Here is a 57,329-nt window from a genome sequence, read left to right as displayed (position 1 = left end):
GCGTTGCTGACCTGGTGGGCGCCGACCAGTCCCAGCTCGACCCGGGCCGTGCGGCCGCGCAGGTCGAGCGTGAAGGACGGGGCGCCGTTGTCTGAGATGACGACGTCGGTGGCGCGCACCTGGGCGTCCTCGGCGGTGCCGTAGAGCACCACGCGGGCGTCGGTGCGCGTGTGCATGGCGCGCACCAGCGGGTCGTCGGCGTTGAGGACGGCCACGCCGCCCTCGCCGCGCCGGTCGCTGCCGGGCGGCAGGCACTCCACCAGCTCGCCCTTGGCCTTGGCGATGGCCTCACGGCCGCCGAACTCGCCCATGTGGGCGCTGCCGACGTTGAGGACCACGCCGATCCGGGGCGGGGCCACGCGGCACAGGTGGGCGATGTGCCCGATGCCGCGGGCGGCGACCTCCAGGACCAGGTTCTTGGTGCCGGTGTCGGCGCGGAGCACCGTGAGCGGGTGGCCGATCTCGTTGTTGAACGAGCCGGCGGGCGCCACGGTGGGGCCGGTGCCGCTGACGACCTGGGCGATGAGGTCCTTGGTGGTGGTCTTGCCGGAGGAGCCGGTGACCCCCACGACCTCGGCGGCGGCCGTCCCGCGCGCTGGGTCGCTGAGTTCGATGGCCACGTGCCGGGCCAGGCGGGCCAGGGCCGCCACGACCTCGTCGTCGCCGCCGTCCACCAGCAGGTGGGGGGCGTCGACCGGGCGCGAGGCCAGGACCGCGACCGCTCCCGCGGCCACGGCGGACTCGGCGAAGTCGTGTCCGTCGACCCGTTCACCGCTCAGGGCGACGAAGAGCGCTCCTGGCGCCACCTGTCGTGAGTCGATGACGACGGGGCCGTCGACGACGGCGTCGGGGCGCGCTGATCCGCCGATGGCGGTTTGGGTGATCTCAGCGATCCGATCGAGCGTGAGCGCGATCAAATCCACTCCTCATGTCAGGCCCGGCCCACGGCGCCCCAGGGGCATTGGCCACCCGGCCTCGGGTTCGGGTCAGGGGATGGCACCGCGGATACCGTGCGCGCGGTGCCGCGCCGGGCTTCACCACGATGACCGGCCGGTGCCGGGTCGTGGGCGCGACCGTGGGCGGCACGTGTCGGGCTGCGATTGCCGGACCTACCTTAGAACATGTTGGGGCGTCTGGGGTCCCAGCGGGGCCCTGTGCAGAGCAATATGCTCCACTTCGTGATCGACGGCGGGTCCGGTGCCGGCGATCCGTACACATAGGCGGCGTGCACACCACCGGGACGCGGCCTGGAGCCGCGTCCCGGAAGGCGGACGGCACCGCGTGCGGCGCGTCCCACGGTGTGCTCTTGGATCAACCGAGGCCAGACCCGGGTCCAGCCTTCAGCCAGCCAAGGGGTCAGCCTTCGTCGGGCGCCCGGTGGACGTCCTGGAGGGCGTTGCCCAGCCGTGCGCTGGCGCGGGCGCGCAGGGCGTCCCCGATGGCCGTCCGCAGCACCTCGCGGTCGTCGAAGGGCAGGACCTCGCCCTTGACGTACTGGCCGGTCTCGTGGCCCTTGCCCGCGACCACGACCACGTCGCCGGGGCCGGTGCGGTGCACGCCCAGGCCGATGGCCTCGGCGCGGTCGAACTCCACCGTGACGCGCGCCCGCTGGTCCTCAGGGACCTTGGACACACCCTCCAGCATCGCGGTGGCGATGGCGACGGGGTCCTCGGTGCGCGGGTTGTCGTTGGTGATGATCAGCTGGTCGGCCAGGCGCGCGGCGGCCTCGCCCATCAGCGGGCGCTTGGCGCGGTCGCGGTCGCCGCCGCAGCCGACCACCATGGTGACCTGGCCGTCGGTGGTCTCGCGCAGGGCGCTGAGCACGGCCTCGATGGCTCCGGGCTTGTGCGAGTAGTCCACCAGGGCGGCGAAGTCCTGGAAGCCCGAGGAGGTCCCGCGGACCTCGACCGACTCCATGCGGCCGGGCACGCCAGGGGCCGCGGCCACACCGGCGATGGCGGTGTCCAGCGGGATCCCGGCCTCGACCAGGCCGACGACGGCGGCCATGGCGTTGGAGACGTTGAACGGCCCGGGCAGACCCACGGAGGCGCGGGCCTCCATACCGCCGGGGCCGACGATGCGGAAGGTGCTCCCGGTGGCGCCCAGTTCGACGTCCACGGCCTTCCAGTCGGCGTCCATGCCGTTGTCGGGTCCGGCGTCGGAGCCGCCCTCCACGGCGAAGGTGGTCACCGGGACCGCCCCGCGCCCCTGGACCATGTCCACGAGGGCCCGGCCGAAGCGGTCGTCGGTGTTGACCACCGCGATGTCGCAGTACTCGGGGGTGAACAGGAGCGCCTTGGTGTCGAAGTAGTCGCGCAGGTCCGAGTGGAAGTCCAGGTGGTCCTGGGACAGGTTGGTGAAGATCGCCACGTCGTAGCGGGTACCGCCGACACGGCCCAGGGCCAGGGCGTGGCTGGAGACCTCCATGGCCGCGGCGGTGGTGCCGCGTTCGCGCATGACCGCGAAGAGCCCGTGCAGGTCGGTGGCCTCGGGCGTGGTCAGCGAGGAGGCGACGCGCTCGTCGCCCACCCGCATCTCCACGGTGCCGACCAGACCGGTGCTCATCCCGGCCTGGCGCAGCCCGGACTCGACCAGGTAGCTGATCGTGGTCTTGCCGCTGGTGCCGGTGGTACCGACCAGGAGCAGTTCCTTGGCCGGGTCGTCGTAGACCCAGGCGGCGGCGGTGCCCAGGACGGCGCGCGCGTCGGGCACGACGATCACGGGCAGCCCGGTCTCGGCGGCGCGGTCGGCGCCCGCGGCATCGGTGAGGATCGCCGCGGCCTCGGCGTCGGCCACCTGTTGTGAGAAGTCCGCGCCGTGGGCGCGGGTCCCGGGCAGGGCCGCGTACAGGTCGCCCTGCTGCGCCTTGCGCGAGTCATGGGTGATACCGCGGACGTAGATCTCCCGGTCGGGGAGGCCCGCTGGACGGTCCGCGCTCAGGTCGGGGCGCAGAAGAGTGGCGTCCGGCCCGAGCAGCGCTGCGAGGGCGGACAGTGGACGGAGTTTGGTGTGTTCAGGTCGCATTACCGGTGGCACGTGTGGAGGTTAACGGCTGTGGAGGACCTCTCGGTAATTTCCACGCTGCGTTGTCGGTTATTCCCCGGATGGGGGTTGCGCCCAGGTTACGCGCGATACTTCGAGGAGAGGGGGTGGCACGGGTATGGATCTGACAGGGCCGCTGGTGCTGGACGGCGGGTTGGCCACCCGGTTGGAGGCCTACGGCTGCGACCTGGGCGGCGGTCTGTGGTCGGCCCGATTGCTGGCCGAGGAGCCCGAACTGGTCGCACGTGTGCACCGGGACTACTTCGAGGCGGGCGCGGACGTGGCCATCACGGCCAGCTACCAGGCGAGTGTGGCGGCCTTCACCGAGCGGGGGTACTCGCGCTCGGAGGCGCTGGGCTTCATCGGGCGTTCGGTGGAGCTGGCGCTGGCCGAGCGCGACGCCTTCGGTTCGGGTCTGGTGGCGGCCGGTGTGGGGCCCTACGGGGCGGCGCTGGCGGACGGTTCGGAGTACACCGGCGCCTATGACCTGGATGAGGACGGCCTGTACGCCTGGCACCGGGAGCGCTGGCGGGTCCTGACCGGCGCCGGGGCGGACCTGGTGGCCTGCGAGACCCTGCCGTCCCTGGCGGAGGCCCGAGCGCTGGCGCGGCTGCTGGAGGAGACCCCGGACGTTCGCGCGTGGTTCAGTTTCTCGTGTGCGGACGGCGAGCGGATCAGCGACGGGACCCCGCTGAGGCAGGTGGCCGCCGAACTCGCCCCGCTGTACGGGCGCGGGTCGGTGGCGGCGGTGGGGGTGAACTGCGTCCCGCCCCGGAACGTGCCGTCCCTGCTGGGCGAGGTGGCGGCGGTGGGCCTGCCCTCGGTGGCCTACCCGAACTCGGGCGAGGTGTGGGACGCGGCCGGTCAGCGGTGGACCGGCAGCTCCGAAGCGGAGGGCTTCGGCGGGGCCGCCGCCGGATGGTGCGCGGACGGCGCGGTGTTCGTGGGCGGCTGCTGCCGCACCGGCCCCGAACACATTCGCGCCGTCCGCACCCGGGTCTGACTCCGGGCCTCCCCAGCCCTACGGGGCGCCCCTATGAGTCGTCTTCCTCCTCGAAGAGGCGGATGGCGGGCGGCTCGGTGCCCGTCGGGGGGACCTTCATGGTCTTGAGGGCGAAGGACATGATGTCGTTGAACACCGGCCCCGCGGCCTCACCCCCGTAGATGGTGCCCCTCGGACTGTGCAGGACCACCTGAACGATCAGCTCCGGGTCGTCCGCCGGGGCGAAGCCCGCGAAGGTCGCGGTGTAGTCGTTCTCGTTGTAGGCGCCGGTCTCGGGGTCGAGGCGGTTGGCGGTACCGGTCTTGCCCGCCACCCGGTAACCGTCGATGCGGGCCTGCGGTGCGGTGCCCCCGTCGCCGGTGACGGCCTCCAGCATCAGGGCGAGCTGCTCGGCGGTCTCCTCGCTGACCACGCGGGTCTTCTCCGGTTCCCCGGCCGGGGTGAACTCACCCTCCGGGTCGACCGTGCCCGCGACCAGCCGGGGTTCCACGTGGACCCCGCCGTTGGCCACGGTGGCGTAGACCAGCGCCATCTGGGTGGCGTTCACCGAAAGACCGTGCCCGATGGACACCGACGGCAGCTGGGTGCCCCACCAGTCGTCGGGGTCGGTGAGGATGCCCGCCTCCTCCCCTGGCAGCGCCAGGCCGGTCGGCTGGCCGAGCCCGAAATCCTTCATGAAGTTGTACAGCGTCCCGCGGCCGACCTCGTCGGCGATCTTGATCGTGCCGACGTTGCTGGACTGGGCCATGATCCCGTTGACGGTGAGCCGCTGGGTGCCGTTGTTGGTGGAGTTGCGGAAGGTCCGGTCGTAGTACTGGAGGGAGTAGGGCACGGTGTACACCGTCTCCGGAGTAGTGAGCCCCTCCTCCAGCGCCGCGGCCAGGGTGATCACCTTGTTGGTGCTGCCCGGTTCGAAGGTCTCGGCCACCGCGCCGTTGGACCACTCCTCGGGTCCGGTGGCGGAGATGTCGTTCTGCGAGTAGGACGGGTAGTCCGCCATCGCGAGGATCTCGTGGTCGGTGTTGGTGACGATGACGCTGCCGCCTTCGGCCTCCAGCTCCTCCACCCGTTCGGCCAGCGCCCGCTGGGCGAACCACTGGAGGTCGCGGTCCAGGGTCAGCCGCACGTCCTGGCCGGGTTCCGGTTCGCGCACCAGACCGCCGGCCATGGGGATCTGGGTGCCGTCGCTGCCCACCTCCACCTGGCGCTTGCCCGCCTCACCGGAGAGCGTCTCGTCCAGGTAGCCCTCCAGCCCTTCCAGGCCGTGTCCTTCGGAACCCACGAAGCCGACCAGGTCGGCGGCGCCGGTCTCCTCGGGGTAGACGCGCTCGTAGTCGACCTCGGCGCCGACCCCGGACAGACCGAGATCGCGCATCTCCTGCCAGTCACCGGGCGAGACGCGGTGGGCCACCACCTGGTAGCGGCTGGGCGTGGCGTCGACCTTGGCCGCAACCTCCCCCTCGTCCAGGTCGAAGCGGGTGACCAGTTCGTCCACGAGCTGGTCGCGCTCCTCCTCCTTGACCTCCTCGGGGTCGACGAAGACGGTGCGCACCTCCACCGACAGCGCGAACGGGTTGCCGTTGACGTCGGTGATCTGCCCGCGCAGGGTCGGGATGTCGATGGTCTGCAGGCGCAGGTTGGCGGCGGCCTCGGCGTAGGTGTCGGCGTCGATGCCCTGGATCTGGGTGAGCCGCCCGGCGAACAGCATCATGATGACGACGATGATGACCCCGCCGATCTTGATGCGCTTGGCCGGGTCGCCCGCCCGGAAGGTGCGGCGCAGCAGCGGGGGCGGCGGGGGCGGCGGCGCGGGCCTGCGGCGGGGCCGCTCACCCGCTCGGCGCGCCGGACGCGCGGCGCTCCCCCGGCCAGCCCCCGCCGCCCCCGGTCGGACGCGGGAACCGTCGGCCGGGCGTCGTGGTTCGCGCTGGGGGCGCTTGCTGGGACGGGACCCGGAGCGTCCTGTCGCTCCGGGTCTGCGGGGGTCACGGGGGTTTCGGTCCCGGGGGTTGCTCACTCACCGCTCCCAGCGTTTCCGGCGCCGACGCCGTTCTCCCGCGCGCCCGCGCCGCCACCAGAGATCTCACCGCTGTCCAAGTCCAGGAAGAGCGTGGCCTCGCCCTGTTCCATGCCCATCTCCTCGGCCTCCCCGGAGATGCGCTCGGAGGTCTCCAGGTAGGCGACGGACCTCTCCATCTGCTGTTCCACGTAGGAGAGCTCGCGGTTCTCCGCCTGCAGTCTGGTGATGGTGTAGGCCTCCTGCGCGACGACGCTGCGCAGCACCAGCAGGGCCACCAGCGCGCCGCCGAGCAGGCACAGGATCAGCAGCACGAACGGGATCTTCGGCGCCGGGGCGCCCCCGCCGGAGCGGGTGGTGCGGGTGGTGCGGGTACTCGCCGCGGGGCGCGCGGTGCGTTGGGGCGTGGCGGGACGCTTGGTGGTCCCGGTCCGCCTGGTGGTCGTGCTCCGCTCCTTGGTGGTGCGGCGGGTGTCCGTCTTCGTGCCCATCTGCTCTCCCTACTGCCGCGACGGCCGGCGCACGCGTTCGGCCGCGCGCAGGCGGGCCGACTGCGCGCGCGGGTTGCGCTCGTTCTCTTCGTCCGTGGGGAGCTCCGAGCCCCTGGTGAGGAGCCGGAGTTCCGGTTGGCGGTCCGGGAGGGGGACCGGAAGGTCGGCGGGCGTGGTGTCGGTGGCCAGGGCCGCGAACGCCCTCTTGGTCATCCGGTCCTCCAGCGAGTGGTAGGACAGCACCGCGACGCGGCCGCCGAGCCCCAGGCGGGAGATGGCGGCGGGGAGGGTCTCCTTGAGGATGGAGAGTTCGGCGTTGACCTCGATGCGCAGCCCCTGGAAGGTGCGCTTGGCGGGGTGGCCGCCGGTGCGGCGGGTGGCCGCGGGGATGGCTTCGCGGACCAGTTCGGCCAGCTCGCGGGTGGAGTCGATGCGGCCCTGGGCGCGGCGGCGCTCGATCGCCCTGGCCACACGGGAGGCGAAGCGTTCCTCGCCGTAGGTGCGCAGCACCCGGGTGAGCTCGGCGACGGGGTAGTCGTTGACGACCTCGGCCGCGGTGAGCGCCTGGGTGCGGTCCATGCGCATGTCCAGGGGTGCGTCGTGGGCGTAGGCGAAACCGCGGTCGGTCTCGTCCAGCTGCGGTGAGGACACGCCGAGGTCGAGCAGGACGGCGTCGGCCTCCCGTACCCCGGCCTCGTCGAGGGCGCTAGGGATGTCGGAGTAGACGGCGTGCACGAAGTGGGTGCGGTCGGCGTAGGGCGCCAGGCGCTTGGCGCTGCGCTCCAGAGCGGTGGTGTCCCGGTCCACGCCGACCAGTCGCATGGTGGGGCAGGCCTTGAGCAGGGCCTCGGAGTGCCCGCCGAGCCCCAGGGTGCCGTCGACGAAGACCGCCCCGGGGCGGCTGAGCGCCGGGGCGAGCAGTTCGACGATCCGGTCGAGCATCACCGGCACGTGGAGGGGATCGATTCCTTCACGTGCGGCACGGACGCGCGCCCCGATGTCGTCCTGCGCGACCTGGTGCCGCGTGTCCCCGTGCTCTGTGCCCGCGTGCTCTGTGTCCCCGTGCTCTGCGGTCTCGTTCGCGGAGCTGTCCCGGTCGGGTCGCTCGTGCTGCCGGTTGTCCCCCATGCGCTGCTGTTCCTCCACGCTCTCGCGGTCTCCCCCTGAAGTCCGTGCAGCGCGCCGGGCGCGCTCCACGGTGTCCTTCGCGTGGCCCCTCCGAAGTACCGGCGGGCCTCCGGACACGGCCGCTATTGTCCACCTTTCGGCGGACGCGCGCTCACGACCTGGCACCGGGGAAGTCGCGCCAGCTCGTGTGACCGTCTCCGGAGACCGCTGCCGGTCCCGGCATTGCATGGACTCTGTGCTGCTGGTGGATCGAGGCGGCGAGATGTCCGCCCCGCCGTCACAGCACCCCGGGCAGCACCTCCTCTGAGAGTTGCGAGAACGCCTGCTCCTGTTCGGCCTCGTACTCCGACCACGCGGTGGCGTCCCAGATCTCCAGGCGCGTGTTGGCGCCGATCACGACGCAATCGCGGTCCAAGCCCGCGTAGGCGCGTAGTTTCGGCGGGATCGTGACCCTGCCCTGCTTGTCGCAGGACTCGTCCGACGCGCTGGCGAAGAGGACGCGGCTGTAGTCGCGGACCGCCTTGGCGGTGACCGGGGCGGAGCGCAGGGCGTCGGTGATGCGACTGAACTCGGCCGTCGGAAAGACGTAGAGACAGTGCTCCTGGCCTTTCGTGATCACCAAACCCCCCGACAGTTCGTCGCGGTACTTCGCGGGAAGGAACAGCCGTCCCTTCTGGTCGAGGCGAGGTGTGTGGGTGCCGAGGAACACACACTCACCCCCTCACCCCCTCAGTGGAGAACTCACCCTCATCTCCACGGTGCCCCACCTTACTCCACTCTTCCCCACCGTCAACAGCTTCAACGCGGCTCCATCGGCCTTGAAATCGACAAATGAGCAGTTCAGAGAGGTGGACCGGTGGTGGTGGGCGAGCACCGCCGCGCAGCGCCCGCGTGCGTCGCACCCTGTCTGAGGGGGACCGGGCAGGGGCCGGGGCGGGCACCGCGGCGGGACCGAGCCGGCGTCACATGGTGACGACCACCACCCGGAGCGGCTTCGGGCGTGTTTTCCGCGTCCGACCCGGTGTCGGGGAGCACGCTCCGGCCAATGATCGGTGGACCGATTCGAGTGCTTTCGCCACTTTGGCCACCGGGTTCCTCATTCGGCGGCCGATTCCGGCACTTTGGTTTGCAATCGGTCTGATTGGCCCTAGCCTCGGATCGATACACCGAGACATACTGAGCGAGAGGGGTCTCGTGTCACTCGGCACACAGCACGACGGTCACGGGGGCGACGTCCGAGGGGACGTCAATGCCGTTGTCGCCGTCGCCGACCGCGTCCGCGGCGCGATCGAGACGGTCATCGAGGGCAAACCCGAGGTGCTGCGCATCGCGCTCACCGTCATGCTCGCCGAAGGCCACCTTCTCGTCGAAGACGTTCCCGGTGTCGGCAAGACCATGATGGCCAAGGCCCTGGGCCGGGCCGTGGACTGCTCCGTACAGCGCGTGCAGTTCACCCCCGACCTGCTGCCCAGCGACATCACCGGGGTCAGCGTCTACCACCAGGACCGCAACGAGTTCGAGTTCAACCCGGGCCCGGTGTTCGCCAACATCGTGCTCGGCGACGAGATCAACCGGGCCTCGCCCAAGACGCAGTCAGCCCTCCTGGAATGCATGGAGGAACGACAGGTCAGCGTCGACGGGCAGACCCGGGCCCTGGAGCGGCCGTTCATGGTCGTGGCGACCCAGAACCCGGCCGACATGGAGGGCACCTACGCCCTGCCCGAGGCGCAGCGGGACCGGTTCATGGCCCGCGTCTCCGTCGGTTACCCCTCGCCCCAGGCCGAGCTGGACATGATCGACAGCCACAGCTCCCGCTCCCCGCTGGAGCAGCTGGCCCCGGTCACCAACGCGGCCGAGATCCGCTCCCTGGTGGATCGCGTCCACAACGTGCACGTGGCGCCGGGGATGCGCCGCTACGTCGTGGACCTGGTCAACTCCACCCGGACCGCACCCGAACTCAAGCTGGGCGCCTCACCCCGCGCCACCCTGCACCTGGTGCGCGCGGCCCGGGCCCACGCGGCTCTGGAGGGGCGCCACTACGTCGTCCCCGACGACGTGCAGGCCCTGGCCGTCCCGGTCCTGGCCCACCGGCTGCTGCCCGGCCCCGAGGCGCAGATGGAACGGCTCAGCGCCGAGCAGATCGTGGCCAAGCTGGTCGCCCGCCTGCCGGTCCCCGGGCCCCGCTGACGCTGATCTCCCCGGGCGGGTCCCGGTCCCGGTTGCACCGACCTGACCGGGTCGGGCAACGGCGACCGGTTCCAGGAAACTGACCGGGCGGACATCCCGTCACCACGGGTACGGACCCGGTCCGGGTAAGCGGGCCCGGCCCGGGTCCCGTCCCCGCTCCCCGTGGAACCCGCCGAGCAGCCCGTCCGGCCCGCACCGGCAGAACCGAGCCCCTCGAACCCGAGAGACGCACCATGCGCCCGCACCGAACCCTCACCGCCCGCGGTGGACTGATGCTGTTCTCCGGCGTGGTCGCGCTCGTGTGCGGTTTCGTCATCGGCCAGCGGGAGCTGGTGGGGGTGGGCCTCTTCCTGCTCCTGGTGCCACCGGTCTCCGCGCTGACCATCCTCGGGGCGACCGACCGGGTGGTGCACAGCCGGGCGCTGCACCCGCCGCGCGTCCCGGCCGGGACGGACACCCGGGTCCTGGTCCGGGTCGGCAACTCCTCCCCCACCTGGCCGGTGAGCTGGGTACGGATCGAGGACACCCTGCCGGTGCGTCTGGGTTACGAACCCCGGTACACAGTGGGCCACCTGGCCCCGCGCGCGGTCCGCGACGTCACCTACCTGGTCCGTCCGGCGGTCCGCGGCCGCTACCCCGTCGGTCCGCTCCGGGTGAGCGTGGTGGACCCGCTGGGCTGTGTCCGGGTGACCCGTGAGGTCGGCGGGCCCACCGCCCTGCTCGTGACCCCGCCCGTGGTCCCGCTCGCCGTCCTCGGCGCCTCCGACGGCTCCCAGGGTGAGAACTCACCGCGCCGTTCGGTGACCGGCGCCGGTGAGCAGGACCCCATCCCGCGCGAGTACCGCTACGGCGACGAGATGCGCCGGGTGCACTGGCGCTCTACCGCCAAGCACGGCGAGCTCATGGTGCGCCGGGACGAACAGCACTGGCGGGAGCACAGCACCCTGCTCCTGGACACCCGGGACGCGGCGCACACCGGCGAGGGCCCCTGGAGTTCCCTGGAGACCGCGGTGAGCGTGGCCGCCTCCGTCGCGGTGAACCTCCTGGACAGCGGGCACGAACTACGCCTGCACACCGAGCGGGGCCAGCTGTTCACCGAGCACGCGTCCGGCGTCCTGGACGGGCTCGCCACCGTGGAGGCCTCCGAGGCGGACAGCCTCTACGGCGGGATCAGCACCCTGGAAGGGGCCCGCGGCTCCTCAGCCAGCCTGGTGGTGGCGGTCCTGGGCGCGCTCTCCCCGGAGGACGCCTCGGCGCTCTCCCGGGTGCGGGGCTCCGGACTGCACGTGGCGGTGCTGTGCGCGCGGGCCGCCTGGAACACCTCCGAAGACACCCGGCGCATCGCCGAACTGCTCTCCGCCAACGGCTGGCGGGTACTCCCCGTCGCCGACCCGACCGAACTGCCCGCCCTGTGGCAGCAGGCGATCTCCCCCGGCTCGTCCGGGCCTCCCGGCCGCTCCGGTTTCCCGCCCGCTGCCAACCCCCGCGCCGGGGAGGTCCCCCTGACCCCGGCGGCCCCCCACGTCCCCCGGGAGGGGTCCCGTTGAGAGTGACCAGAGCACTGATGCCGCTGGCCGTCATGGTCTCGATGCTGGCGGCGCTGCCGCTCCTGGGCGGGCTGATCCGCGGCGACTGGTGGGGCCCGGCCGCCGTCCTCGTCGTCGCGGTGGCCGTGGTCTCCGCGCTGTACCGCCTGACCGACCGCAACGCGTTCCCGGTACCCTTCCTCCAGCTGATCGTCGCGGCGCTGCTGTTCACCCCGATCCTCGCCCCGGGCACCGGTTTCCTCGGCGTCGTGCCGACCGCGGCGACCTTCGAGCAGACCTGGGCGCTGTTCGAGCAGGGCGTGCACAGCATCAACACCAGCGCTCCCCCGGTGGCCGCCACCAACGGGCTGCGGATGATCATCGCGCTCACCTTCGTGGTGTTCGCGCTCACCGCGGACTTCCTGGCGGTGACCGCCCGCTGCCCGGGGATGGTCGGCGGCCTGCTGCTGGCGCTGATGCTGGTACCGCTGGCCGTGGACGGCGGCGGTCTGACCTGGGTCCAGGCCGCTGTCTGCGCCGCGGGCTTCCTCGCCCTGCTCGCCACGGACATGTGGGTTCGGGGACGTGAGTGGGGGGTCCCGGTCCCGGGCGGGCACGACCCCGTCGGCCGCTTCAGCGCGGGCGCCGTCCAGGTGGGCACCGTGGTCGCCGCCGCTGCCACCGCGATCCTGCTGGCCCTCTCGCTGCCCCTGATGATGCCCTCCCTGCGCACCGACGCCTTCTACACGATGGCCGACGGCAACCAGTTCGCCTCGAACAACAGCGTGACCACCACGCACCCGCTGGTCTCGCTCCGCCGCGACCTGGCCTCCTCCTCCGACCGCACGGTGCTGACCTACCGCACCGACTCCGAGGACCCCGAGTACCTGCGCACCTTCGTCCTGGACGAGTTCGACGGCGAGAACTGGACGATGTCCCCGGTGCACACCGACCGCGACGCCAGGGTCAGCGGCGACCTTCCCCTGCCCCCGGGCTGGGCGGAGGAGTCCGACACCTCGGTCACCACCCGGGTGTCCCTGGACTCCGGCGCCCCCCGGATGGAGTTCCTTCCGCTGCCCTACCCGGCGCGCACGGTGGAGGTCTCCGGCGACTGGTACGTGGACCCCGACACCCTGATGGTGTTCACCACCGACACCCCGTCGACCGGCTTCAACTTCGTGGTGGAGTCCGCCGAGAACCAGCCCGACGCCCAGGACCTGGCCGACGCAGGACCACCGCGCTCACTGCCCAACGACTACCTCAGGCTGCCCAACAACATCGACGACCGCGTACAGGAGCTCACCGATTCCCTGACCGCGAACGCCGACTCCCCCTACGCGCGCGCCACCGCCCTCCAGGACTTCTTCACCGGCGGCGCCTTCACCTACGACCTGAGCCCGCCCGCCACGCCCGGCGACGCCGACCCCCTGTCGCACTTCCTCCTGGACGACCGGATCGGCTACTGCGAGCAGTTCGCCGGGGCGATGGCGCTCATGGCCCGCCAGGCCGACATCCCGGCCCGGGTCGCGGTGGGCTACACCGCGGGCCAACAGGTGGGCGACGGCCGTTGGTCCGTGGCGGTGAGCGACGCGCACGCCTGGCCCGAGCTGTACTTCGAGGGTTCGGGCTGGGTGCGTTTCGAGCCCACACCGGCCTCCTCGCAGGGGCAGGGGTCGGCCACGGTCCCCGACTACACCTCCGGGGCCGACGCCGACCCCGAGCCCGTCCCCGAACCAGAGCCCACGAACGCCAGCAGTCCCGAGCCGAGCGAGTCCCCGACCGAGGAGCCCAGCGCCTCCCCGGAGGCCGGCGAGTCCCCCGAGGACGAGCCCGCCGAGGAGGTCGGCGGCACCGCCGACGGGAACACGGGCTCGGACGCGGCGTCCTGGTGGCCCGCCGCCGTCGGCGTGGTCGCCGCCCTGCTGCTGTTGGCCGCACCGGCCCTGACCCGGGCCCTGATCCGCGGGTCCCGCCGGGCCACCCTGGCCTCGGCCGGGGTCGCCGGAGCCCACACCGCGTGGCGGGAACTACGCGACACCTGCCTGGACCTGGGCTTGGACTGGGTGCTCACGGAGAGCCCCCGGGCGACCGCCGCCCGCCTGTGCGCCATCCGCGAGGACGGAAGCGTCATCCCGGGCGAGGCCCACGCCGCCATCTGGCGCCTGGCCCGAGCCGAGGAGGCCGCCCGCTACGCCCCGGACCCGCAGACCGGTACCCAGTTGGCCGCCGACCTGGCCACGGCCACGACGGGCCTGTCCGCCAGCGCCTCCGGCAGCGACCGGTGGCGCGCCCTCCTGCTCCCGCGCTCCCTGGCCCCCTGGCAGCGCCCCAGAACTGCTGCGGAAGCCGTCCCCGCCACTTCCTGAGGGCCTGGTGGCACCCCTGGGTCCTACGAAGTTCCGGACTCCCCTCGGCCCCAGGGGAGTCCGGGTCCCCCCGGGAGGGACCGGGTTGCCCCAAGGCAGGGGCGCGGGAGACCCGGAACGCACCCGGACCAGGAAGTGACCCGTGGTCCCCCAGACCTCCCGGGGCCGCGCCGGTGGACTGCGGCCGGTGGAGGCGCGACCCCCGAGAGGCAGGTGGGTGTGCCTCCAGGACGCACGGGTACCGGAGGCGGGCGTGACGCGCACGAGAGGCAGCCGGGCCCGGGTGGGTGCGTTCGGGCGCGGGCGTTCTGTGGCCGAGACTCCGGGCGTGGTCGTTCCGGTCGGGACGGGGCCGGCCCAGGGTCCAGGCATGAGAAACGGTGGGTCCCGCACACGATGATCGTGCTCGGGTCCCACCGTCATGGAAAACGCGGGCGCTCAGGGCATCCGTCGCGAGGGCGGACCGGTGTCCGCCCCGGGTGAGTGACTACTCCTCACCCTGCTGGCGGCGACGCCACCGCTCCTCGAAGCGGTTCATCATTCCCGGACGCTTGTCGCCCTTGCGCTTCTTGGGCTCGTTCTCGGCCTCCGCGAGCATCGCCTCCGCGCCGCCGGTGGCCTTACGCCAGGCGTTCGCCCCCATGAGGAAGGAGGCCAGCATGAAGATGAAGCCGAGGACGCTGATGGTGACCGGAAGTGCCAGCGACGCGTCCGGGCCTCCCAACAGCAGCCCCAGGAGCAGCAACCCCATGCCGAGCACGAAGCCGATGACGGCCTTGATGATCCAGCGCTTGTAATGGACTCCGGGGTTCGTCTGCCGAACAGTGTTCGCGAACTTCGGGTCCTCGGCATACAGCGCCCGCTCGATCTGGTCGAGCATGCGCTGCTCGTGTTCAGAGAGCGGCACGGCGCCTCCCTACGGCAGTCCCCGGTTGGGGTGACGGGTACTGAAAAACAGTCTCTTGGTCAGTGGTATGCCCAGAATACGGTGCACTAGCGCCTAGTGGAAAGAAAAGCTGCGTGTGTACCTGACCCACTACGGCCACGATACCCTCGCCCTGTATCGGAAACACCGGCTTCCATGCCTCTCTTCTTACCCTTACTCCGGTTCTACCCATGAGAACGCTCAGAGGTCCCCGGAAGTTGCCGCATCATACGTCGTTTTCGTCACTCTTGGCCAATACGGCCGACTGTATCGCGCCCGGACCGAAACGGGCCTTCACCCGGTCCATAACCCGTTCAACGTCCCGCCAACCTGTGTCCTCCTCCCCCAACGCCAACTGGCGGTGTGAAAGTTCCACCGGGGCGACACCTTCCACACGAACCCCCACCAGACGCAGCGGAGTACCCCTCAGCCCCGACGCCGCGTAGAGCGCGCGCGCCACAGCGCTGATCTCGCGCCCCACGTCCGTGGTCTCGGAGAGGGTCTTCGCCCTGGTGATCGTGGAGAAGTCGGCCCTGCGCAGTTTCACGCTCACCGTGCGCCCCACCTGCCCCGAGGCGCGCAGCCGGTGCGCGACCTTCTCGGACAGGCGCAGCAGCTCGCGGTCGACCAAGGCCGGGTCATCCACGTCCACGGAGAAGGTCTCCTCCGCGCCCACGCTCTTGTCCGGGGTCTCGGCGACGACCGGGCTGGGGTCCTCGCCCCGGGCCAGCGCGGCCAGGCGGGTACCGGCCTTCTCGCCCAGTTCCATGCGCAGGAGTTCGGGGTCGGTCCGGGCCAGGGCGCCGACGGTGCGCAGGCCCAGCCGGACGAGTGTGCGTTCGGTCTTGTCCCCGACCCCGGGCAGCGCCCCGATGGGCAGGGGGTCCAGAAAGCCGTGCACGGTGGTGGTGGGGACCAGCAGCAGCCCGTCGGGCTTGCAGTGGGTGGAGCCGAGCTTGGCCACGAAACGGGTGGCGGCTACCCCGACGGAGCAGGTGAGCCGCTGCTCCCGGCGGACGCGTTCGCGGATCATCGCGGCGATGCGCACGGGACCGCCCAGGCGCCGACGGGCGCCGGAGACGTCCAGGAAGGCCTCGTCCAGGGACAACGGCTGCACGGCGGGTGTGACCGAGCGCAGGATGTCCATGACGGCCTCGGAGGCCTGCCGGTAGGCGGCCCCGTCCGGCGGGTAGACCAGGGCGTCCGGGCACAGCCGCACCGCCTGGGCCATGGGCATCGCCGAGTGCACGCCGTGGCGGCGGGCGATGTAGTCGGCGGAGGAGACCACACTGCGCGGACCGGTACCGCCCACGATCACGGGGCGGCCGCGCGCCTCGGGGTGGCGCAGCTGCTCCACGCTCGCGAAGAACGCGTCCATGTCCAGGTGCAGGATGTGGCAGTCCTCGTCCGGACCGGAGCCGTCCGGAGGGAAGTCGGCGTCCAGCGGAGCGATGCCGTCGGAGGTGACCACACCCCGTAGAGCGGCACCGCGTTCCAGTTGACGTCGGCTCATAGGCCCAGGTTATGCCCTGACCGGGGCCGCCCCGCCCCGGGGCACCGTCCGCCCCGGCGCCCTCCAGAAGCAGGGCTGGGCCGGGACGCACGAGGCGCACGGGCCCCGGGTAGGCGGGGTGTGCGGGGCACCCGGGCGCGCGAGGTCCGCACCAGTAGTCTGCTCTCGGCCGCACCGCCCGCTCCTATCCCAGGGATCCCATGCGAGACATCGTCATCTTCTCCGGCAGCGCACACACCGAAATCGCGGAGGAGATCTGCGCGGACCTCGGCAAACCGCTCTCCCCCACCCGGGTCTCCCGGTTCGCCAACGACTGCCTGGAAGTACAGCTCCAGGCCAACTGCCGCGAACGCGACGTCTTCATCATCCAGCCGCTGGTCCCACCGGTGCAGGAGAACCTCGTCGAGCTGCTCCTGATGCTGGACGCGGCCCGGGGCGCCTCCGCCGCGCGGACCACGGTGGTCATGCCGCACTTCGCCTACGCGCGCTCGGACAAGAAGGACGCGCCACGCATCTCCATCGGAGGGCGGCTGGTGGCCGACCTGCTCGCCACCGCGGGCGCCAGCCGGGTCCTGGCCATGACCCTGCACTCGCCCCAGGTCCACGGTTTCTTCAGTGTCCCGGTGGACCACCTGCACGCCCTCGATGAGCTCGCCGACCACTTCCGGGGCGGGGACCTGTCCAACACGGTGGTGGTCTCCCCCGACTTCGGCAACGTCAAGGAGGCTTCGGCGTTCGCCCGCAGGCTGGGCACTCTGGTGGCGTCCGGGGCCAAGCAGCGGTTCAGCGACGACCGGGTGAGCGTCACGTCGGTGATCGGTGACGTCGCCGACCGAGACATCATCATCCTGGACGACGAGATCGCCCGGGGGAGCACCGTCGTGGGGCTGATCGAGCGGCTGCGCGAGCAGAAGGTGCGTTCCATCCGCGTCGCCTGCACGCACGGGCTGTTCAGTGACGGGGCGCTGGACCGGCTCACCGCGATGGACGACGTGGCCGAGATCGTGTGCACGAACACGGTGCCCCTGGCCCCGGAGCAGACCTCACCGAAACTGCGGGTGCTGTCGATCGCGCCCGCGTTGGCCGAGGCGATCCGGCGCATCCACGACGGGGAGTCCGTCAGCACGCTCTTCGACATCCACTAGAGCGACGGGCGGACCGGGAACGGAGAGCCCCCGCGGAACCCCGTCAGCGCTTGAGCGCGATGGCGTGCAGCTGGGTGGCGATGCCGATCAGCTCGGGGTGGTCGGCGGCGGCCCGCTCCAGGTCCACCAGGTGCTGCCCGGCCTGGGCGTCGCCCTCCCAGGCGTGCCCGGGCAGGACGTCGGCGAAAACGCGCACTCCGCGCACGCTCTCCCCGGTCAGGCCGGAGTGGCCGATGAGTTCGAGGAGCTGCTGGCGGGTGAACCGGCGGGGCATGGGGTCGGCCCCGCCCCAGCGGCCGTCCGCGTCCGAGAGCAGGTGCTGGGCATCGGTGATGTGCCCGGCCAGGGCACGGTGCAGGGCACCGGCGACGGCGTTGGTCACCAGCAGGCTGACCGCGCCGCCGGGCCGGGTGATACCGGCGACGTCGGCCAGCGCCACGGCGGGTTCGTCGACGTACTCGAGCACGTTGTGCACCAGCACGAGGTCGGCGCTGTCGGCCGGGAAGAGCGAGGCCAGGTCCTGGGTCTCCCCCTGGACGCCGCGCACCGTGACACCGCTCTCCGCGGCACGGCGCTCCAGGGCGGCCAGGGAGTCCGGGCTGGGCTCGACGACGGTCACACGGTGACCGAGCTCGGCGAGCGGGACGGCGGCGCCACCGGTGCCGCCGCCCGCGTCGACGATTTCCAGGGGCTCACCCTCGGAGAGACGGGACAACAGCTGTGAGAGCGCGTCCCAGACCACGGCGGTCCGGGCGGCGTTGGCCGCCCGCGCGGGACCGGTCGAACCGCTCGTCCCGAAGCCGCTCGCGGTGGTCGCGGACGTGCCGCTCCTGTCAGTCAACTGCGTTCCCTCAATCAGCTAGTGCCCGCGCCCCGCCACGGGGCACGGTCCGCCCGGCCCGGCCTCGGCTCGAGGTCTCAGAGCGAGAGCGTCGACTTGTTCTCCATCAGCCTAGACAGAAGTCCGCTGATGAAGTTGGGCGACTCGTCGGTGGACAGCTCCTTGGCCACACCGACGGCCTCGGCGATCGCCACGCCGTCGGGGATGTCCTCGGCCCACAGCAGCTCGTAGGCGCCCATCCGGAGGATGTTGCGGTCCACGACCGGCATGCGCTCCAGGGTCCACCCGATGGCGTACTCGTCGAGGAGTTCGTCGATGCGTGCGCGCCGCTCATCGACGGAGCGGGCCAACAGCTCGGTGAACTCGTTGATCGGCGGTTCGGGCTGGGCCCGGCGACGCTTGATGACGTCCTCCACCGAGGTGGAACGCACCTCGGATTCGTAGAGGACCTCCACCGCGCGCCGACGGGCCTTACGCCGTGCACCACTCATCAGTTGACACGACCGAGGTAGTCGCCGGTGCGGGTGTCGACCTTGACGCGCTCGCCCTGGGTGACGAACAGCGGCACCTGGATGGTCGCGCCGGTCTGGACGGTGGCGGGCTTGGTGCCGCCGGTGGAGCGGTCGCCCTGGACGCCCGGGTCGGTCTGGGTGATCTCCAGCTCGACCGCGGCGGGCATCTCGATGTAGAGCGGGTTGCCCTCGTTGGTCGCCACCGTGACCTTGGTGTTCTCCAGGAGGAAGCCCTTGGCGTCGCCGACCACGGCGTCGGACACCGGGATCTGGTCGTACGTCTGGACGTCCATGAAGATGAAGGAGTCACCGTCGTGGTACAGGTACTCCATGTCCCGGCGGTCGACGCTGGCGAACTCGACCTTGGAACCGGCGTTGAAGGTCTTGTCGACGATCTTGCCCGTGAGGACGTTCTTCAGCTTGGTGCGGACGAACGCGCCGCCCTTGCCCGGCTTGACGTGCTGGAACTCCAGGACGTTCCAGAGAACGCCTCCGTCGAGCTTCAGGGTCGTGCCGTTCTTGATGTCGTTCGTCGTGGCCACTTCGGTCGTCTCTCCAAGGGGTGTGACACGTCGGAGACCGGACTCGCTGGTCCGGTCGGTGGTCAGTGGGGCGAGGCGTGGCTCCCGGGGCCGCCGGTGGATGGGTCCGCGGTTGGGTGTTTCCACCGCCAGACGGGTGTGTCCACTGCTAGCGGGAACTGTGTCCGCCAGCGCCCGGGCACTCCTCGCCTTCGATCAGTCTAGTGGCTTCCGGGGACTCAGGAACCGTCCACGACCGCCTGGTAGGCGGCGTCCAGCAGCTCAGGCGCGGGACCGTTGAGGATCGACGGACTGGCCAGGCCGTCCAGGACCACGAAGCGCAGGGTCGCGCCGCGGGCCTTCTTGTCCACGGCCATGGTGGCGCGCAGCTCCTCCCAGGACTCGGCGGCGTAGCTGACCGGCAGGCCCACCGAGGTGAGCACGGAGCGGTGCCGCTGGACCAGGGCATCGTCGATCCGGCCGTCCAGACGGGCGAGTTCGGCGGCGAAGACCATGCCGATGGAGACCGCGTAGCCGTGCCTGAAGGTGTAGTTCTCGGCGCGCTCGATGGCGTGCCCGAGGGTGTGGCCGTAGTTGAGGATCTCGCGGCGGCCGCTCTCCTTGAGGTCGCCGGAGACGACGTCGGCCTTGACCCGGATCGCGCGCTCGATGAGCTCGCGGGTGTGCTTGCCCTCGGGCAGAGCCGCGCCCTCGGGGTCGTCCTCGACCAGGTCACAGATGACGGGGTCGTCGATGAAACCGGCCTTGACGATCTCGGCCAGGCCGCCGATGTAGTCGGCCTGGGGCAGGCTCGGCAGCGTGGCCAGATCGCACAGCACCCCGGCCGGGGGATGGAAGGCGCCGACGAGGTTCTTGCCCTCGGGGGTGTTGATGCCGGTCTTACCGCCGACGGCGGCGTCCACCATGCCGAGCAGGGTGGTGGGCAGCAGCACCGAGCGCACGCCGCGCAGCCAGGTCGCGGCCACGAACCCGGCGAGGTCGGTGGCGGCACCACCGCCCACGCCCACCACGGCGTCGGTCCGGGTGAAGTTGAAAGAGCCCAGCCGCGACCACAGGTCGGTGGCGACGGCGGCGGTCTTGGCGGCCTCGCCGTCGGGCACCGGCATGGGCCGGACGCGGTAACCGGCGCCCTCCAGGGCCCCGACCACGGGACGGGCGATCTCGCCCAGACCCTCGGGGTGGATGACGGCCACCTGCGCGGCGCCCCCGACCAGAGAGGGCAGCTCGGAGAGGATCCCGCTGCCGACGACCACGTCGTAGCGTCCGGTGGGCTCCCCCACACCGATCCGGGTCACGGTCACTTGTCGGCCTTTCCAGTGCTTTCGGGGAGGTCGGGGAGGGAGGAGACGATGGTGTCCACGATCTCCTCGGGGTGGTAGTCGGTGGTGGGCACGGTCACCGAGGCCAGGCCCTCGTAGACGGGGAGGCGTTCGTTGAGCAGTTTGCGCAACTGGGTACGCGGGTTCCCTGCCAGCAGGGGGCGTGCGACGTCCATCCCGACGCGTTTGGCGGCCTCACCGAAGTCCACCTGCAGGTAGACCACGTGGTGGTCGACCAGGTCTTTGCGGGTGTCCTCGTTCAGGACCGCGCCACCGCCGACCGCGATGACGCCGTCCCAGGCACGAAGGCCCTCGGCGACGACCTCGCGCTCCAGGGCCCGGAAGTGCTCTTCGCCGTCCTGGATGAAGATGTCGCTGATGGGCTTGCCCGCGCGCTTCTCGATCTCGGTATCGGTACACAACAGGTCCGTGTCGAGCCGACGGGCCAGCGCCTCGCCGACGGTGGACTTGCCCGAACCGGGCGAACCGATGAGCACCGCGATCGCTCTTGCCACGCTCTGCCTACCTCTGGGGGAACCGCTCCCCGCGAACGCGAGGAGGAAATCTCTGCCGTGAGTCTCCTGTCTAGCAGAAACACCACACAGCGCGTGCGGGGAGCAGGCGTTCAACCTCAGCAGCCGGCTGCCGGGCCGAGTGAGTTGTCCACAGCCTGACGGAGCCCTGCTTGTCGCGGGACCGGCCCAGCACACATGCTCGTTTTCGGGGGATTCTTCGTCTCCGTAGACCTCGGCATGCCCGAAGACCGCGTTACGGCGTGTGCCCGCCCGATCCATCCCCGCGTGCGCGGGGAGCAGAAGGTCGCCCGCCTCCGCCCGTTCGTTGACCCGGGTCCATCCCCGCGTGCGCGGGGAGCAGCCACACCCAGTGGGTGGTGGACCATGCGCTCCGGGTCCATCCCCGCGTGCGCGGGGAGCAGACTTCTTGAGCAGGCAACTTACCAGTGGACAGTGGCCAGAAATCCAACTTCTGGAAAATCGGACAGAACAGACATCATCATGGCCTCTCGGTGGAGAAGGCAAGGCCTCGATGGTTGAGTTCCTCGTCCTCGTAGCGTCCCTGGATGGTGGCCTCGACGTCGAAGGCGTGGACTTCGGTGGGCGGGTAGCCGATGAGTTCGGCGGCTCGACTGGGTACGGGCCCCTCGGAAGCCTCGGTGGACTCCCAGAGCAGGACCGCGCCCCAGCGATCGGTTTCGGGGTCGGCGATCCAGGCCTTGAGGCGTAGGCCGGGCACCTCAGCGAAGGCGTCGGCGGACTGATCGCGCAGGTAGACCCGCAGAGAATCGATGGTCTGGGCGGACTCGGACAGGTCCCACCAGACGGTGACGAGGCGGGGATGGTTCACAGGGGGCACTCCTCGGGGGAGGAAGAGCGGTGGCCCGCCCTCCAGGGGGAAGGGCGGGCCGGGGCGAACGGTTCGGGTCTAGCGGATCGCCAGTGAGTCCAGGTAGCCCTGGAGGTTGCGGGCGGTCTCGGGGACCGAATCGCCGCCGAACTTCTCGATGGCGGCCTCGGCGATGACCAGGGCGACCATGGCCTCGGCCACCACACCGGCGGCCGGGACGGCGGTGACGTCGCTGCGCTGGTGGTTGGCCTTGGTGGGCTCACCGGTCTCGATGTCGATGGTGTCCAGCGCGTTGGGCACCGTGGCGATGGGCTTCATCGCGGCGCGCACCCGGAGCGGGTCGCCGGTGGACATGCCGCCCTCGACACCACCAGCGCGGTTGGTGCGGCGGCGCACGCCGTCGGGACCGGGCTCGATCTCGTCGTGGGCCTCGGAGCCGCGGCGGGCCGCGGTGCGGAAGCCGTCGCCGACCTCCACGCCCTTGATCGCCTGGATACCCATGAGGGCTCCGGCCAGGCGGGAGTCCAGACGGCGGTCCCAGTGCACGTGGCTGCCCAGACCGGGCGGAAGGTTGTAGGCGAGCACCTCGACGACGCCGCCCAGGGTGTCCCCGGACTTCTTGGTGTCGTCGACCTCCTCGACCATGCGCGCGCTGGTTTCGGCGTCGAAGCAGCGCAGCGGGTCCTCGTCGATCGCGGCGAGGTCCTCCGGGCGGGGTTCGGGCGAACCCTCGGGGACGGCGACGGGTCCCATGGAGACCACGTGGCTCAGGATCTCGATACCGAGCGCCTGGCGGCAGAACTGACGGGCGACCTCGCCGATCGCGACCCGGGCCGCGGTCTCGCGGGCGCTGGCGCGCTCCAGGATCGGCCGGGACTCCTCGTGCCCGTACTTCTGCATGCCGACGAGGTCGGCGTGCCCCGGGCGGGGCCGGGTGAGCGGCGCGTTGCGCGCCACGCCGTCCAGCTCCTCAGCGGGAACCGGGTCCGACGACATCACCTTCTCCCACTTGGGCCACTCGGTGTTTCCGACCTCGATCGCGACCGGCCCACCCTGGGTGATGCCGTGCCGGATGCCTCCGATAACGGAGACCTGGTCTTTCTCGAACTTCATCCGGGCACCCCGACCGTACCCGGCGCGGCGGCGGAGCAGTGCGGCGGCGATGTCGTCAGAGGTGACGGACACACCGGCCGGAAGGCCCTCCAGAATCGCGACGAGTGCAGGTCCGTGGGACTCCCCCGCGGTCAGCCAACGCAACATGTGCACGATCCTCCCACGGATCAGGTGCCGGGGTGATCACCGGGATCGGGATTATGGGCGGAACCGGTCCTGGGTTATGGCAGGAGAGGGTGACCGGCGAGGACGGTGGCGAGGGTGGCGGCGAGCATGAACGGGCCCAGGGGGAGGGGTTCGGCGCGGGTGATCCGGCGCAGTGCCAGCAGGGCCAGACCCACCAGGGAGAAAACCGCGAAGGCCCAGAACGCGGCGACCAGCGCGCCCACCGGACCGGCGGCCCAGCCCGCGTAGAGGCCGGTCAGCCCGGAGAGTTTGACGTCGCCGAAACCGAGTCCGCCCGGTTTGACCCGCCACATGAGCCAGTACAGGACCGTGATGAGGACCATGCCGACGAGGGCCTGCGAACCGCGTTCGAGGTCGGGGCCGACGGGTGGGAGGAGGACCGCCGCGGTCAGCAGGAGGACGGCCACAGGGTAGGCCGGAGCGACGAGGGCGTCGGGCAGGCGCATGACCCGCAGGTCGATGACGGACAGGGGCACGCCGAGCGCGATGAGCCAGAGCACGGCCAGCACGCCGAACGGAGACCAGTCGCCCGTATGCCAGGGCGCCAGGGCGCCGACCAGCGCGAAGAGCAGGGCGGTGCCGATGGTGACGGCCGAGTGGGGGCGCACCCGGCGTTCGCAGTGGGGGCAGTCCCCGCGCTGCCGGAAGACGCGGGCGGCCACGACCGGGAACCCTCTGACGAAGGGGAGTTCGGCCCGGCAGTGCGGACAGCAGGGCGGTGGCGGACCGTCGTCCTCCTCGGGGTGGAGGCCGGGGCTAGCGGGCGCAGGTCTTGGCGGGGCCCCGAGTGGTGCGTCGGGGACGCCTTCCTGACCGGGGAGGGCGCCTGTGGCACTGTCCTCATCTGGAGGGGTCCGGCTCCGGCCGGTTCTGAGCGCGGAGGGTGGTCCCGCCTCGGTGGGGGGTTCGGAACTCCGTGCGGGGTGGGCCGAGCCGAAGAGGTGGACGAGGCGACCGGTGGTACGGCCGACCACGACGCCGAGCACGCAGAGGCTGACGGCCGCGAGGACCGCCCACGACAGCGGAGACGGCGTGAACTCCAAGGGGGTGGGCATGTGTGGAAGCTACCTGTTGGGTGAGCTCCGCAACAGTGCCCCCGGCTTCCTGTGGATAACCCGGTCGGCTTGGACCACGTGCGCAGCATGTACGACCCGCATGCCCGCGGTGACCTGGGCGGCCTGGGGCCGCCGAGGTCTACTCGTCGTCGCGTTGGGCGCGGACGACGGCGCTGAGTTCGACCCCGCCGGGAAGGACGTGCTGGAGTTCGGTGGTCAGCCGCTCGGCGACGCGGCGCAGCGACTCGTCGTCGCGCTCGTCCAGTTCGAGGCGGATGCCGATATCCCCGCGCTCGGAGGGGTGGATGCGCACGCGTTCGATACCGAACTCGGCGTGGGTCACCCGGTAGATGAGCGCCAGGACCTGCGGGTCGTCCTTGGGTTCGGGGACGGTTCCCTGCTCGGCGAGCATGGTGAGGAAGCGGCCCTGGATGCTGTGCGGGACCGGCCCGGAGACGTCGATGACCAGGGCGTCGGCGTTCTCCTCCAGAGTGGCCTGGCAGGCGTCCTGTGTGGTGAAGGGCACCGGCCGGGCGTCCGGGCGCCAGCGGCGGACCGCGTCCACGGAGGTGAAGGCGAGCACCCCTCGGCGACCGTCCTTGCCGGTCATGATGGGGATGGCCACCTCGCTCTTCTTGTCCTTGGTGAGTCCGCCCACGCCTTCCTCGGTCTCGGTGGCCACGGCCACCACCGGGATGAGGACCCGGGACTCGCTGAGGGCGGCGAGGACCTGACGGTCGCCGATCTTGCCCGCCGCGTGGTCACGCAGGCGAGCTTCGACTTCCGGGTCGGCGCTGCCGTCGTCGTCACGGAAGTTCTGGGCGCTGGTGATCGATGGTCTGCTCACAGGCTCCGACTCTACCTGGGGCGCGTGTCCGTTTCGGGATCGCTTCTCGGACAGAACCACGTGACCGTTCCCCTCCTCAGGCCGCGCACGGCCGCCGGCCTCCCCGGGAGGCGCGGTCGCCCCGCGCCGTCCCCATGGTCCAAGCTTCGCAGGCGCTCGGCCTACGAGCCAGCGGTTTCGGGAAGAAGGCGCCGAATGGCCCGAACCGGCCGAGCCCCGAGCTCCGGGAATCAGGGCCGGATCCCGGACGGCGTTCCCCTGGGGACCGTCCTCGCACGACCGCGGGCGCCGGGACACAGGGACACCGATTCGAGCAGAGGTGGGGAGAGGCGCACAGGTCGGGGCTGCGCAGGGCCGGGCCAGGGCCCGGAACAGGTGGAGCCGGGCTGCGGGCCAGGGCGCCCAGGCCCGGGAGCTCACAGCGCCGGACCTCTCAGTCCGGAGTTGTCCGGTCTCCCCTTGCTTCCCTGCCGCCTCCCCTACCCCCGCGCCGGACCCCCTGGTCCGGGTGGTCGCCGCCGAGAGTGTCGACGATCTTCCGGAGCTGGTCGACCTGCTCCCGGGAGAGGCGGTCGAACATCAGGGAGCGCACCCGGGTCGCGTGCCCCGGGGCGGCCCGGCCCAGGGTCTCTGCGCCCTTGTCGGTGAGGATCGCCCAGAACCCGCGCCGGTCGTCCTCGCAGTTCTCCCTGCGCACGTTCCCGTCGCGTTCGAGGCGGGCGATCTGGTGGGACAGGCGGCTCTTGGAGACGATGACGGTCTCGGCGAGGTTGCGCATCCGCATGCGCTGCCCGGGGGCTTCGGAGAGGTGCGCGAGGATGCCGTACTCGATGAGCGAGAGCCCGTCGCGGGTGCGCAGATCGTGTTCGAGTTCGTCGTAGATCCAGGCGTTCATCCGCAGGAACCCGCGCCAGACGTCCTGTTCGTCGGGTTCGAGCCAGGCCTTCTCCATAGCCTGAGTCTAGCGGCGCGAGCCCGTCCGCCCGGGCTCTTGCCTCCTAGGAACTCAACACGTAGACTCCTTCCCGGGAAGATACTTCTAAGCTACTTTGTTTCCAAGCAGAGAATCTGGACAGAGAGTCGACCCGAACCGGGTCGCCCACACACAGGGAGAGACACCAATGGCCGCTCAGGAACTCAAGCCCGGCACCTGGAAGATCGACGCCGCCCACAGCGTGGTCGGGTTCTCCGTCCGCCACATGATGGTGAGCAAGGTCCGCGGTCGCTTCGAGAAGTTCGACGCCACGCTGACCGTGCCCGAGGACCCCACCAAGGCCTCCGTCGTAGCCACCATCGACGCCGGCTCCATCAACACGGACAACAGCGACCGTGACAGCCACATCCGCTCGGCGGACTTCTTCGAGACCGACAACCACCCCGAGTTCACCTTCCGCTCCACCGGCCTCGAGGCCAAGGGCGAGGACTTCGTCCTCAAGGGCGAGCTGACCATCAAGAAGAACACCCACCCGGTCGAGCTCTCCCTGGAGTTCAACGGCTCCACCGTCGACCCCTTCGGCCTGGACCGCGCCGGGTTCGCCGCCTCCACCACCATCAGCCGCAAGAAGTTCGGCGTCGACATCGAGATGCCGATGGACGGCGGCGGCGTGGTCGTCGGCGACAAGATCACCATCGAGATCGACGCCGAATTCACCCGCGAGGCCTAGGTGTACTGACCACAGAGGTTGAGTACGGCCCGGCAGTGATTTGACAGCAAGAGAGGGCCTCCGACATAGGTGTGGATTGTCTAGATCAACACCTGAAGTAGGTCAGGAGGCCCTCCGTGGCCCACACTACCCATGCCAACGCCCGTCTCACACCCGCCGGACGCCTGGAGTTGGCCCGCTGCGTGGTCGAAGACGGCTGGACACTGCGTAGGGCCGCGGAACGCTTCCAGGCCAGCGTGAGCACCACCAAACGCTGGGCCGACCGCTACCGCGCCCATGGCGAGGCGGGCATGGTCGATGCCTCCAGCCGCCCGCACCACTCACCCCGGCGTACCCCCACCCACCGTGAGCGCCGCGTCATCAAACTGCGCTGCCTCAAACGCTGGGGACCAGCCCGCATCGCCGGGCACCTGGGCATGTGCGCCTCGACCGTGCACCGCGTCCTGACCCGCTACAAGTGCGCCCGCCTGTCCCACCTGGACCGCGCCACCGGCCGCACCGTGCGCCGCTACGAACGCGAGCGGCCCGGTGAACTCGTGCACGTGGACATCAAGAAGCTCGGCAACATCCCCGACGGCGGCGGCCACAAGACGCTGGGGCGGCCCCAAGGCCGCAAGAACCGCGCCAACGTTGGCTATGCCTTCCTCCACAACGCCGTGGACGATCACTCGCGGCTGGCCTACACCGAGATCCTGGCCGACGAGAAAAAGGAGACCGCTGTCGGGTTCTGGGAACGAGCCAACTCCTACTTCGCCTCGGTCGGGATCACCGTGGAGCGGGTACTGACCGATAACGGGTCCTGCTACAAGTCCCACCTGTGGCGCGACGCCCTGGTCAAGGCCGGGATCAAGCACAAACGCACCCGCCCTTACCGGCCTCAGACCAACGGCAAGGTCGAGCGGTTCAACCGCACCCTGGTCGACGAATGGGCCTACGCCCGCCCCTATCGATCAGAGACCGAGAAGCGGGAGGCGTTCGGTGGGTGGTTGCACGAGTACAATCACCACCGGTTCCACACCGCCGTTGGCGGCCCTCCCGCTTCTCGTGTTCCTAACCTCTCAGGTCAGTACACCAGGCCGCGGCGGCACGACGTCCCGGCCCGGCTTGTCCGCCGCCGTCCGGCCGGGACACTTTCCGAGGACCTGGGGAGGCCCTCGGGAGGGAACGGTGCCCGAGCGTGGTCGACCAGGGCAACGACCACCGCCCCGAGTCGCCGGCGACGTCGGATTTTGACGACACACCGTCAGCAACTCGCCGAGGCCTCGGATATCGTCAACGGGGGAGGGTCCACGCGACCCTCCCCCGTGACGTTTTTCCGAGCCAGAACCGTGCCGCGCACGCGTGCGCCACCGCCGAGCACCACGCGACCGTGCGCCAGTAACCGCAGGAGAGCCCCACCGTGCAGCCGAACCCCTTCGCCCCCGAGGTCGTCACCGCCGTCACCGCCCACATGAACGGCGACCACCCCGAGGACACCCTGCTCATCTGCCGCGCCCTGGGCGGTCGGCCGGACGCCACCGCCGCCCGGATGACCGGCCTGGACGGGCAGGGCGGCGACTACGCGGTCACCGTGGACGACACCGAGCACCAGGTGCGCATCCCCTGGGCCGAGCCGCTGACCGAGCGCGCCCAGATCCGCGCAGAGGTCGTGCGCATGTACGAGGAAGCCTGCGCCAAGCTCGGGATCACCCCCCGCGGCCAGCACTGATCCCTCCCGTGCCCCGTGTTCGCGGCGGAGCGGCCACTGCCCGGCACCAGAGCGCGGAACCTGTGACGAAGAGTCACGAAAGCCGGAACCCGGGCGGTCCCGGGGGAGTCCAAGCAGGTACGTGGGACAGCGGTCCGCGCGTGGCGAACAGAGGTGGTCACACCACTCCGGTCGGGCGCGCGCAAGACCTAGTCTGGAAGGGTCCGCCTTCCCACGGAATCCCCCGGACGTCCGTAACCGACCGCCTATCCGAAGGATGGCCCCGGCCTCGATGGTCACGCCAGACCCCGGTGACGAGAACGCACCGACCCAACGGATCGACCCCACTCCACCCACCACGCGCGTCAATCCGGCGGTGGGTGCCACGCGCTGGGTCACGCGCGTGTTCCGGCCGGGGGCCTCCCCACCACCGGAGCCACACCCGGGGCCGGGAGGACCGCCCCAGCCACAGCAGCCCGGTCCCGACGAGGCGCCCACCCGTATCGTCCCCCCGGGCCCGCCCACCGGAGGCGGACACCCGAACGGAAGCGACCGCACCACCGTCCTGCCCGGTGGCGCCGCCCGCCCCGGGAACGGCGCCGACGGCACCCGGGTCCAACCGCCCGCCTCCCCCACCGCCAGGCTGGACGCGAACCGACCCGCCCAGCGGCCCGCCACCGGCGGTGCCCCCGGTCCCGGCGCGCCCGGTTCGCCCGAGGGCCGCACCCCCTGGTGGCGGACGCTCTTCGGCCCCCTGCTGGACTGGATGGCCCGCCTGCTCTCCCGCGTGGTCGTCGGCCCCGCGGGCGACCTCGACTACGCCGTGCCCGCCGAGCTCCGCCGCCGCTACCAGGTCCTGGACCACATCGGCGCGGGCGGCGAGGCCGTGGTCTACCTCGCCGAACCCACCGACTCCCCCGGGCGCCGCCTGGCCCTGAAGGTCTACCGGCCCGGCCACGACATCAACCGCGAGCTGCTGGACCGCCTGCGCGCGCGGGGCACCGCCTCGCCGTACACCCCCGCCATCCAGGGGTACGGGACCGCCACCAGCTCCTGGGGGGAGGACCTGGCCTGGGAGGCCCAGGAGTACTTCTCCCTGGGCACCCTGCGCGAGGTCATCAACCAGTCCCCCATGGACGACGAACGCGCACGGGCCGTGGTCCGCGCCGTCGCCGACTGCCTGCACCACTGGCAGAGCGAACTCCAGCACAACCACACCGACGTCAAGCCGGAGAACCTGCTGGTCCGCTCCCTGGACCCGCCGGTGGTCGCGCTGACCGACTTCGGCGGCGCGGTGCGCGCGACCATGAGCCGGGTCTACGGCGGTCAGGCCATCACCGAGGACTACGCCGCCCCCGAGGTGGTCGAGGGCCGCCGCGAGGCCCCCGCGTCCTGGTGGTCCCTGGGCGTCATGGTCCACGAGCTCACCACCGGCCGCCGCCCCGAGCGGGGCGGGAACTGGCTGACCGCCCGCAACACCGAGGTGGACATCTCCGCGATCACCGACGAGCGCTGGCGGCTGCTCGCCCGCGGGCTGCTCACCCTCGCGCCCTCCGCGCGTTGGGGGTACGACGAGGTCGCCGCCTGGCTGGCCGGTGAGCGGCCGCCGATCCGCACGGCGAACCGACTGCGCCCGATCAACTTCGCCGGGGCCTTCCACGAGGACCCGCCCAGCCTCGCCTTCGACCTGCTCGACCGCTCCGACACCGGTGCGATGTGGCTGCGCAGCCACTGGTCGGAGCTGCGCACCTGGCTGGACCGGGAGGTCAACGACTACACCTTCGACCGCGCCTACCTGACCGGTCTGGATACCCGGCCCGACCTCGCGCACGTGGCGATCAGCGCGCTGGCCGCCCGCTACGTGCCGGGGATGCCGCCGCGTTTTCGCGGTCACGAGATCAGCGCCGACGGCCTCCTGAGCCTGGCCACCGGTGAGGCCAGCCGCCACGCGGTGGTGCGCGAGGCCGTGGAGTCGGGCGTGGTCGGCCTGGGAGCGCAGCACTGGTGCCCGCACCCCGGCTGCCGTTCGGGGGGTTCGGGGCGGTGCGCGCTGCTGGAGCGGGTCCAGCACGAGGTTCCGCTGCTGATGCGCCGGGTGGAGGAGACCCTGGACCGGGTGGTGGGTCCGGGGGCCTGGGGAACCGGGGACACGGACGCCCCTCAGCGCCCCGCGGCCCACGAGATGGACTCCGCCTGGGCCCGCGCCGTGGAGCTCGTGCTGGTCCCCGAGACCGCCTCCCAGCACCGGTCGCTGCTGCGCCGCCAGTCCTGGCACCCCAGCCAGCGCAGTGCCGCACCGAACGCGCCGTGGTGGCTGGAGCAGCGCAAGACCGCCCTGCGGGACGGCGGTGACCAGCTGGCCAGCCGTAGCGCGATGCTCACCGCCCTGCTGTTGCTACCCGAGGCCGACCGGGTCGGCGGCGCGATCGCCGAGCGGGAGCGGGCCGACGGCCGGGAGCGCCGCCGGGACCGTTGGGCGTCGCTGGCCGGTTCGGCGCGCGCACGCTGGGAGAGCACCCGGGAGAAGGTGGCCACGGCCAAGCAGCGGCGGGCGGAGGCCGCGACCACGCGCCCGGAGCAGCGGGCGGTTCCCGGAGGACGGGTCGGGCCCGGCGGGCAGAGGGTACCCGGTGACCCCACCCGCCCGCAGGAACCCGCCACCGCCAAGGAGAAGCGCAGGCAGGACAAGGCCGAACGCCGGGTCCAGAGGACCATGGGCCAGATCCAGCGCGCGATGAAGGCGGGCAAGTGCCGCCGCTTCGCCTACCCGGCCGCTCTGCTGGGCATGGTGGACGGTCTGGGCCGGGCGCTGCGCCCCGAGGAGGGTTTCTTCCCCGAGAGCGTTTTCGTGACCGACGCCTACACGGGCCTGATCGACTTCAGCGGCAACCCGCTGGCGGACGGCGCCGCCGCGCTGACCGGGCTGCTGCCCGGCGGGATCGGCGCCTCCTGGTGGTTCCCGGTACTGCTGTCGGTGGTGCTGGTGGTGCTGGGGCGCACCGCGGCCAAGTCCACGGTCAAGGCCCGGCGCCGTCTGGGCGCCTTCCGCCTGGCGGTGGCGGGTTCGCTGCTGATGCTCGTGGTGCTGTTCTCCACGGGGCTGCTGGCGCTGGGGTCGGGTGTGCTCATCCCCTTGGACGGGCTGCTGGGCTGAGAGCCGCGAGCGGGCTCGTGAGGTGCCGGGCGCGCTATGATCTCCCGGTTCGGCGGCTTGCCGGACCGGGAGAGGCATGAGGGGAAGGGTGAACAGGTGGGCGAGGTCTTCGAACTGCGCGCCGGTGAGTACGGAGCGCGCGTCGACCGGGTCGGAGCCGGGCTGCAGGCGCTCACCTGGCGGGAACGGGACCTGGTCTGGCCGTACACCCGACCGGAGGGCCCGCTGGCCGGCCAGGGGCAGGTACTGGCTCCCTGGCCCAACCGGGTCGCCTCGGGCCGCTACGCCTTCCAGGGCACCGAGTACCGGCTGAACGTGAATGATCCGGCCACCGGATCAGCCATTCACGGGCTGGTCGACGGCGTGGAGTGGAGCCCGGTCGAGGAGTCCGAGGAGGCCGTGACCCTGCGGCTGGACTTCCCCGGCACCCCGGGGTACCCGTTCCCGTTGGAGCTGACCATCACCTACCGGCTGGGCGACGCGGGGCTGACCGTCACCGCCTCCGCACGCAACACCGGAACCTCGCACGCCCCCTTCGGGCTCGGTTTCCACCCCTACCTGACCCTCGGCACCCCGCTTCGGGACCTGGCCGAGCGCGGCGAGGCGCACGTGGAAGCCGGAATCGGCAGCTACCAGCCCACGGACTCCAGGATGATCCCCCAAGGCGACCCGGTACCGGTGGCCGGGGGCGTGTTCGACCTCCGCGCGCCGGGCCGCGCACTGGGCACGACGGTGCTGGACACCGCCTTCACCGATCTGGACCGGGACGGCGAGGAGCGTGCCTGGGTTCGGCTCAGCGGCCCCGAGCACCGGGTGGCGCTGTGGTCGGGGCCGGGCTTCTCCTGGCTCCAGCTGTTCAGCTCCGACACCCTCGGCGGTGAACTGCACCGGGCCAACCTCGCGGTCGAACCCATGACCTGCCCGCCCGACGCCCTCAACAGCGGCAGGGACCTGATCGTCCTGGCTCCGCGCGAGTGCGTCGAGCGCACCTTCGGAATCCTCGCCGAGCAGCTGACCTGACCCGCCGGGCTCCCTAGGCGTTGTTCATCAGCGCGCTGAGGCGGGTCAGATCCTCTTCGGTGTCGATGTCCTCGGGGCTGGCGATGTCGTCGCAGGCCACCGTGGTGATCAGGTGGGAGTAGGCGCGCAGGAAGGGCCGGGCGCCGACGTCCCCCTCGGCCATGGAGTGGACCGTGGACCAGTGTTCGCGGCCCAGCAGAACCGGGTTGCGGGGGTTGCCGTTGTAGGTGGCCACCGCGGCGCGGGCGCCCTGTCCGTAGGCTTCCACCAGGCGGCGAACCGCCTCGGAGGTGACCAGCGGCTGGTCGACGAGGGCGAAGACGAGGGCGTCCACGCTGTCCGGCGCGGCGTCGATCCCGGCCCGTACCGAGGAACCCATGCCGGTGGCCCAGTCCGGGTTGTGCACGGTGAGCGCTCCGGGAACGGTGGCGTGCGCCGCGCCCAGGACCACCAGGACGGGGGCGCAGCCGCCGTCGGCGAGGGTGCGCACCCCCCGGTCGACGAGGCGTTCACCGCCGAGTTCGACCAGGGCCTTGGGGCGGCCCAGTCTGCTGCCCGACCCCGCGGCCAGTAGCAGGCCCGCTATCAGTGTTCCCTTGTCCCCCGCGCTCATGACGCGATGATGTCACGGACGGGGTTCCCGAATGGCCCGGCTGAACGAAAGAATCGGAGCCCCGTTCCAGGCGAAAGGCTCTGAACTGGAACTTTGACGCTGGATTTGTTTCGGTTCACTCCTCGGGCTGACCGAATCCGGCCGGAACCAGTTCACGGTGGATCCTGCCGCTGGTCTCGCGCAGGGCCCGGCCGCTGCCGCCCCACCGGTTCTGCACCAGCTCGGCCGCGATGGACACCGCCGTCTCCTCGGGGGTGCGCGCGCCCAGGTCGAGGCCGATCGGCGAGTGCAGGCGGCCCAGGGCCTCCTCCGCCACCCCCGCCTCACGGAGCCGGTCCAGCCGCTCCTCGTGGGTGCGCCGGGAGCCCATCGCGCCGATGTACCCCGCCTCGGTGCTCAGGGCGCGCTTGAGGACGGGGACGTCGAACTTGGGGTCGTGGGTGAGCACGCAGATCGCCGTGCGATGGTCGATCTCGTCGGCGATCTCGTCCAGGAACACGTGCGGCCACTTCACCACGACCTCCTCGGCCGTGGGAAAGCGCTTGGGGGTGGCGAAGACCGGGCGGGCGTCGCAGACCGTCACGCGGTAGCCCAGGTAGGTGCCGAGGTCGGCCACCGCGGCCGCGAAGTCGATGGCGCCGAACACCAGCATCCGGGGCGCCGGGGCGAAGGACTGGACGAACACCTCCAGCTCGTCGCCGCGGCGCTGGCCGTCCACACCGTAGCGCAGCAGGCCGGTGCTGCCCTGGGCGAGCATGCCGCGCACGTCGTCGTCGAGCGCGGCGGCCAGGCGCTCTCCGCCCTCGCCCAGGTCGCCCTCGGCGTGGCCGGGCCACACGATGCGGCGGCAGCCCACACGGGAGGTGTCGGAGGGGTCGGAGACGATCGTGGCCACCGCCACCGGCTGGTGTTCGTCGATGGCACCGATCACCGCGCCCAGCTGCGCGTAGGTCTCGCGGTTGACCGGCTCGACGAACATGTGCAGGGTGCCGCCGCAGGTCAGGCCGATGCTGAAGGCGTCCTCGTCACTGACCCCGTAGGTGCGGCGGACCGGGACACCGGTACGGATGGCCTCCAGGGCCTCCTCGTAGACCGCGCCCTCCACGCAACCGCCCGAGACGCTGCCGGTGACCTCGCCGGAGGAGCTCACCAGCATGGCCGCGCCCGCGTCGCGCGGGGCGCTCTTGTAGGTGTCGACGACCGTGGCCACGGCGAAGGTCTCCCCCGAGGCGTACAGCTCGGACACGGACGCTCGGATATCACGCACTCGGCACCTCTTCCACGACTCCCGGAGGGGCTCTGACCTCCGGTACCAACCTATGTGCCCAAGACAACACAGAAGAGCCCCCGTTCCTCCAGGAAACGAGGGCTCGATTCGGTTGCGTCTACGAACAGGGCAGGCAAAGCCCCGCGTCGGGCAGCCGGCTCAGGGAAGCTCGGGCTCCTCGCCCTCTCCGCGCGCCAGCATCGAACGGAACTCCGCCAGGTTGCGCTGGGCGAGCTCGCCGTCGGTGCTCTGGATGCCCATCACCGGCAGCGAGGTGCCGTCCGACAGGTCCAGGCACGGCCACGGCTCCCCGACGGGCATCCGGATGTCCAGGACCTCCGGCCAGGCCAGGTAGTGGGTGCGGATCCCGTTGATCACGACCACGTTCTTCTCGGTGGCGATCAGCCGGGGGCGGCCCAGCATGTGCAGCCCGCCGGCGATCGCGAAACCGAACCCCACGGCCAGGACCCGGTCCAGCACGCTCCAGTCCGCGGGCAGGATCACGGCGAGCACCGCGAAGGTCACCACGATCAGCAGCGCCAGACCGTAGGCCACCAGCCGTACCGCCCGGGGCCGCCACGTCATCGGCAGGACCGGCTTCTTCGACGCCTCGTCCACAGGTTGTTCCCTCGTCCGCACCAACTGCTCCGTCCCCACGCTCTCGGGCGTGACTCTCACCCGCTACCAGGGCGCGCGAACCGGAAGCCGGAAGGTGGTGGTCAGCGGCGCAGCCCGCGCAGGGCCGCCGCCGTGTCCAGGGCGGCCAGCGCAGCCTCGGCGCCCTTGTTCTCGACGCTTCCCGGCAGGCCAGCGCGGTCACGCGCCTGTTCCAGGGTGTCACATGTGAGCACACCGTTGCCCACGGGGGTGGACTCGCGCAGGGCCACCTCGGTGAGCCCGTGCGTGACCGACTGGCACACGTAGTCGAAGTGCGGGGTTCCGCCGCGGATGACCGCCCCCAGGGCGATCACCGCGTCGTGTTTGCGCGCCAGTTCCTGGGCGACCACCGGGATCTCCACCGCCCCGGCGACCTTCACCACGACGGGCTCACCCGCCCCCGAGGCCTTCACCACACTGAGCGCGTTGGCGAGCATCGGCTCGACGATGGCCTCGTTCCAACGGGTGACGACGATGCCGACCGACATCCCCGAGGCGTCGACCTGCTGTTCGTCCGGACGTCCTGCGCCGCTCATGACCGGCCCTTCTTCGTGTGTGACGGGTGTTCGTGGTGGTCGGCTACCCATGGTTGAAGCCCATGGGCTCTCGGATAGGCGCCCACCTGGGTGGTGGATCCGGCCTCCCGCGTGAAGATGTACGCCTGTTCGGTGACGCCTGTTCGGTGACGCCCGCTCAGTGACGACGCCCGGCTCGGCGGCGCCTGCTTGACGGGGCGCGCACGGCTGCTTGCCGAGCTGACCGCTCGCCTACTTGGCGACGCCGGCCAGGTCGTGGCCCATACGGTCGCGCTTGGTCAGCAGGTAGGCGAGGTTGTCGTCGGTGACGAAGGTGGGCATGGCCACCCGCTCGGTCACCCGCACGCCGTGGCGTTCCAGGCCCTCGGTCTTGGCCGGGTTGTTGGACAGCAGTCGGACCGAGGACACACCCAGGTCGGTGAGTATCTGCGCGCCCGCTCCGAACTCGCGCGCGTCGGCCGGCAGACCCAGGTTCAGGTTGGCGTCGACGGTGTCCGCGCCCTGGTCCTGGAGGCTGTAGGCGCGCAGCTTGTGCAGCAGACCGATCCCCCGGCCCTCGTGGCCGCCCATGTACACGATGACCCCGCGGCCCTCCTTGGCGATGTCGGCCATGGCCGCGTCGAGCTGGGCGCCGCAGTCGCAGCGGTAGGAGCCGAACGCGTCACCGGTCAGGCATTCGGAGTGCAGGCGGGCCAGAACGTCGGTGCCGTCGGTCAGGTCACCGAAGACCAGCGCGACGTGCTCGGCGCCGTCGGCGGTGCCCTTGAAGCCGACCGCGCGCCACTCGCCGTGCTTGTTGGGCATGCGGGTCTCGACCATGCGGGTGACCAGTGCGGGGCTGGCCTCCTCTTCGGTGAGGGTCTGGCCGAGGGCGGCGCGGTAGGCGGCCAGCTGCTCGACCGACACCAGCTTGAGGCCGTGCTCGTCGGCGAACTCGCGCAGCTCGGGCAGGCGGGACATGGTGCCGTCGTCGTTGACCACCTCGGCTAGCACACCGGCGGGGCGCAGACCGGCCAGGCGGGCGAAGTCGACCGAGGCCTCGGTGTGGCCGCGGCGGGCCAGGACACCGCCCGGACGGGCGCGCAGCGGCAGGATGTGGCCGGGGCGCACGAAGTCCACGGGGCGGCTCTCAGCGGCGGAGAGCAGGCGGATGGTGTGCGCGCGGTCGGCGGCCGAGATGCCGGTGCTGACACCCGCACGGGCGTCGACGGTGACCGTGTAGGCGGTGCGCAGGCTCTCCTCGTTGCGTGCGGTCATCAGCGGCAGGTCGAGGCGGTCCAGGTCCTCGCCCTCCATGGGGACGCACACCACACCGGAGGTGTAGCGGATCATGAACGCGAGCAGCTCGGGGGTGGCGAGCTCGGCGGCGAAGATGATGTCGCCCTCGTTCTCACGGTCCTCGTCGTCCACGACCACGATGGCCCTGCCCGCGGCGAATTCGGCGATGGCGTCCTCGATCCGGTCGAGGACGACGGCCCGCCCGCTCTGCTCGGTGTCGGCGGCCGGGGTGGTGTCGGTGACGGTCATTCCCGCTCCTGAAGGTACGTCGTGGGTGGTTCCTGGTGGGTGGTGACGCCGGTGTCCGCTAGGAGGGGGCGCCGTCCTGCACACGGGCCTGGCCCTGGCCGCGGGCCAGGGAGACCGCGGTGATGCGCTCCACGTACTTGGCGATGACGTCCACCTCGATGTTCACGGTGGCGCCGACCGCCAGGCCGCCCAAGGTCGTGGCCCGCAGCGTTTCGGGGATGAGGCTGACCTCGAAGTACTCGTCCTCGGCGCCGGGGGCGCTCACGGCGGAGACGGTGAGGCTGGTGCCGTCCACGGTGATGGAGCCCTTCTCCACCACGTAGGGGGAGAGCTCCGGGGACATCCCGAACCGTAGAACGTCCCAGTTGTCACCCGGATTCCGGGACAGGAGCGTGGCGGTGCCGTCGACGTGGCCCTGCACGATGTGCCCGCCCAGTCGGCTGTGGGCGGGCATGGCCCGTTCGAGGTTGACCGGGGAATCGGGGGTGAGGTCGCCGAGGGAGGAGCGGTCCAGGGACTCCTTCATCACGTCGGCGGTGAAGGTGTCCACGCCACGGTCGACGACGGTCAGGCACACGCCGTTCACACAGATGGAGTCGCCGTGCGCGGCGTCGGAGCTGACCAGGGGTCCGCGCACGGTGAGCAGTGCCGCTTCGCCGTTGGCCCCGGCCGGTTCGATGGAGATGACCTTGCCGAGTTCTTCCACGATTCCGGTGAACACGCCCTACATCCCTTCGCCTGGTTACGGCTCCGGGGAAAGGTGCGTGGAAAATCGGGTCCACGACAAGGACGACGCTGAAAGCCGACGCCAGGGTTCGGCACGGCTCAGATCCGCCCCAACGCGCACTGCCTCCCATCCGGACTTTAACCGTCGGTACCGGAATTCCACCGGTTCAACCGGTCGATGGACTCGACCGGGTCGCGGACTATCACCGCCGGTTCGGACTTTCACCGACCCCGGAGCACGCGTTTGACTGTTGTCTAAACGATCATGATCTTAACCCCTCGGTAGCCTGACCGCATAGCCGGTGTGACAGGGGTCATGCCTGACCGGTGTTCTTGGACCCGCCCCCGGTGGACCCCTCGGGGCTCTCACCGGGCGTCTCCTCGGGCGCGGCCTGGTCGCCTCCGGCCGACTCGGCGCCCCCGGGCGAGAGAGCGCCCTCCTCGGTCTCGGCGGACTCCTCGGGGCGGATGGCCAGACCGCTGCGGACGAACATCTGCGGCGCGCCGTAGGTCGCCCAGAAGGCCACGGCGGCGTACACCGCGAAGGCCGCCGGGGCCGTGGCGAAGCCGACCAGGTCCCGGAAGAGGACCTGCTCCACCACCAGGATGAGCACCACCACGGAGATCCCGAGCGCGAAGCGGGCCACCCGCGCAGTGATCGTCCCCTCGGCGCTGTACCAGCCGCTCCGGTGCAGCAGGGTGAGGCCCCAGATCCCGCCCAGGAGCGCGCCGCAGGCCGTGTAGAGCCCGGCGAGGCTGTGCCCGGCCGGGTCGGCCGGGGTGGCGCCGATCCACTCGGTGACCGGGACCGCCCAGTCGCCGCGCGGACCGAACTGCCAGGCGGTGGCCGCCAGACAGGGCACCAGCGCGAAGGCCAGCAGGCAGGACACCCAGCGCACCGTGTCCAGGGAGCGCCACCAGACCAGCACGCGGTCCTCGTAGCGCAGTACCGCCCACAGAACGGCCCCGCCGAGCAGCAGGCCGACCACCACGTCACTGAGGAAGTGCACGCCGAGGTAGACCCGGGAGAAGGCCACCAGTGCGATCACGCCGACGGCGGCCCAGAGCAGGGATCGGCGGCCGGACTTGGCCGCCAGATAGCCATAGGTCACCACCGCGGCCTGGCTGTGCCCCGAGGGCATCCCGAAGCCGCTGTGATGGCTGTAGCCGGTGACCTGGGCGTCGAACCAGTAGGGACGAGGACCGTAGGACACCGATTTGAACAGGTTGTTCACCACCGCCGAGGCTATGACCGCCACGAACAGCCGGGCCCCGAGCCCCGGGTGCACGCTCCAGAAGACGGCGGCGAGCAGGACGACGATGAAGCCCTGGGAGCCCAGGAAGGTGAGGGCTTCCAGGGGGTAGGCGAGCCAGTCGCCCCCGCCCTGCAGCCAGCGGATCGCTGAGCCCTCCGCCTCCCATAGGGCGTCCATGGCCAGATGCCCGGTAATCCAAGCGTTCACGCGTACTCCACAGGTCCGCGCCTGGCTACGCGCTCACGCCGCGCCGCTCCCCCGGACACCGGCGCCTCTGGCGCGTGCAGGGGAAGACGGAGCCGCGACCAAGCGAAAAATCAACGACTACCGCGGGCAGCTTAGAGCGAGCGGGGCCCCTGTGACCAGGCCCACACATGCGCCGCGCCGGGATCGTTACCCGCGGTGCGGCGTCCGCGCCGGCTCACGGGTCAGGCCAGCTTGCTGACCTGCTGGGCCTGGGCGCGCAGGGACTCGACCGCCTTGTCCGGGTCCTGGGCTCCGTAGACGGCCGAACCGGCGACGAAGACGTCAGCCCCGGCCTCTGCGGCACGCTCGATGGTCTCGTCGCTGACCCCGCCGTCCACCTGGAGCCAGACCGCGGCGTCCCGGTCGTCCAGGAGCTGGCGGGCCTTGCGGATCTTGGGCAGGACGAGGTCCAGGAACTTCTGACCGCCGAAGCCGGGTTCGACGGTCATGAGCAGGAGCATGTCCATCTCGCCGATGAGGTCCTCGTAGGGCTCGACCGGCTCGGCGGGGTTGAGGGCCAGCCCGGCGCGGGCACCGTGTCTGCGGATCTCGCGCAGGGTGCGTACGGGGGCGCTGGCGGCCCTGGCGTGGATGGTGACGCTGCCCGCGCCCGCCTCGGCGTAGGCGGGAGCCCAGCGGTCGGGGTCCTCGATCATCAGGTGGCAGTCCAGCGGCGTGGGGGTCGCCTTCAGGAGGGACTCCACGATGGGCAGGCCCAGGGTGAGATTGGGGACGAAGTGTCCGTCCATGACGTCGACGTGCAGCCAGTCCGCGCCGGGCACGGCGGCGGCTTCGTCGGCGAGGCGCGCGAAGTCGGCGCTGAGGATGCTGGGAGAGATCTGAATTGCCACGTCAGCAGTGTATCCAGGCCTCCGTCGGGCAGGTGCGCCACGGGTCGTGGTTGATGAGTCGACCTCTCATACCAGCGCCTTTACGGCGTAGATTACCATTTGCCCGAATTGCACCCCTGGGCACGTAGGTCCGGGACGGCTGGCGTCGCGCTGTCACGTCCGAGAGCACAGGGGGTCGGGTGAACGGAAGGCGGATCGCGCTGTCCGCGGGACCAGGTACGTGCCGTGCTGGCCGAGGCCGGGAGCGCCCCGGAGCGGCCGCGGGCGCACGAGGATCTCGCCGAAGCGGCCTTCAACAGCGCCTACCAGTGCGGACGTCCGACGACCCCGAGCACGATCGGCGGGCACAGTACGTGGACCGGAAACTGACCGGGGCCCTGTCGGAACCGGCGGAGCCGTCCGTCAGGGCCCGGCGGTCGCCCCTGTTCTCGCCTTCCCCTACTCCGGCTTCTTGCGGAACAGGGCGAGGAACATGGCGTCCGTGCCGTGCACGTGCGGCCAGAACTGGGCGTACCTGCCCTCCGGGCCGGCGGCGAGGTCGGGGACCTCGTCGAGGTAGTCGGGGGCGCGCAGGAGTTCGAGGTCCTCGCGCTCGTCCAGGACCTTGCGCACGATCACGTCGGTCTCGTCCAGGTGCGGCGAGCAGGTCACGTAGGCGACCACGCCGCCGGGGCGCGCCGCCTCGACCGCGTTGGTGAGCAGTTCGTGCTGGAGCGGGGCGAGCGCGGTGACGTTCTCCGGGCCGCGGCGCCAGCGGGACTCGGGGCGGCGGCGCAGGGCGCCCAGGCCCGTGCACGGCACGTCCGCCAGGACCCGGTCGAAGGAACCCGGCTTCCAGGCGGGCCTGGTGCCGTCCGCGGCGATGGCGCGCCCGGCGTCGCGGGGTGCGCGGCGCACGGCGCCCGCGACCAGGCCCGCGCGGGCGGGCTGGAGTTCGGCGGCGACCAGGCGGGCCTCGCCCTGACCGGCGAGGGAGGCCAGCAGACCGGCCTTGCCACCGGGACCGGCGCACATGTCCAGCCAGAGACCGTCAGTGCCGTGGGCGTCCACCCGGGTCAGCGCCAGGGCGACCAGCTGGCTGGCCTCGTCCTGGACGGCGGCCCGGTTCTGGCGGACCTCGCGGATCGCGCCCGGGTCGCCCTCGGGCAGGTAGGCGGCGAAGGGCGAGTAGCGGCCGGGGACCGCCCCGGACTCCTCGAGGTCGGCGACCTTGGCGCGGCCCGGCTTGGCCACCAGGGTGACCTTGGGGCGGTCGTTGTGCGCGATCAGCAGCTGCTCGGTCCGGACCAGGCCGTCCTTGGCGCGCTCGCCCAGGGCGCGGGCCAGTTCCTTGACCACCCAGCGCGGGTGGCTCTGGACCACGGACAGGTAACCGCTGGGGTCGCGCTCACGGTCGGGCGCGATGACCCCGATCCACGCGTCCAGGTCGCGGGCGCTGACCTTGCGCAGGATCGCGTTGACGAACTTGCCCCGGTGCTGGCCCACCACCCGGCGGGCCAGGTCCACGGTCTCGCTGACGGCGGCGTGCGGCGGGATGTTCGTGGACAGCAACTGGTGGGAGCCCATCCGCAGCAGCGGCAGCACCTCGGCGTCCACCGAGGACAGCGAGCGGTCGACGCAGGTCTCCAGGATCGCGTCGTAGGTGCCTTGCCAGCGCAGGGTCCCGTAGGTGAGCTCGGTGGCCAGCGCCGCGTCCCGGCCGTGGATGCCGCGCTCGCTGAGCAGGGCGGGCAGGAGCAGGTTCGCGTAGGCGTCGCGCTGTTCCACCGCGCGCAGCACGTCGTAGGCGACCCGGCGGGCGGGGTCGCGGGGCTGGGGCGGCCCGGACCGCTGGCCACCGCCCTGCCTGGGCTTGCCGCCCTTACGGGGACGCTGGTGCTGGGACCGGGACTGCTCGCTCAACGTGTGCTCTGCCTCAACAAGCCGGGGACGGGTTCTGGCGCGCGCTCACGCACGCCAGAACCGAGAGTACGGCAGCTCAGCGGCCCAGTCGGTCAACTTCGGTGGGACGCACGCCACGCGCCCAGTCCACGGCGGCCATGGCCTTCTTGCCCTGCGGCTGAACCTCGCCGAGTTCGACGGGGTGGGTGCTGGTGCCGACGATGACGCGCTTCTTGTCCACGTGCAGCTCACCGGGTTCGAGCTCGGGCCGGTCGGCGTCGGTGACCGGGCGGACCGGGCCGACCTTCAGGCGCATGCCGCGGAAGGTGGTCCAGGCGCCGGGGGCGGGCGTGCAGGCTCGGGCCACCCGGTCCACGCGCTGGGCGGGCGCGGTGAAGTCGAGTTCGGCGTCCAGGGTGGTGAGCTTGCCAGCGTAGGAGACGTCCGCGTCCGGCTGCGGAACCGGGCTGAGCTCCCCGGAGGCGATGCCGTCGACGGTGCGGACCAGGAGGCCCGCCCCGGACACCGAGAGGCGTTCGAGGAGTTCACCGCTGGTGTCGGTGGGGCGGACGGTCTCGGCGAGGGTGCCGTAGACGGGACCGGCGTCGAGTTCCTTGACGATGCGGAAGGTGGTGGCGCCGGTGACGTCGTCGCCGTGCAGGACGGAGTGCTGGACCGGGGCGGCGCCGCGCCAGGCGGGCAGCAGTGAGAAGTGCAGGTTGACCCAGCCGTGCTTGGGGATGTCCAGCGCGGACTGGGGCAGCAGGGCACCGTAGGCGACCACCGGGCAGCAGTCGGGGGCGATCTCGGCGAGGCGCGCCAGGAACTCGGGGTCACCGGCCTTGGCGGGCTTGAGGACCTCGATGCCCTGGCTCTCGGCGAGTTCGCCGACCGGGCTGGCGGAGACCTTGCGGCCGCGCCCGGAGCGCGCGTCGGGCCGGGTGACCACCGCCGCGACCTCGTGCTCGGAGTCGATCAGTGCCCGAAGCGAGGGCACCGCCACCTCTGGTGTTCCGGCAAAGACAAGCTTCATTTCGGGTCCCCCATCCGCTGCGCCTACGGATCACTGTTCTACCAGTCCCGGCAGGGGCTCCCCGCCGGGAAGAGCGGTGTTGTCGGTGCCTTCTGATAAACCAGAGAAGATGACAGCGCAGCCCGGCCCGCCCGACGAGGTCCTCTTCGACCTGCCTCGGCAGGAGCAGAAGAAGGAAACGGCGAAGGAGAGGGCCGACACCGCGAAGAAGACCGCGAGGAGCCGTCGACCGGCCAAGCGCAGGCCCGCCGACCGGCTCCCCGTCGCGCGTGTCATCGTGGACACCCCGCTGCCGCACCTGGACCGCTACTTCGACTACCGGGTCCCGGCCGACATGGACGAGGCCGCCGTGCCCGGCTGCCGGGTGAAGGTGCGCTTCAACGGCCGTCTGCTGGCGGGTTTCCTCGCTGAGCGGGTGGACAGCTCGGAGTTCGCCGGGCGGCTGGCCTACCTGGAGACGGTGGTCTCCCCCGAACCCGTGCTCACGCCCGAGATCCTGGCGCTGTCCAGGGCGGTGGCCGACCGCTACGCGGGCACCCTGAGCGACGTCCTGCGGCTGGCGGTGCCGCCCCGGCACGCGCGGGTGGAGAAGGAGACCGTACGCGAGGAGCAGGCCCGGGCCGAAGACGTCGAAGGGGTGGAACCCGCCGACGAGGACCCGCCCGAGGCCCCCGAGCACCCCGAGGTGGCGCCCTCTCCCGACGACGACGCCCCGGTGCAGGACACCGTGGAGGCGGCGGTGCTGGAGGTGGACCCCGGCCCCTGGGACGCCTACCCCGAGGGCCCCGACTTCATCGAGGCGCTGCGCGGCGGGGTACCGGCCCGCGCGGTGTGGAACGCCCTGCCCGGCACGGAGTGGACCGACGCCCTCGCCGTGGCCGCCGAGGCCACCCTGGGCGCGGGGCGCGGCACCGTGCTGGTGCTGCCGGACGGGCGCGACGTGGCCGCGGTGGACGCCGCGCTCACCCGCCGCCTGGGCGAGGGCCGCCACGTGGCGCTCACCGCAGACCTGGGTCCGGCCAAGCGCTACCGGAGCTGGCTGTCGGTGCTGCGCGGGCAGGTCCAGGTGGTGGTCGGTACCCGGGCCGCGGTCTTCGCGCCCGTGCGCGACCTGGGGCTGGTGGCCCTGTGGGACGACGGCGACGACGTGCACGTGGACCCGCACGCCCCCTACCCGCACGCGCGCACGGTGCTGGCGATGCGAGCGCACAAGGCCGACGCGGCGGCGCTGATCGGCGGCCACATCCGCACCACCGACGCCCAGCTGCTGGTGGAGTCCGGGTGGGCCCGCCCTCTGGTCGCCGACCGGGCCACGCTGCGCAGCCGGGCCCCGCAGATCCAGCCCGCCGGTGACGACCGCGAACTCGCCCGGGACGGCGCGGCCCGGTCCGCGCGGATCCCGAGCCTGGCGCTGCGCGCGGCCCGTGAGGGCGCCAGGAGCGGCCCGGTGCTGTTCCAGGTGCCGCGCCGGGGCTACCTGAACACGCTGGCCTGCGCGGGCTGCCGCGAACCGGCGCGCTGCGACGCCTGCCACGGGCCGCTGGCCGTGCGCGGCTCCCACGCCATGCCCTCGTGCGGCTGGTGCGGCCGGGTGGCCGGCCAGTGGGCCTGCCCCGAGTGCGGGGTGAGCCGGATGCGCGCGGTGGTGGTGGGCGCCCGCCGCACCGCCGAGGAACTGGGCCGGGCCTTCCCGTCGCTGACCGTGCGCACGTCGGGGCGCGAGGAGGTGCTCTCCGAGGTCGCGGACAAACCGTCGCTGGTGGTGGCCACGCCCGGCGCCGAACCGGTGGTCGCCGGTGGCGGGTTCGCCGCGGCGGTCCTGCTGGACGGGTGGGCTCTGCTCAACCGCGCCGACCTGCGCGCCTCGGAGGAGACCCTGCGTCGCTGGCTGAACGCGTCCGCGCTGGTGCGGCCGGGCGGCGCGGTGGTGGTGTCCGCGGACGCCTCGCTGCCGGTGGTGCAGTCGCTGGTGCGGTGGGATCCGGGCGGCTTCGCCGAGCGGGAGCTGGCCGAGCGCCGCGAGCTCGGGTTTCCACCGGCGGTGTCGATGGCCTCGATCACCGGCGCCCCCGAGCACCTGCGCGAGCTGCTGGACCAGATCGAACTCCCCGAGCGAGCGGAGCTGCTCGGCCCGGTGCCGGTGGGTTCGGAGCGTACCGAGAGCGGCACCAACCAGACCGAGCGCGCCCTGCTGCGGGTGCCGCGCGGGGCGGTCGGCGAGCTCACCCGGGCGCTGAAGACCGCGGCTTCGGCCCGCAGCGCCCGCCGCGACGAGCATCTCGCCCAGGTCCGGGTGGACCCGCTGCACGTGCTCTAGCCCGGCGCCCCGACTCCGTACCCGAGGGTGCCCGTTGCCTCCGCGCCCTCTTCCCTGAGGATCTTGCTACCAGGAGCAAGTTCGGCGCCGATTTCGCTCCTGGTAGCAAGATCATCTTCAGGAGGGGGCCCAACCGGACTCGCCCGCTGTGCCCTGGCCTTGGTCCTGGTCCTGGGGGCGGGCGCGGTAGAGGTCGCGGAGGAGGGCGATCTCGGCGCCGTGGTGGATGAACTCGCGGTTCAGGTGCAGGATCAGCGCCACCAGCGGGAAGTCCGCCCACTGCGGTGCCTCGGCGCCGCCCACCGGGACGGCCAGGGCTTCGTCGTCGAGTTCCTGGAGGTGCTCGGACCAGGTGAGGTAGGCGTTGCGCAGGCGCTGCCGGGCCTCGGCGGCGGTGCTGGGCCAGTCGATGGCGTCGCGGTTGGCGGTGCGGTCGCCGAAGTGCCAGTTGATCCGGCTCTCCAGTACGTCCACCACGAGGTGGCCCATGCGCCACGCGATGGTGGTGACCGGCGGCGGGTCGGGTTCGGGATAGGCGCCGTCGGGCGCGTGGCGGCCGTCCGGCAGTCGGCGGACGGTCCAGCAGTTCGGGACCGGCTCCCAGTAGAACTCGGCGTCGGTGAGTCCCTCCAGCCGGGGCCACAGCGAGAAGTCCCAGTAGAACCGCATCTGCGCCTGGATCTCGCCGTTCCAGTTCACCGCCATCGACTCACTCCCCTTCCTCTCCTGGGCACACGACCCAGTCCGGCCAGGGTTCCACATCCCGGGGCGGACACGTCCTCGTCGGGGTAGGGCCACCAGGTGAGGTCGGCTACCCCCGGTTCGACGGGGAGGAAGGGAGAGAAGGCCGCCTCGGCCACCGCGCGGGGCGCGGTGGAGGTGAGCGCGAGGTAGCCGCCGCCGCGCATCACCGAGTGGAGGGCGTCCAGCCCTGCGGGCGGGTCCTGTTCACCGAAGGGGCGGGTCATCAGTACGGCGACGGGCTCGTCGAAATCGACGAGCCCGCTGGTGTGGAGGCGACGGAGCGGGGAGGCCGCCCCGGGTCCGGAGCCGTCCCCGGACAGGACGGCCACGTTGTCCGCGGCGGCGGCTAGGACCCCGGCCGTACCGGTCGGGGCGACGCGCACCACCGTGGCGTCGCTGTGGGCCCGTCTGATCAGCTCGGCGGTGCCGGGCACCGGACAGCCCCAGTCCACGAACTGGCGTATCCCGGCGTCGGCGCACAGGTAGTCGACGGCCCGGCCGAGGAAGGCCTGATGCAGGCGGACCCGCTCGGCTTCGACGGGGTCGGGCGGCGCACAGGCGCTGGTGCGGTTACCGAGGCTGACCACCCGGGACTGCTGCCCGGGCACGCGCAGGGGTTCGGGTTCTCGGAACACGGCCGTGAGGGGACCTGCCTTGGGTCCTCGGACGTCCGTCACGATCACGCTCCCCCAGCCGGTTCGCTCGCGGGAGGCAGGGCGCTTCGTCGGGGCGGACCGGTCGGGTCCGACGACGGTGCGCCTTGCCGTCACGGCCTGATAGTACCGCTTGCGAAAGTGATGCCCCGCACACAGCCGAGTGAAATGTGCCCTATTGCCCCTTATGTAGGTCCGTGCGTCGGAAGCTCTTGTGAGCATGAGGTCCCGAGCCCCCAGACCCGAACACCCTGGCCCCGCCCCCGGTTCCCCCCGCTCTGTCCGAACCGTCCGAACCCAGCGCGGCTGAAAGAGCCGATCAGAGGACGTTGCGCGGGTCCGGCACCGGGGCCAGGCGGCCGTCGTAGTCGGCGTACTCCCAACGCGGTCCGCGGGCCACGAGGTCCGCGACAGCGCCCACCAGCCGGTCCACGTGCTCCTCGGTGGTCCCCACGCCCAGGCTCGCCCGCACCGCCTGGGTGTGTCCCTCGGGGAGCAGGTGCCGGGTGAGCGGGTGGGCGCAGAACAGGCCGTCCCGGACCCCGATGCCGTACTCCGCGGAGAGCGCGGCGGCCAGCAGGTCCGCGGGCAGGCCGTCGACCACGAACGACACGATCCCGACGCGGGCGTGCTCGGCGCCCCACAGCGTCAGCTCGTGCACACCGTCGATCTCGGTGAGCCCGGCGCGCAGGCGCTCCAGCAGCGCCGCCTCGCGGATGTGCTGTAGGAACAACGTCTGGGTGTTGAAGGTGTCGCAGGCCGCCGCCAGCGCCACGGCGCCGAGCACGTTGGGGCTTCCGGCCTCGTGGCGGGCGGGCAGGTCGTTCCAGACGACGTCGTGCTCGGTCACCCTCTGGGTCGCTCCGCCACCGGCCAGGTAGGGGGTGGCGGCGCTCAGCCAGTCGGAGCGACCGGCCAGCACACCCGATCCGAAGGGCGCGTAGAGCTTGTGGCCGGACAGCGCCACGTAGTCCGCGCCGGTCTCGGCGAGGCTGAACGGCAGGTGCGGAACGTACTGGGCGGCGTCCACGAGCACGCGGGCGCCCTCGGCGTGGGCGGCCTCGACCAGCTCCTCCACCGGCCAGATCTCACCGGTGACGTTGGAGGCCGCGGTCACGCACAGCAGCCTGGGGCCTTCGGGGGCCTCGGCGAGCGCGGCGCGGGCGGCGGACACGGCGGCTTCGGGGGTCTCGGGCAGCGGCAGCCGCACCACCTCGCCGGCTCGGGAGGCGGGGTGCTCCCACGGGAGCAGGCTGGCGTGGTGCTCGGACTCGAAGACCACCACGGTGCAGCCCTCGGGGACGGCACGGGCCAGCAGGTTGACGGCGTCGGTGGTGCCGCGGACGAACACGACGGCGTCGGCGGAGCCGGACTCGTCGGCCTCGGCGCGCACGCCCAGGAAGCGGGCGAGGCTGCGCCGGGCGCGCTCGTAGGCGTCGGTGCTGACCTGCGAGTGGTGTCCGGCGCCGCGGTGCACGCTGGCGTAGTACGGCAGGGCGGCGGAGAGTGCGTCGGCGACGCTGGTCAGGCAGGGCGCGCTGGCGGCGTAGTCGAAGTTGGCGTAGTCCACGTACTCGCCGGTGACCAGGGGGACCCCGCTGTCGGCGGTGACGATCGCGCAGGGGTTCGCGGTGTCGGCCTCGCGGGCCGCGATCCGCGCGGCGGAGCGGCTGGAGCGGGTGGAGTCGAACGGGATGACAGTGGTCATGGGGCACCTCTTCTGTGGGTCGTGGGACCCACCGGGGTACGCCGGATGACGGCGTCTCCTCAGGGGTCCGCGCTTGTCTGACACGGTCGTGTCGGGACCTGGTCCTCACCCGGGGCACCCCACCGCGGAAGGAGGGTTGCCGACCAGCTAGCCGGGGCTTGTCGCTGGTACTCGTGACCTGTGCCGAAATGTAACACAAGGTGCGCGCGGGTCGCATCCGTGTCTTCCTGTGGCCTGGAACACCGCCCCTCTTGACAGCGGCGGACCTGGCTGGGTCATACTGATCCCGAACTGCCCTCACGTCGCGGGTGTCCGGTTTCCCCCGGCCGCCCTTCAGGCGCGAGACTCCAGTGCGTCGGAGTTTTCGCATGCCCGCAGACAAGAGGTGCCTTCCTTGTACGGCGATGACCGTGTTCAGCAGCTTTTCCGCAACCCCAGGGTTGTGCTCATCTCCGGCTACGCCCGACTCCCCGACTCGGTGGCGAGCCATTCCCAGTACCAGCGGCTCGGTGTCGTGCTCGCGGTGGACTCCGCGGACGGCCGGATCGTGGCCGCGGACACCACTCTCCTGACCGACCTGGCCAAGGACTTCTTCCGCGCGCTGGTCGAGGGCGCCTCGGTGACCGAGGACATCGCGGAGATCGTCCATCGGGTCCAGACGCGTTACGCGGGTCAGTCCGGGGCCGCCCTCACGACGGCGCTGCGCCGCTGCCTGGAGACCTACTACCAGCTGCGGGACGGCGATCAGCTGCCCGACGGCTCCGCGAACCCCGACGGCAAGGAGTGACCCGCGCATGAGTCAGACCAGCCCCGAACCCGGACCCGAGACAGGTGCCCCGCTGCCCCTCGCGGGGGTGCGGGTGGCCGACCTGTCCCGGGTGCTCGCGGGCCCCTACGCCACCATGCTGCTCGCGGACATGGGCGCCGAGGTCGTGAAGGTGGAGCAGCCCGGTCGCGGCGACGACACCCGCTCCTGGGGACCGCCCTACGCGGAGCCGACCGAGGAGCACCGGGCGGAGCACTCCCCCGGCGAGGCCGCCTACTTCCTGTCCGTCAACCGGAACAAGCGCAGCCTGGCCGTGGACCTCAAGGATCCGGAAGGGCTGGCCGCGGTCCAGGACCTGTGCGCCACCTCGGACGTGGTGATCCAGAACTTCCGGCCGGGGGTGATCGACCGGCTCGGGCTGGGCTACGAGGAGATCAGCAAGCGCAACCCGGCGGTCGTGTACTGCTCGGTGAGCGGGTTCGGCCCCGAGCACGAGCCCAGCACGCGGCCGGGGTTCGACATCGTCGTGCAGGCCGAGAGCGGGCTGATGGCCACGACCGGTCCCGCGGACGGCCCGGCCAGCAAGGTGGGGGTGGCGCTCACGGACGTCCTCACCGGTCTGAACGCGGCCGTGGGCATCCTGGGCGCGCTGATGCGGGCCCGGGTGACCGGGCGGGGCGAGAACATCAGCGTCTCGCTGATCAACTCCACCCTGTCCAGCCTGGTCAACCTCACCCAACAAGCATTGGTCACCGGGTCCGAACCGGCCCGCGTGGGCAACGCGCACACCACCATCGTCCCGTACCAGGCGTTCCCGACCAAGGACGCGGAAGTAGTCATCGCGGCCGGAAACGACGCCCTGTACCAGCGGCTGTGCGCGGCGATCGACCGCCCCGACCTCGGCGCCGACCCCCGGTACGCCACCAACCCGCAACGCGTGGCGCACCGCGGGGAACTGGTCTCGGAACTCTCCAGGACCCTTCAGGAACGACCAGCAGAGCACTGGATGACGGTCCTGGTCGAGGCCGGGGTCCCGGCCGGCCGGGTCCGGGGTGTGCTGGACGCGCTACGCACCGCGGACGCCAGGGGCGACGACGTCCTGCGCACGGTTGAGCACCCCACAGCCGGTCCGCTGGAGCAGGTGCGGGCGGGGTTCCGGATGGAGGGCACACCCACCCCGATGACCGCGCCGCCGCTGCTCGGCCAGCACTCGGCGCAGATCCTGGCCGAACTGGGACTGGCCCCGGACCGGATCGAGGCGCTGCTGAAGAGCGGCGCCGCCCAACAGACCGACGTTCGCTAGCACAGACCTCACACACGCAAGCACCACGAAGGGACCTTCCATGAGCGACTCCCAGCGCAAGGCCGCCGCCCCCGACCCACTCGACTTCCTGGCGGTGGACGCTGAGCTGTCCGACACCGAGCGCGACGTCCGCGACGCCGTGCGCGACTTCTCCCACCGCGAGCTCCTGCCGAACGTCGCCGACTGGTTCGAGGCCGGGACCATCCCGGACCCGCGCGGCCTGGCCAAGGCCTTCGGTGACCTGGGCGTCCTCGGCATGCACCTGGAGGGGTACGGCTGCGGCGGCTCCAGCGCGGTGGCCTACGGCCTGGCCTGCCGCGAGCTGGAAGCGGTGGACTCGGGCCTGCGCAGCTTCGTGTCCGTGCAGGGTTCACTGGCCATGGCGGCGATCCACAAGTTCGGCTCCGAGGAGCACAAGAACGAGTGGCTGCCGAAGATGGCCGCCGGTGAGGCGATCGGCTGCTTCGGTCTGACCGAGCCCGACTCCGGCTCCGACCCGGGTTCGATGCGCACGCGCGCCCGCAAGGAGGGTTCGGACTGGATCCTCAACGGCACCAAGATGTGGATCACCAACGGTTCGGTCGCCGACGTGGCCGTGGTGTGGGCCGCCACCGAGGATGGCATCCGCGGTTTCGTGGTGCCCACCGACACCCCCGGGTTCTCGGCCAACGTCATCCACAAGAAGCTGTCGCTGCGCGCCTCGATCACCTCCGAACTCGTTCTGGAGGAAGTCCGGCTGCCGGCCGACGCCCTCACGCCCGAGTCCAAGGGACTCGGCTCACCCCTCTCCTGCCTGAACGAGGCGCGGTACGGGATCGTGTGGGGCGCGGCAGGCGCGGCCCGCGCCTGCTACGAGGCGGCGCTGGACTACTCGAAGACCCGCGAGCAGTTCGGGCAGGCCATCGGCGGTTTCCAGCTCACCCAGCGCAAGCTCGCCGACATGGTCGTGGACGTCAACCACGCCAACATGGCGGCGCTGCGGATCGGTCGGCTCAAGGACGAGGGGAACTGCCACCACAACCACGTGAGCTTCGGCAAGTTCGCCAACGTGGCGGCGGCCCAGCGGGTGGCCCGCACGGCGCGCGGCATCCACGGAGCCAACGGCATCACCCTGGAATACCCGGTGATGCGGCACATGGTGAACCTCGAGACGGTGGCCACCTACGAGGGCACCGAGGAGATCCACGCGCTGAGCATCGGCCAGTCGGTGACCGGCATCTCCGCCTTCCGCTAGGCCGAGGTGCCATCAGCGACCGAAAACCATCACAATGGGAGCATCCGAGTGAGGGAGTTGCCGAAGATGGTGAACGAACCGACGAAGCGGTTCGAGATGACGAAGCTGCGGCGGACCGCCAACGCCTTCGTCAGCGGCTTCGTCAAGTACGGGGCCTGCCCGCCCGAGCTGCACCTGCTCACCACGCGTGGGCGCACGTCCGGTTTCCTGCGCACCATCCCGCTCAGCGTCCTGGACAGTGAGAGCGGCCGGTACCTGGTCTCCCCGTACGGGGAGGTCAACTGGGTGCGCAACATCCGCAAGGACGGTTTCGCGACTCTGCGCCAGGGCGGCTGGATCGAACTGGTGAGCGTGCGCGAGCTGAACCCCGCCGAGGCGGCTCCGGTGCTCAAGGAGTACCTGGAGCACCCCCGGTCCGCGGTCGTGGGCCCGTACTTCGACGTCCCGCCGGAGGCCCCGGAAGAGGCCTTCGAGGCCGAGGCCGACCGCCACCCGGTCTTCCAGATCGTGCGTTCCACCACGATCCGCCTCTGAGACACACCCGAGGCCCCGGCCCTGAGAGATCAGGCGACCGGGGCCTCCGCCCTCCCGCTCAAAACACAGCTGTAGCCAGCGTCACGCAGTCATCCGGCGTCGTGCAATCACCCAGCGGGACGGGTGTAGACCGTGCCGCGGTCGACCAGTTTGTAGCCGACGGTGGCGTAGGTCTTGGCCGGGGTCGGGTAGGCCTCGTTCGGGGTCGTGTTGATGTACACCCGGTCGCCGCCGCGGCGGGCGGTCAGGGTGCAGGCCTCCAGAGCCATGGCGACGGCCAGGCCCTTGCGGCGGTGGGCGGGGACCACGCCGAGGGGTTCGATCTCCGAGCAGCGGTTCTCCGGGTCCCACCAGAGGGCACAACACGCGGCAAGCGAGCCGTCCGGGGCCTCGACGACGAGGTCGAGTTCGCGGTCGTAGAGCAGGGCCGCACGCATGTTGTCATAGCGTTCCCGACTGAAGCGACTGGTGAGTTCGGGGTTGACCGGGCCCACACGCTCGGGCCAGGGCAGGTCGGAGGGCTTCCAGGCGGTCCGGTGGCACTCCACCCGGGCCTCCTCCTCACCCTCGCGCACCGGGCGGAGACGGTAGCCCTCCGGCAGGACGACCTCCTCCTCACCAGCGTCCCGGCTCATCCACTCGCCGTAGGTGTTCTGGTCGGACACGTCGAAACCGGACCGCCCGGCGAGCGCGCGGAGTTCGCCGTCCCCCTCGAAGGTCAGCAGGTCCACGACGGCGTCGCCGACCTCGGCCAGCGCCCGTTCCAGGAGCGCGGCACCGGCCTCGGGGTCGGCGGAGGCACCCACGAGGACGATCTGGCTGCGGTCGAAGAGGACGTTGGGCGCCTCGACCACGGACCAGCCCACGAGCTCGCCGCCGCGGAGGGCCACGGCCGCGTTGTCCGAGGAGATCTCCTCGGTGGCCAGCTGCCAGCCCAGCCCGCCCGGGTGGGGCGCCATCGGCCAGAGCCGTTGGGCGAGCCCCTCCAGAGCGCGGCTGTCCGCCGCACGGAAGGGACGGATCTCGGGCATGGGGGCCTGCCTTTCTCGCGGTCTCACCGACAGCTGCACGCTAACCACCGCGGCAGGCCGAACACCACTGGTTTTCCGGAGCGGTGCGGCCACGGAGAGCACGGCGGGTGCGCGGCCGGTGGCGCATGGTGGTAGTTTCCTAGCGCTACACCAGCGCCCGCCCCCTCAGAACTGCCCTCGAACTCACACCCCCAGAGCTCACCCCAGAAAGCGTGTGTATCCCCCATGTCCGAGAAGAACTCCAGCCGGGTCACCGTCTACGCGGCCGGCACCGCCGTGTTCTGCGCTCTGGTCGCGATCATCACGACCACCGACCCGTTCCCGGCCCTGCGCGTCCCGCTGCAGCTGGCCAGCGTGGTCGTCCTGGTGGTCATGGCCTACCTGCTGGGCCGGGAGACCAGGGCGGTCAGGAAGCCGGAGAAGGAAACCGAAGCGTAGGTCTGACGGCTGGCGCAGTGGCCGGTCTCTCCCCAGATTCCGGCCGGCCCCGCCCAGCCCCCGCTCAGTTACGGACGCGGAACACGTCGTAGACGCCGTCCACACCTCGGACCGCGCGCAACACGCTGCCCAGGTGGGTGGGGTCGGCCATCTCGAAGGTGAAGCGGCTCTGCGCGACCCGGTCGCGGGTGGTCTGCACCGTCGCGGAGAGGATGTTGACGTGCTGGTCCGACAGCACCCGGGTGATGTCGGACAGCAGCCGGGACCGATCCAGGGCCTCCACGTGCAGGGCGACCAGGAACATCGAGTCCTCGGTCGGCCGCCACTCCACGTCCACCATGCGCTCGCGGTCCAGGCTGGCGGCGTTGACGCAGTCCTGGCGGTGCACCGACACCCCGTTGCCGCGGGTCACGAAACCGACGATCTCGTCCCCGGGCACGGGCGTACAGCACTTGGACAGACGCGCCCACACGTCGGTGTCGCCGCCGGCCACGACCACGCCCGGGTTCCCGGAGCGCTGGCGGGTGGTGGCGGCCTTGGAGGGCAGGGAGGACTCGGCGATGTCCTCGGTGTGGCTCTCCAGCCCGCCCATGGAGTCCACGAGCTTGCTGACCACGCTCTGCGCGCTCACCTGGCGTTCGCCCACGGCGGCGTAGAGGGACTCCACGTCCGGATAGCGCAGGTCGCTGGCCAGGGCGATCAGGGCCTCACCGCTGAACAGGCGCTTGACCGGAAGTTCCTGCTTGCGCATGAACTTGGCGATCTCGTCCTTGCCCTGCTCGATCGCGGCCTCGCGGCGCTCCTTGGTGAACCAGTGCCGGATCTTGTTGCGGGCGCGGGCGCTCTTGACGAAGTTGAGCCAGTCGCGGCTGGGGCCGGCGTCGGGGTCCTTCGAGGTGAGGATCTCGACGGTCTCGCCGTTGTGCAGCTCGTTCTCCAGCGGCACCAGGCGACCGTTGATGCGGGCGCCGACGGTGCGGTGGCCGACCTCGGTGTGCACGGCGTAGGCGAAGTCCACGGCGGTGGCGCCCTGCGGCAGGGGGATGACGTCGCCCCCGGGGGTGAAGACGAACACCTCCTGCACGGACAGGTCGAAGCGCAGCGACTCCAGGAACTCGCCCGGGTCCTTGGTCTCCTGCTGCCAGTCGATGAGCTGGCGCAGCCACTGCATGTCCGTGGTGCCCTTGGGCTTGGCCTCGGTGTTGGCGGAGTTGCGGTCCTCCTTGTACTTCCAGTGCGCGGCGATGCCGTACTCGGCGCGGCGGTGCATCGCGCGGGTGCGGATCTGCAGTTCGACCGGGTTGCCGGAGGGGCCGATGACCGTCGTGTGCAACGACTGGTACATGTTGAACTTCGGCATCGCGATGTAGTCCTTGAACCGGCCGGGCACCGGGTTCCACCGTGCGTGGATGGTTCCCAGGGCCGCGTAGCAGTCCCGGACGCTGTCCACCAGGACCCGCACCGCGATCAGGTCGTAGATGTCGTCGAAGCCCACGTTGCGGGCGATCATCTTCTGGTAGATCGAGTAGTAGTGCTTGGGCCGCCCGCGCACGGTCGCCTTGAGCTTGGACTCGCGCAGGTCGGCGGAGACCGCCTCGATGACCTCCTGGAGGTACACGTCGCGGCGGGGTGCGCGCTCGGAGACCAGTCGGGCGATCTCGTCGAAGCGCTTGGGGTAGAGGGTGGCGAAGGCCAGGTCCTCGAGCTCCCACTTGATGGTGTTCATGCCCAGGCGGTGGGCGAGCGGGGCGAAGATCTCGAGGGTCTCGCGGGCCTTCTTCTCCCGTTTGGCCTTGGCCGGGAGGTAGCGCAGGGTCCGCATGTTGTGCAGGCGGTCACAGAGCTTGATGACCAGGACGCGGATGTCGCGCGCCATCGCCACGACCATCTTGCGGACGGTCTCGGCCTGGGTGGCCTCGCCGTACTTGACCTTGTCCAGCTTGGTGACGCCGTCGACCAGTTCGGCGATCTCGTCGCCGAAGTCCGCGCGCAGCTCGTCGAGCGAGTACTCGGTGTCCTCGACTGTGTCGTGCAGCAGGGCGGCGGCCAGGGTGGCCTCCTGCATGCCGAGCTCGGCGAGGATGGTGGCGACGGCGAGCGGGTGCGTGATGTAGGGGTCGCCGCTCTTGCGTTTCTGGTGGCGATGATGGTGTGCCGCGACCTCGTAGGCGCGCTCGATCAGCCGTACGTCCACCTTCGGGTGGGTGGCTCGCACGGTCTTGATCAATGGTTCGAGCACCGGGTTCATCGTCACTCCCCGCTGGGCGCCGAGTCGGGCGAGCCTTCTGCGTACTCGCACGGTGGAGGGCGTGCTGGCGGCCGCCTGCTGGCCCGGGGCCCCCTGCCCCGAGACGTCGGAGGGCGCCGCATCGCTCGCGGCGCCCTCCGGGCGGTCCTGCCGTGGTCTTTTCGCGGTCGGCGCACCGCTGCCGTCCGCACGCTCTCCCGGCGCATGGGCACCCGTGGCGCCGGTGGTCTTGGCCGTAGCGGAGGCTTGGTCGGTTCCGGCGGTTCCTGACACGCCGTTGCCCCGGGCGGCGGCGCTCGGCGCCTCGGCGGGCTGGCGGCCCGATTCCTGCTCGGACACCGCCCCGGTCGAGACCACTTCGCTTGGCATGCCTACCTCCCGCGGTTCCACCCGGTGGAGCCGACGTCGTCGTCCGGCTCGCCTCCGGCGCACGTGCGTGTCATCAGGGCCAGTCGTTGACGCGGCCGCCGCGGTCACCTCTCCCACCAGTCTAGTGGGACCTTCCCCACCTGCGCGGGGAACGGTCTGGCCTCCTCGTGTCCCTGCTACCGACTCCTGGCACCGACTCGGAGGTACGCGCAGTGACACAGGTCACCAGGTACGTCACACCGAGTGCTGGAGTACGTCAACAAGGACGGTCTGTCGCGGTATTCCCCTGCGGGTGCGACAGGCGCGGCGAGGTCGGCCTCAGACCGAAAGGAGGGTGTGCAGCTCCACGTCGGGCATCTTCCCGCGTCCCTGGAGCGCGGAGAGCTCCATCAGGACGGAGAATCCCACGACCGTACCACCCGCCTTGCGGACCAGTTCCACCGCGGCCCTGCCGGTGCCGCCGGTCGCGAGGACGTCGTCGACGACGAGCACACGGCTGCCCGGAGTGATCGCGTCGGCGTGAATCTCGACGGTCGCGGTGCCGTACTCCAGATCATAGGCCTGGTCGATGGTGTCCGCGGGCAGTTTCCCGGCTTTGCGCGCCGGGACGAAGCCCGCGCCCAGCGCCATGGCGACGGGTGCGCCGAAGATGAAGCCGCGCGCCTCCAGCCCGACGACGTGGTCGATCCCGTTTCCGAGGAAGGGCGCGGTGAGCCCGCGCACCGTGGCGGCCAAGGCCTCGG

Annotated in this window: 49 protein-coding genes, 1 pseudogene and 2 riboswitches (2 of these 52 running past the window's edge); of the genes and pseudogenes, 16 read left to right on the top strand and 34 right to left on the bottom strand. The window is 71.4% G+C overall.

Annotation, left to right across the window (positions count from 1 at the left end):
• Together HNR07_RS01940 and HNR07_RS01935 are read right to left on the bottom strand one after the other, a co-directional pair.
• On the bottom strand, positions 1–917 hold the 5' portion of the coding sequence (locus HNR07_RS01940) for a UDP-N-acetylmuramoyl-tripeptide--D-alanyl-D-alanine ligase (RefSeq protein ID WP_184361117.1). The gene continues 532 nt to the left of window position 1, outside the view; only the first 917 of its 1,449 coding nucleotides appear in the window; the start codon lies at positions 915–917; its stop codon lies beyond the left edge, outside the window.
• 439 nt (positions 918–1,356) lie between these two features.
• Positions 1,357–3,024 (bottom strand): UDP-N-acetylmuramoyl-L-alanyl-D-glutamate--2,6-diaminopimelate ligase, encoded by a 1,668-nt coding sequence (locus tag HNR07_RS01935; protein WP_184361114.1) that lies wholly within the window; start codon positions 3,022–3,024, stop codon positions 1,357–1,359.
• A gap of 136 nt (positions 3,025–3,160) precedes the next feature.
• On the opposite strand from HNR07_RS01935, the gene mmuM reads away from it, so the two are divergent.
• Positions 3,161–4,045: a homocysteine S-methyltransferase gene (gene mmuM / locus HNR07_RS01930; protein ID WP_184361111.1), complete on the top strand. Its 885-nt coding sequence runs from the start codon at positions 3,161–3,163 to the stop codon at positions 4,043–4,045.
• A 31-nt stretch (positions 4,046–4,076) separates the two neighbouring features.
• Here the strand turns inward: mmuM and HNR07_RS01925 are convergent, their stop codons facing one another.
• From HNR07_RS01925 to mraZ, 4 genes are all read right to left on the bottom strand, one after another.
• The gene (locus HNR07_RS01925; RefSeq protein ID WP_184361108.1) at positions 4,077–6,062 is read right to left on the bottom strand and encodes a peptidoglycan D,D-transpeptidase FtsI family protein; all 1,986 of its coding nucleotides are present in this window, start codon (positions 6,060–6,062) and stop codon (positions 4,077–4,079) included.
• A complete protein-coding gene (locus HNR07_RS01920) occupies positions 6,059–6,553 on the bottom strand; it encodes a hypothetical protein (protein ID WP_184361105.1) in 495 nt (164 codons plus the stop codon). The genes HNR07_RS01925 and HNR07_RS01920 overlap by 4 nt, the downstream gene beginning before the upstream one ends.
• Positions 6,554–6,562: 9 nt before the next feature.
• Complete coding sequence (rsmH, locus tag HNR07_RS01915) at positions 6,563–7,681, bottom strand: 16S rRNA (cytosine(1402)-N(4))-methyltransferase RsmH (RefSeq protein WP_184371272.1); 1,119 nt, start codon at positions 7,679–7,681, stop codon at positions 6,563–6,565.
• A gap of 277 nt (positions 7,682–7,958) precedes the next feature.
• Positions 7,959–8,390: a division/cell wall cluster transcriptional repressor MraZ gene (gene mraZ, locus HNR07_RS01910; protein WP_017579775.1), complete on the bottom strand. Its 432-nt coding sequence runs from the start codon at positions 8,388–8,390 to the stop codon at positions 7,959–7,961.
• A gap of 485 nt (positions 8,391–8,875) precedes the next feature.
• Here mraZ and HNR07_RS01905 point away from each other — a divergent pair, with 485 nt between their 5' ends.
• From HNR07_RS01905 to HNR07_RS01895, 3 genes are all read left to right on the top strand, one after another.
• A complete protein-coding gene (locus tag HNR07_RS01905) occupies positions 8,876–9,868 on the top strand; it encodes an AAA family ATPase (RefSeq protein ID WP_184361102.1) in 993 nt (330 codons plus the stop codon).
• A 233-nt stretch (positions 9,869–10,101) separates the two neighbouring features.
• On the top strand, positions 10,102–11,415 hold the full coding sequence (locus HNR07_RS01900; RefSeq protein ID WP_184361098.1) for a DUF58 domain-containing protein: 1,314 nt from the start codon (positions 10,102–10,104) through the stop codon (positions 11,413–11,415).
• Positions 11,416–11,432: 17 nt separating this feature from the next.
• Positions 11,433–13,760, top strand: coding sequence for a transglutaminaseTgpA domain-containing protein (locus tag HNR07_RS01895; protein WP_184371269.1), 2,328 nt, complete (start codon positions 11,433–11,435; stop codon positions 13,758–13,760).
• 487 nt (positions 13,761–14,247) lie between these two features.
• Here HNR07_RS01895 and HNR07_RS01890 read toward each other — a convergent pair whose 3' ends face one another.
• Positions 14,248–14,667, bottom strand: coding sequence for a DUF3040 domain-containing protein (locus HNR07_RS01890; protein WP_184361095.1), 420 nt, complete (start codon positions 14,665–14,667; stop codon positions 14,248–14,250).
• A 244-nt stretch (positions 14,668–14,911) separates the two neighbouring features.
• Entirely contained in the window at positions 14,912–16,198 is a 1,287-nt protein-coding gene (gene dinB / locus HNR07_RS01885; protein ID WP_184361092.1) for a DNA polymerase IV, read from the bottom strand.
• A gap of 200 nt (positions 16,199–16,398) precedes the next feature.
• Between dinB and HNR07_RS01880 the strand changes: the two genes are divergently transcribed.
• Positions 16,399–17,343, top strand: a complete 945-nt coding sequence (locus tag HNR07_RS01880; protein ID WP_184361089.1) for a ribose-phosphate diphosphokinase — start codon at positions 16,399–16,401, stop codon at positions 17,341–17,343.
• 43 nt (positions 17,344–17,386) lie between these two features.
• Here the strand turns inward: HNR07_RS01880 and HNR07_RS01875 are convergent, their stop codons facing one another.
• From HNR07_RS01875 to HNR07_RS01830, 10 genes are all read right to left on the bottom strand, one after another.
• A complete protein-coding gene (locus HNR07_RS01875; protein WP_184361086.1) occupies positions 17,387–18,184 on the bottom strand; it encodes a methyltransferase domain-containing protein in 798 nt (265 codons plus the stop codon).
• Positions 18,185–18,261: 77 nt separating this feature from the next.
• A complete protein-coding gene (nusB, locus tag HNR07_RS01870) occupies positions 18,262–18,675 on the bottom strand; it encodes a transcription antitermination factor NusB (protein WP_026116386.1) in 414 nt (137 codons plus the stop codon).
• Positions 18,675–19,238, bottom strand: coding sequence for an elongation factor P (efp, locus tag HNR07_RS01865; RefSeq protein WP_184361083.1), 564 nt, complete (start codon positions 19,236–19,238; stop codon positions 18,675–18,677). The genes nusB and efp overlap by 1 nt, the downstream gene beginning before the upstream one ends.
• A 218-nt stretch (positions 19,239–19,456) precedes the next feature.
• A complete protein-coding gene (aroB, locus tag HNR07_RS01860) occupies positions 19,457–20,539 on the bottom strand; it encodes a 3-dehydroquinate synthase (protein ID WP_184361081.1) in 1,083 nt (360 codons plus the stop codon).
• Entirely contained in the window at positions 20,536–21,054 is a 519-nt protein-coding gene (locus HNR07_RS01855) for a shikimate kinase (RefSeq protein WP_184371266.1), read from the bottom strand. The genes aroB and HNR07_RS01855 overlap by 4 nt, the downstream gene beginning before the upstream one ends.
• Before the next feature lie 517 nt (positions 21,055–21,571).
• Positions 21,572–21,922, bottom strand: a complete 351-nt coding sequence (locus HNR07_RS01850; protein WP_184361078.1) for a hypothetical protein — start codon at positions 21,920–21,922, stop codon at positions 21,572–21,574.
• Between the two features lie 78 nt (positions 21,923–22,000).
• Positions 22,001–23,182 carry a chorismate synthase gene (gene aroC / locus HNR07_RS01845; RefSeq protein WP_184361075.1) on the bottom strand — a complete coding sequence of 394 codons (1,182 nt, stop codon included), beginning with the start codon at positions 23,180–23,182 and terminating at the stop codon, positions 22,001–22,003.
• 74 nt (positions 23,183–23,256) lie between these two features.
• Positions 23,257–24,276, bottom strand: coding sequence for a prepilin peptidase (locus HNR07_RS01840; protein ID WP_184361072.1), 1,020 nt, complete (start codon positions 24,274–24,276; stop codon positions 23,257–23,259).
• A 139-nt stretch (positions 24,277–24,415) separates the two neighbouring features.
• Positions 24,416–25,123, bottom strand: coding sequence for an SseB family protein (locus HNR07_RS01835; protein ID WP_184361069.1), 708 nt, complete (start codon positions 25,121–25,123; stop codon positions 24,416–24,418).
• Positions 25,124–25,556: 433 nt separating this feature from the next.
• The gene (locus HNR07_RS01830; RefSeq protein WP_184361066.1) at positions 25,557–26,075 is read right to left on the bottom strand and encodes a MarR family winged helix-turn-helix transcriptional regulator; all 519 of its coding nucleotides are present in this window, start codon (positions 26,073–26,075) and stop codon (positions 25,557–25,559) included.
• Positions 26,076–26,244: 169 nt separating this feature from the next.
• Between HNR07_RS01830 and HNR07_RS01825 the strand changes: the two genes are divergently transcribed.
• The 5 genes and pseudogenes from HNR07_RS01825 (at position 26,245) to HNR07_RS01805 (ending at position 32,648) form a co-directional block, all read left to right on the top strand.
• Positions 26,245–26,787 (top strand): YceI family protein, encoded by a 543-nt coding sequence (locus tag HNR07_RS01825; RefSeq protein WP_184361064.1) that lies wholly within the window; start codon positions 26,245–26,247, stop codon positions 26,785–26,787.
• A gap of 116 nt (positions 26,788–26,903) precedes the next feature.
• A pseudogene (locus HNR07_RS01820) lies at positions 26,904–27,857 on the top strand (IS481 family transposase); the annotation flags it as partial.
• A gap of 380 nt (positions 27,858–28,237) precedes the next feature.
• Positions 28,238–28,495, top strand: coding sequence for a DUF2470 domain-containing protein (locus HNR07_RS01815; RefSeq protein ID WP_221319084.1), 258 nt, complete (start codon positions 28,238–28,240; stop codon positions 28,493–28,495).
• A 271-nt stretch (positions 28,496–28,766) separates the two neighbouring features.
• Positions 28,767–31,628 (top strand): protein kinase domain-containing protein, encoded by a 2,862-nt coding sequence (locus HNR07_RS01810; RefSeq protein ID WP_184361058.1) that lies wholly within the window; start codon positions 28,767–28,769, stop codon positions 31,626–31,628.
• 36 nt (positions 31,629–31,664) lie between these two features.
• Positions 31,665–32,648, top strand: coding sequence for an aldose 1-epimerase family protein (locus tag HNR07_RS01805; protein WP_184361055.1), 984 nt, complete (start codon positions 31,665–31,667; stop codon positions 32,646–32,648).
• A 13-nt stretch (positions 32,649–32,661) separates the two neighbouring features.
• Here HNR07_RS01805 and HNR07_RS01800 read toward each other — a convergent pair whose 3' ends face one another.
• The 10 genes from HNR07_RS01800 to fmt form a co-directional block, all read right to left on the bottom strand.
• A complete protein-coding gene (locus HNR07_RS01800; RefSeq protein ID WP_184371263.1) occupies positions 32,662–33,234 on the bottom strand; it encodes a nucleotidyltransferase family protein in 573 nt (190 codons plus the stop codon).
• A 142-nt stretch (positions 33,235–33,376) separates the two neighbouring features.
• On the bottom strand, positions 33,377–34,528 hold the full coding sequence (locus HNR07_RS01795) for an XdhC family protein (RefSeq protein WP_184361052.1): 1,152 nt from the start codon (positions 34,526–34,528) through the stop codon (positions 33,377–33,379).
• Positions 34,529–34,687: 159 nt separating this feature from the next.
• Complete coding sequence (locus HNR07_RS01790) at positions 34,688–35,146, bottom strand: PH domain-containing protein (RefSeq protein WP_184361050.1); 459 nt, start codon at positions 35,144–35,146, stop codon at positions 34,688–34,690.
• Positions 35,147–35,247: 101 nt separating this feature from the next.
• A complete protein-coding gene (ribH, locus tag HNR07_RS01785; protein ID WP_017579752.1) occupies positions 35,248–35,721 on the bottom strand; it encodes a 6,7-dimethyl-8-ribityllumazine synthase in 474 nt (157 codons plus the stop codon).
• 231 nt (positions 35,722–35,952) lie between these two features.
• Positions 35,953–37,248 carry a bifunctional 3,4-dihydroxy-2-butanone-4-phosphate synthase/GTP cyclohydrolase II gene (locus HNR07_RS01780; protein ID WP_184361047.1) on the bottom strand — a complete coding sequence of 432 codons (1,296 nt, stop codon included), beginning with the start codon at positions 37,246–37,248 and terminating at the stop codon, positions 35,953–35,955.
• Between the two features lie 58 nt (positions 37,249–37,306).
• Positions 37,307–37,969, bottom strand: coding sequence for a riboflavin synthase (locus HNR07_RS01775; RefSeq protein WP_184361044.1), 663 nt, complete (start codon positions 37,967–37,969; stop codon positions 37,307–37,309).
• 118 nt (positions 37,970–38,087) lie between these two features.
• A riboswitch (FMN riboswitch) is annotated at positions 38,088–38,218 on the bottom strand.
• Between the two features lie 70 nt (positions 38,219–38,288).
• The gene (locus HNR07_RS01770; protein WP_184371260.1) at positions 38,289–39,407 is read right to left on the bottom strand and encodes a phosphatase PAP2 family protein; all 1,119 of its coding nucleotides are present in this window, start codon (positions 39,405–39,407) and stop codon (positions 38,289–38,291) included.
• Positions 39,408–39,658: 251 nt separating this feature from the next.
• On the bottom strand, positions 39,659–40,327 hold the full coding sequence (rpe, locus tag HNR07_RS01765; RefSeq protein WP_184361041.1) for a ribulose-phosphate 3-epimerase: 669 nt from the start codon (positions 40,325–40,327) through the stop codon (positions 39,659–39,661).
• Between the two features lie 438 nt (positions 40,328–40,765).
• Positions 40,766–42,229 (bottom strand): RsmB/NOP family class I SAM-dependent RNA methyltransferase, encoded by a 1,464-nt coding sequence (locus HNR07_RS01760; protein ID WP_184361038.1) that lies wholly within the window; start codon positions 42,227–42,229, stop codon positions 40,766–40,768.
• A gap of 76 nt (positions 42,230–42,305) precedes the next feature.
• Positions 42,306–43,241: a methionyl-tRNA formyltransferase gene (fmt, locus tag HNR07_RS01755; RefSeq protein ID WP_184361035.1), complete on the bottom strand. Its 936-nt coding sequence runs from the start codon at positions 43,239–43,241 to the stop codon at positions 42,306–42,308.
• Between the two features lie 109 nt (positions 43,242–43,350).
• Between fmt and HNR07_RS01750 the strand changes: the two genes are divergently transcribed.
• A complete protein-coding gene (locus HNR07_RS01750; RefSeq protein WP_184361032.1) occupies positions 43,351–45,558 on the top strand; it encodes a primosomal protein N' in 2,208 nt (735 codons plus the stop codon).
• 117 nt (positions 45,559–45,675) lie between these two features.
• Here HNR07_RS01750 and HNR07_RS01745 read toward each other — a convergent pair whose 3' ends face one another.
• The 3 genes from HNR07_RS01745 to HNR07_RS01735 form a co-directional block, all read right to left on the bottom strand.
• Complete coding sequence (locus HNR07_RS01745) at positions 45,676–46,263, bottom strand: DinB family protein (RefSeq protein WP_184361029.1); 588 nt, start codon at positions 46,261–46,263, stop codon at positions 45,676–45,678.
• A complete protein-coding gene (locus tag HNR07_RS01740) occupies positions 46,254–46,937 on the bottom strand; it encodes an SAM-dependent methyltransferase (protein ID WP_312893531.1) in 684 nt (227 codons plus the stop codon). Before HNR07_RS01740 ends, HNR07_RS01745 begins: the two co-directional genes overlap by 10 nt.
• 337 nt (positions 46,938–47,274) lie before the next feature.
• The gene (locus tag HNR07_RS01735; RefSeq protein WP_184361025.1) at positions 47,275–48,663 is read right to left on the bottom strand and encodes an aminotransferase class V-fold PLP-dependent enzyme; all 1,389 of its coding nucleotides are present in this window, start codon (positions 48,661–48,663) and stop codon (positions 47,275–47,277) included.
• Positions 48,664–48,727: 64 nt separating this feature from the next.
• Positions 48,728–48,842: riboswitch (SAM riboswitch) on the bottom strand.
• Between the two features lie 215 nt (positions 48,843–49,057).
• Between HNR07_RS01735 and HNR07_RS01730 the strand changes: the two genes are divergently transcribed.
• From HNR07_RS01730 to HNR07_RS01715, 4 genes are all read left to right on the top strand, one after another.
• Positions 49,058–49,450 carry a DUF3870 domain-containing protein gene (locus tag HNR07_RS01730; RefSeq protein WP_184361023.1) on the top strand — a complete coding sequence of 131 codons (393 nt, stop codon included), beginning with the start codon at positions 49,058–49,060 and terminating at the stop codon, positions 49,448–49,450.
• A gap of 7 nt (positions 49,451–49,457) precedes the next feature.
• Positions 49,458–50,732: a CaiB/BaiF CoA transferase family protein gene (locus tag HNR07_RS01725; protein ID WP_184361021.1), complete on the top strand. Its 1,275-nt coding sequence runs from the start codon at positions 49,458–49,460 to the stop codon at positions 50,730–50,732.
• Positions 50,733–50,772: 40 nt separating this feature from the next.
• A complete protein-coding gene (locus tag HNR07_RS01720; protein ID WP_184361019.1) occupies positions 50,773–51,966 on the top strand; it encodes an acyl-CoA dehydrogenase family protein in 1,194 nt (397 codons plus the stop codon).
• A 66-nt stretch (positions 51,967–52,032) separates the two neighbouring features.
• Positions 52,033–52,500: a nitroreductase/quinone reductase family protein gene (locus HNR07_RS01715; RefSeq protein ID WP_184361017.1), complete on the top strand. Its 468-nt coding sequence runs from the start codon at positions 52,033–52,035 to the stop codon at positions 52,498–52,500.
• Between the two features lie 107 nt (positions 52,501–52,607).
• Here HNR07_RS01715 and HNR07_RS01710 read toward each other — a convergent pair whose 3' ends face one another.
• The gene (locus HNR07_RS01710; protein ID WP_184361015.1) at positions 52,608–53,531 is read right to left on the bottom strand and encodes a GNAT family N-acetyltransferase; all 924 of its coding nucleotides are present in this window, start codon (positions 53,529–53,531) and stop codon (positions 52,608–52,610) included.
• Between the two features lie 225 nt (positions 53,532–53,756).
• Between HNR07_RS01710 and HNR07_RS01705 the strand changes: the two genes are divergently transcribed.
• Complete coding sequence (locus HNR07_RS01705; RefSeq protein WP_184361013.1) at positions 53,757–53,969, top strand: hypothetical protein; 213 nt, start codon at positions 53,757–53,759, stop codon at positions 53,967–53,969.
• Between the two features lie 64 nt (positions 53,970–54,033).
• Here the strand turns inward: HNR07_RS01705 and HNR07_RS01700 are convergent, their stop codons facing one another.
• Complete coding sequence (locus HNR07_RS01700) at positions 54,034–56,217, bottom strand: RelA/SpoT family protein (protein ID WP_184371257.1); 2,184 nt, start codon at positions 56,215–56,217, stop codon at positions 54,034–54,036.
• A 687-nt stretch (positions 56,218–56,904) separates the two neighbouring features.
• Positions 56,905–57,329: the 3' portion of an adenine phosphoribosyltransferase gene (locus tag HNR07_RS01695; RefSeq protein WP_184361011.1), read on the bottom strand. Its footprint extends 139 nt past the window's final position; the window shows 425 of its 564 coding nt (coding positions 140–564); its start codon lies off the right edge, out of view; it ends in the stop codon at positions 56,905–56,907.

Origin of the sequence: Nocardiopsis metallicus, from assembly GCF_014201115.1 — a bacterium.
Classification (GTDB): domain Bacteria; phylum Actinomycetota; class Actinomycetes; order Streptosporangiales; family Streptosporangiaceae; genus Nocardiopsis; species Nocardiopsis metallicus.
The sequence above is the reverse complement of the archived record's forward strand: the minus strand, read 5'-3'. Positions and strand labels throughout refer to the sequence as shown.

Bases quoted from the DNA above. Each gene is read 5' to 3' on its own strand.
- HNR07_RS01715 (WP_184361017.1), top strand. From the start codon at position 52,033: ATGGTGAACGAACCGACGAAGCGGTTCGAGATGACGAAGCTGCGGCGG.
- HNR07_RS01720 (WP_184361019.1), top strand. From the start codon at position 50,773: ATGAGCGACTCCCAGCGCAAGGCCGCCGCCCCCGACCCACTCGACTTC.
- HNR07_RS01900 (WP_184361098.1), top strand. From the start codon at position 10,102: ATGCGCCCGCACCGAACCCTCACCGCCCGCGGTGGACTGATGCTGTTC.
- HNR07_RS01920 (WP_184361105.1), bottom strand. From the start codon at position 6,553: ATGGGCACGAAGACGGACACCCGCCGCACCACCAAGGAGCGGAGCACG.
- HNR07_RS01770 (WP_184371260.1), bottom strand. From the start codon at position 39,407: ATGGACGCCCTATGGGAGGCGGAGGGCTCAGCGATCCGCTGGCTGCAG.
- HNR07_RS01750 (WP_184361032.1), top strand. From the start codon at position 43,351: ATGACAGCGCAGCCCGGCCCGCCCGACGAGGTCCTCTTCGACCTGCCT.
- HNR07_RS01710 (WP_184361015.1), bottom strand. From the start codon at position 53,531: ATGCCCGAGATCCGTCCCTTCCGTGCGGCGGACAGCCGCGCTCTGGAG.
- mmuM (WP_184361111.1), top strand. From the start codon at position 3,161: ATGGATCTGACAGGGCCGCTGGTGCTGGACGGCGGGTTGGCCACCCGG.
- HNR07_RS01735 (WP_184361025.1), bottom strand. From the start codon at position 48,663: ATGACCACTGTCATCCCGTTCGACTCCACCCGCTCCAGCCGCTCCGCC.
- HNR07_RS01810 (WP_184361058.1), top strand. From the start codon at position 28,767: ATGGTCACGCCAGACCCCGGTGACGAGAACGCACCGACCCAACGGATC.
- HNR07_RS01935 (WP_184361114.1), bottom strand. From the start codon at position 3,024: ATGCGACCTGAACACACCAAACTCCGTCCACTGTCCGCCCTCGCAGCG.
- ribH (WP_017579752.1), bottom strand. From the start codon at position 35,721: ATGAGCGGCGCAGGACGTCCGGACGAACAGCAGGTCGACGCCTCGGGG.
- dinB (WP_184361092.1), bottom strand. From the start codon at position 16,198: ATGAGCCGACGTCAACTGGAACGCGGTGCCGCTCTACGGGGTGTGGTC.
- fmt (WP_184361035.1), bottom strand. From the start codon at position 43,241: ATGAAGCTTGTCTTTGCCGGAACACCAGAGGTGGCGGTGCCCTCGCTT.
- HNR07_RS01825 (WP_184361064.1), top strand. From the start codon at position 26,245: ATGGCCGCTCAGGAACTCAAGCCCGGCACCTGGAAGATCGACGCCGCC.
- nusB (WP_026116386.1), bottom strand. From the start codon at position 18,675: ATGAGTGGTGCACGGCGTAAGGCCCGTCGGCGCGCGGTGGAGGTCCTC.
- HNR07_RS01840 (WP_184361072.1), bottom strand. From the start codon at position 24,276: ATGCCCACCCCCTTGGAGTTCACGCCGTCTCCGCTGTCGTGGGCGGTC.
- HNR07_RS01895 (WP_184371269.1), top strand. From the start codon at position 11,433: ATGCCGCTGGCCGTCATGGTCTCGATGCTGGCGGCGCTGCCGCTCCTG.
- rsmH (WP_184371272.1), bottom strand. From the start codon at position 7,681: ATGGGGGACAACCGGCAGCACGAGCGACCCGACCGGGACAGCTCCGCG.
- HNR07_RS01780 (WP_184361047.1), bottom strand. From the start codon at position 37,248: ATGACCGTCACCGACACCACCCCGGCCGCCGACACCGAGCAGAGCGGG.
- HNR07_RS01725 (WP_184361021.1), top strand. From the start codon at position 49,458: ATGAGTCAGACCAGCCCCGAACCCGGACCCGAGACAGGTGCCCCGCTG.
- HNR07_RS01705 (WP_184361013.1), top strand. From the start codon at position 53,757: ATGTCCGAGAAGAACTCCAGCCGGGTCACCGTCTACGCGGCCGGCACC.
- HNR07_RS01745 (WP_184361029.1), bottom strand. From the start codon at position 46,263: ATGGCGGTGAACTGGAACGGCGAGATCCAGGCGCAGATGCGGTTCTAC.
- HNR07_RS01805 (WP_184361055.1), top strand. From the start codon at position 31,665: ATGATCTCCCGGTTCGGCGGCTTGCCGGACCGGGAGAGGCATGAGGGG.
- HNR07_RS01700 (WP_184371257.1), bottom strand. From the start codon at position 56,217: ATGAACCCGGTGCTCGAACCATTGATCAAGACCGTGCGAGCCACCCAC.
- HNR07_RS01880 (WP_184361089.1), top strand. From the start codon at position 16,399: ATGCGAGACATCGTCATCTTCTCCGGCAGCGCACACACCGAAATCGCG.
- HNR07_RS01830 (WP_184361066.1), bottom strand. From the start codon at position 26,075: ATGGAGAAGGCCTGGCTCGAACCCGACGAACAGGACGTCTGGCGCGGG.
- aroC (WP_184361075.1), bottom strand. From the start codon at position 23,182: ATGTTGCGTTGGCTGACCGCGGGGGAGTCCCACGGACCTGCACTCGTC.
- HNR07_RS01815 (WP_221319084.1), top strand. From the start codon at position 28,238: ATGAACGGCGACCACCCCGAGGACACCCTGCTCATCTGCCGCGCCCTG.